The 57,671-nt window shown below is 58.1% G+C and carries 42 protein-coding genes (2 of these 42 only partly in view); 23 read left to right on the top strand and 19 right to left on the bottom strand.

Going from position 1 to position 57,671, the window contains the following annotated elements; translation table 11 throughout:
* The 3 genes from ACQY47_RS03540 to ACQY47_RS03530 all read left to right on the top strand — a co-directional run.
* Positions 1-279 carry the 3' portion of a DUF2938 domain-containing protein gene (locus tag ACQY47_RS03540; RefSeq protein WP_395600010.1) on the top strand. It extends 213 nt beyond the left edge of the window, so only the last 279 of its 492 coding nucleotides appear in the window; its start codon lies beyond the left edge, outside the window; it ends in the stop codon at positions 277-279.
* A 172-nt stretch (positions 280-451) separates the two neighbouring features.
* Positions 452-1,522, top strand: coding sequence for an NAD(P)/FAD-dependent oxidoreductase (locus ACQY47_RS03535; protein ID WP_428555678.1), 1,071 nt, complete (start codon positions 452-454; stop codon positions 1,520-1,522).
* 238 nt (positions 1,523-1,760) lie between these two features.
* Positions 1,761-2,060, top strand: a complete 300-nt coding sequence (locus ACQY47_RS03530) for a putative quinol monooxygenase (RefSeq protein WP_428555675.1) — start codon at positions 1,761-1,763, stop codon at positions 2,058-2,060.
* Between the two features lie 105 nt (positions 2,061-2,165).
* Here the strand turns inward: ACQY47_RS03530 and ACQY47_RS03525 are convergent, their stop codons facing one another.
* Positions 2,166-3,062: a LysR family transcriptional regulator gene (locus ACQY47_RS03525; RefSeq protein ID WP_169987174.1), complete on the bottom strand. Its 897-nt coding sequence runs from the start codon at positions 3,060-3,062 to the stop codon at positions 2,166-2,168.
* A 320-nt stretch (positions 3,063-3,382) separates the two neighbouring features.
* Here ACQY47_RS03525 and ACQY47_RS03520 point away from each other — a divergent pair, with 320 nt between their 5' ends.
* Positions 3,383-4,237, top strand: a complete 855-nt coding sequence (locus ACQY47_RS03520) for a DNA/RNA non-specific endonuclease (protein ID WP_428555672.1) — start codon at positions 3,383-3,385, stop codon at positions 4,235-4,237.
* Between the two features lie 258 nt (positions 4,238-4,495).
* Here the strand turns inward: ACQY47_RS03520 and ACQY47_RS03515 are convergent, their stop codons facing one another.
* From ACQY47_RS03515 to ACQY47_RS03505, 3 genes are all read right to left on the bottom strand, one after another.
* Complete coding sequence (locus tag ACQY47_RS03515; RefSeq protein WP_177034133.1) at positions 4,496-4,801, bottom strand: hypothetical protein; 306 nt, start codon at positions 4,799-4,801, stop codon at positions 4,496-4,498.
* Positions 4,802-5,021: 220 nt separating this feature from the next.
* Entirely contained in the window at positions 5,022-6,083 is a 1,062-nt protein-coding gene (locus ACQY47_RS03510; RefSeq protein ID WP_017137699.1) for an ATP-binding protein, read from the bottom strand.
* Positions 6,080-6,829: a response regulator gene (locus ACQY47_RS03505; protein WP_428555667.1), complete on the bottom strand. Its 750-nt coding sequence runs from the start codon at positions 6,827-6,829 to the stop codon at positions 6,080-6,082. The genes ACQY47_RS03510 and ACQY47_RS03505 overlap by 4 nt, the downstream gene beginning before the upstream one ends.
* 388 nt (positions 6,830-7,217) lie before the next feature.
* Here ACQY47_RS03505 and ACQY47_RS03500 point away from each other — a divergent pair, with 388 nt between their 5' ends.
* Positions 7,218-7,994 carry an ABC transporter substrate-binding protein gene (locus tag ACQY47_RS03500; RefSeq protein WP_428555664.1) on the top strand — a complete coding sequence of 259 codons (777 nt, stop codon included), beginning with the start codon at positions 7,218-7,220 and terminating at the stop codon, positions 7,992-7,994.
* A gap of 140 nt (positions 7,995-8,134) precedes the next feature.
* On the opposite strand, the gene ACQY47_RS03495 is transcribed toward ACQY47_RS03500, so the two are convergent.
* Genes ACQY47_RS03495 through ACQY47_RS03485 form a run of 3 tightly spaced genes read right to left on the bottom strand, consistent with a single transcriptional unit; the run spans position 8,135 to position 10,863 of the window.
* Entirely contained in the window at positions 8,135-8,761 is a 627-nt protein-coding gene (locus ACQY47_RS03495) for a helix-turn-helix transcriptional regulator (RefSeq protein ID WP_017137702.1), read from the bottom strand.
* A complete protein-coding gene (locus tag ACQY47_RS03490; RefSeq protein WP_017137703.1) occupies positions 8,761-9,894 on the bottom strand; it encodes an NAD(P)/FAD-dependent oxidoreductase in 1,134 nt (377 codons plus the stop codon). Before ACQY47_RS03490 ends, ACQY47_RS03495 begins: the two co-directional genes overlap by 1 nt.
* Positions 9,895-9,915: 21 nt before the next feature.
* On the bottom strand, positions 9,916-10,863 hold the full coding sequence (locus ACQY47_RS03485; protein WP_170038621.1) for an ornithine cyclodeaminase family protein: 948 nt from the start codon (positions 10,861-10,863) through the stop codon (positions 9,916-9,918).
* Between the two features lie 195 nt (positions 10,864-11,058).
* On the opposite strand from ACQY47_RS03485, the gene ACQY47_RS03480 reads away from it, so the two are divergent.
* Genes ACQY47_RS03480 through ACQY47_RS03470 form a run of 3 tightly spaced genes read left to right on the top strand, consistent with a single transcriptional unit; the run spans position 11,059 to position 30,529 of the window.
* A complete protein-coding gene (locus ACQY47_RS03480; protein ID WP_428555659.1) occupies positions 11,059-12,780 on the top strand; it encodes a ShlB/FhaC/HecB family hemolysin secretion/activation protein in 1,722 nt (573 codons plus the stop codon).
* A 33-nt stretch (positions 12,781-12,813) separates the two neighbouring features.
* Positions 12,814-29,982: a filamentous hemagglutinin N-terminal domain-containing protein gene (locus ACQY47_RS03475; RefSeq protein WP_428555656.1), complete on the top strand. Its 17,169-nt coding sequence runs from the start codon at positions 12,814-12,816 to the stop codon at positions 29,980-29,982.
* Between the two features lie 4 nt (positions 29,983-29,986).
* A complete protein-coding gene (locus tag ACQY47_RS03470) occupies positions 29,987-30,529 on the top strand; it encodes an immunity 42 family protein (protein ID WP_428555653.1) in 543 nt (180 codons plus the stop codon).
* A 218-nt stretch (positions 30,530-30,747) separates the two neighbouring features.
* On the opposite strand, the gene ACQY47_RS03465 is transcribed toward ACQY47_RS03470, so the two are convergent.
* A complete protein-coding gene (locus ACQY47_RS03465; RefSeq protein ID WP_171045855.1) occupies positions 30,748-31,017 on the bottom strand; it encodes a hypothetical protein in 270 nt (89 codons plus the stop codon).
* A gap of 427 nt (positions 31,018-31,444) precedes the next feature.
* Between ACQY47_RS03465 and ACQY47_RS03460 the strand changes: the two genes are divergently transcribed.
* From ACQY47_RS03460 to ACQY47_RS03400, 13 genes are all read left to right on the top strand, one after another.
* Positions 31,445-34,963 carry a DUF637 domain-containing protein gene (locus ACQY47_RS03460; RefSeq protein ID WP_428557337.1) on the top strand — a complete coding sequence of 1,173 codons (3,519 nt, stop codon included), beginning with the start codon at positions 31,445-31,447 and terminating at the stop codon, positions 34,961-34,963.
* A gap of 781 nt (positions 34,964-35,744) precedes the next feature.
* A complete protein-coding gene (locus tag ACQY47_RS03455) occupies positions 35,745-36,050 on the top strand; it encodes a hypothetical protein (protein ID WP_428555650.1) in 306 nt (101 codons plus the stop codon).
* 340 nt (positions 36,051-36,390) lie between these two features.
* Entirely contained in the window at positions 36,391-36,522 is a 132-nt protein-coding gene (locus tag ACQY47_RS03450; protein WP_428555647.1) for a hypothetical protein, read from the top strand.
* Between the two features lie 307 nt (positions 36,523-36,829).
* Complete coding sequence (locus ACQY47_RS03445; RefSeq protein WP_322204335.1) at positions 36,830-37,237, top strand: hypothetical protein; 408 nt, start codon at positions 36,830-36,832, stop codon at positions 37,235-37,237.
* A 170-nt stretch (positions 37,238-37,407) separates the two neighbouring features.
* Positions 37,408-37,704, top strand: coding sequence for a toxin C-terminal domain-containing protein (locus ACQY47_RS03440; protein WP_428555644.1), 297 nt, complete (start codon positions 37,408-37,410; stop codon positions 37,702-37,704).
* Position 37,705: 1 nt separating this feature from the next.
* Entirely contained in the window at positions 37,706-37,903 is a 198-nt protein-coding gene (locus ACQY47_RS03435) for a hypothetical protein (protein WP_428555641.1), read from the top strand.
* 506 nt (positions 37,904-38,409) lie between these two features.
* On the top strand, positions 38,410-39,042 hold the full coding sequence (locus ACQY47_RS03430) for a hypothetical protein (protein ID WP_428555638.1): 633 nt from the start codon (positions 38,410-38,412) through the stop codon (positions 39,040-39,042).
* Positions 39,043-39,367: 325 nt separating this feature from the next.
* Positions 39,368-39,676: a DUF3630 family protein gene (locus tag ACQY47_RS03425; protein ID WP_428555635.1), complete on the top strand. Its 309-nt coding sequence runs from the start codon at positions 39,368-39,370 to the stop codon at positions 39,674-39,676.
* Between the two features lie 374 nt (positions 39,677-40,050).
* Positions 40,051-40,686 carry an SMI1/KNR4 family protein gene (locus tag ACQY47_RS03420; RefSeq protein ID WP_428555632.1) on the top strand — a complete coding sequence of 212 codons (636 nt, stop codon included), beginning with the start codon at positions 40,051-40,053 and terminating at the stop codon, positions 40,684-40,686.
* Between the two features lie 222 nt (positions 40,687-40,908).
* The gene (locus ACQY47_RS03415; protein WP_428555629.1) at positions 40,909-41,109 is read left to right on the top strand and encodes a hypothetical protein; all 201 of its coding nucleotides are present in this window, start codon (positions 40,909-40,911) and stop codon (positions 41,107-41,109) included.
* A 108-nt stretch (positions 41,110-41,217) separates the two neighbouring features.
* Positions 41,218-41,445, top strand: a complete 228-nt coding sequence (locus tag ACQY47_RS03410; protein WP_428555626.1) for a hypothetical protein — start codon at positions 41,218-41,220, stop codon at positions 41,443-41,445.
* 495 nt (positions 41,446-41,940) lie between these two features.
* Complete coding sequence (locus ACQY47_RS03405) at positions 41,941-42,324, top strand: hypothetical protein (RefSeq protein ID WP_428555623.1); 384 nt, start codon at positions 41,941-41,943, stop codon at positions 42,322-42,324.
* Between the two features lie 167 nt (positions 42,325-42,491).
* Positions 42,492-43,013, top strand: coding sequence for a hypothetical protein (locus ACQY47_RS03400; protein WP_428555620.1), 522 nt, complete (start codon positions 42,492-42,494; stop codon positions 43,011-43,013).
* Between the two features lie 284 nt (positions 43,014-43,297).
* On the opposite strand, the gene ACQY47_RS03395 is transcribed toward ACQY47_RS03400, so the two are convergent.
* The 9 genes from ACQY47_RS03395 to ACQY47_RS03355 form a co-directional block, all read right to left on the bottom strand.
* Complete coding sequence (locus ACQY47_RS03395) at positions 43,298-44,653, bottom strand: ATP-binding protein (RefSeq protein WP_138450643.1); 1,356 nt, start codon at positions 44,651-44,653, stop codon at positions 43,298-43,300.
* Positions 44,629-45,294: a response regulator gene (locus ACQY47_RS03390; RefSeq protein ID WP_017137706.1), complete on the bottom strand. Its 666-nt coding sequence runs from the start codon at positions 45,292-45,294 to the stop codon at positions 44,629-44,631. The genes ACQY47_RS03395 and ACQY47_RS03390 overlap by 25 nt, the downstream gene beginning before the upstream one ends.
* 82 nt (positions 45,295-45,376) lie before the next feature.
* Entirely contained in the window at positions 45,377-45,799 is a 423-nt protein-coding gene (locus tag ACQY47_RS03385; protein WP_017137707.1) for a hypothetical protein, read from the bottom strand.
* A 23-nt stretch (positions 45,800-45,822) separates the two neighbouring features.
* Complete coding sequence (locus ACQY47_RS03380; protein WP_017137708.1) at positions 45,823-46,587, bottom strand: COG4705 family protein; 765 nt, start codon at positions 46,585-46,587, stop codon at positions 45,823-45,825.
* Positions 46,588-46,648: 61 nt separating this feature from the next.
* The gene (locus ACQY47_RS03375; RefSeq protein WP_428555614.1) at positions 46,649-47,716 is read right to left on the bottom strand and encodes an ABC transporter ATP-binding protein; all 1,068 of its coding nucleotides are present in this window, start codon (positions 47,714-47,716) and stop codon (positions 46,649-46,651) included.
* A complete protein-coding gene (locus ACQY47_RS03370) occupies positions 47,713-49,302 on the bottom strand; it encodes an ABC transporter permease (protein ID WP_428557336.1) in 1,590 nt (529 codons plus the stop codon). The genes ACQY47_RS03375 and ACQY47_RS03370 overlap by 4 nt, the downstream gene beginning before the upstream one ends.
* A gap of 3 nt (positions 49,303-49,305) precedes the next feature.
* Positions 49,306-50,319, bottom strand: a complete 1,014-nt coding sequence (locus ACQY47_RS03365) for an iron ABC transporter substrate-binding protein (RefSeq protein WP_395600006.1) — start codon at positions 50,317-50,319, stop codon at positions 49,306-49,308.
* Positions 50,320-50,615: 296 nt separating this feature from the next.
* Positions 50,616-50,918 (bottom strand): DUF6124 family protein, encoded by a 303-nt coding sequence (locus ACQY47_RS03360; protein ID WP_428555611.1) that lies wholly within the window; start codon positions 50,916-50,918, stop codon positions 50,616-50,618.
* A gap of 448 nt (positions 50,919-51,366) precedes the next feature.
* Positions 51,367-51,669 carry a DUF6124 family protein gene (locus ACQY47_RS03355; RefSeq protein ID WP_428555608.1) on the bottom strand — a complete coding sequence of 101 codons (303 nt, stop codon included), beginning with the start codon at positions 51,667-51,669 and terminating at the stop codon, positions 51,367-51,369.
* 621 nt (positions 51,670-52,290) lie between these two features.
* On the opposite strand from ACQY47_RS03355, the gene ACQY47_RS03350 reads away from it, so the two are divergent.
* Together ACQY47_RS03350 and ACQY47_RS03345 are read left to right on the top strand one after the other, a co-directional pair.
* Positions 52,291-53,280 carry a hypothetical protein gene (locus ACQY47_RS03350; protein WP_428555605.1) on the top strand — a complete coding sequence of 330 codons (990 nt, stop codon included), beginning with the start codon at positions 52,291-52,293 and terminating at the stop codon, positions 53,278-53,280.
* A 451-nt stretch (positions 53,281-53,731) separates the two neighbouring features.
* Positions 53,732-54,094, top strand: a complete 363-nt coding sequence (locus tag ACQY47_RS03345; protein ID WP_017137713.1) for a hypothetical protein — start codon at positions 53,732-53,734, stop codon at positions 54,092-54,094.
* A 146-nt stretch (positions 54,095-54,240) separates the two neighbouring features.
* Here ACQY47_RS03345 and ACQY47_RS03340 read toward each other — a convergent pair whose 3' ends face one another.
* Both ACQY47_RS03340 and ACQY47_RS03335 read right to left on the bottom strand, forming a co-directional pair.
* Positions 54,241-55,578, bottom strand: a complete 1,338-nt coding sequence (locus ACQY47_RS03340) for a c-type cytochrome (RefSeq protein WP_428555602.1) — start codon at positions 55,576-55,578, stop codon at positions 54,241-54,243.
* 16 nt (positions 55,579-55,594) lie between these two features.
* Positions 55,595-57,671, bottom strand: the 3' portion of a protein-coding gene (locus ACQY47_RS03335; RefSeq protein WP_017137715.1) for a xanthine dehydrogenase family protein molybdopterin-binding subunit. The gene runs 161 nt beyond the window's last position; 2,077 of the gene's 2,238 nt are visible here — the last part of the coding sequence; the start codon falls outside the window, past its right edge; the stop codon is at positions 55,595-55,597.

The following is a 57,671-nucleotide window of genomic DNA, read 5'->3' as shown; positions in this document are numbered from 1 at the left end:
TGGATCGCGCACTACGTCACGGGGGTTGTGTTTGCGCTGTTGCTGGTGGGGATAGAAGGAATCGCCTGGTTGCAGGCGCCCACATTCATGCCGGCATTGGTGCTGGGTATCGCCACCGTGGCTGTCCCGCTGTGTGTGATACAGCCTGCCATGGGCGCGGGGTTTGCCTCCTCCAGGACACCCACGCCGGGCAAGAACTGCCTGCGCAGTCTGATCAGTCATGCGGTGTTCGGCGTGGGGCTTTATCTGGCTGGAGTATGTTCCAGCCACTGCTGGTAAGTGACGCGGCTGATGTGCGCGACATCGCCGATACTTCATACTTGTGCCGCTACTCAAAGCGTCAAACCGGGGTTTCACTTTCCGGCTATCGCAGGCATCAGCATGCGGCAAGCGGGCAGGGTTGATCTGCGGCCCAGGGAAGAAGCAAGTGCCAGGCAAGGGAGTTGTTTTAATGAACCAATACGATCTGATTATTGTGGGGGCCGGCATTCATGGTGCGGCTTTGGCCTATTACAGCGCCAAGGCCGGGCAGCGCGTGATGCTTATTGAAGAAGCCCGGCCTGCCAGCGGTGCCAGCGGCCATGCCTTTGGGTGGATCAATGCCAGTGCATTGATTGAACCCGTGCAGCATCTGGCGCATAGCGTGATGGATGATTACCACCACCTTCAGGCTGCGTTGCCATCGTTCCCGTTGCGTTGGTGTGCAGAATTGACCTATGGCGTCTGCCCGGAAAATCCCCAAGCATCAGCAGCGGGCCTGAACCTTTCTTCCCTTCAACCGCGTACGGTTTCGCAGGCTGAAATCCGAGCACTGGAGCCCAATCTTGCTCACCCGCCTCTTCACGCCCGTTATACGCAGGCGGCAGGGATCATCTCGCCGGTCGAAGCCATTGAGTGCCTGGTTCTGGCCGCTGAAGGCTTTGGCGCACGGGTAGTCTGCGATTGTGCAGTCAGCCAGTTGCTCGTTGAAAATGGCCAGGTTGTGGGCGTCAGTACGCAGGCAGGCAATTGGTATGGCAAAAAAACGGTACTGGCTGCGGGCTTGGGAGTGCTTGATCTTTTAGTTGGCCAAAGCCTGCATCTGCCCATTCGACCGTCTCCGGCGATTCTGTTGAAGTTTGAAGTGGCGCAGGCGCTGCTCAATGGCATTGTTTCGAACGCCGATATGGAGGCTCGTCAAGGCGACACCTGTACGCTGATTGCGGCTGAAGACTACATCGACGATACGCCCGAAAATGGCCCCGCTGCCATTGGGCTCAGAGCCCTTGAGGCCATTCGTGGGCAGTTGAACGGTGCACAATCCATCGCGCTGAAGTCCGTAGCGGTGGGGTGGCGACCGCTGTCTGACGACCACCTGCCTATTGTGGGGCCAGCGGGCGACGACGGCGGGCTTTATATCTTGAGCGCCCATCCAGGCTTGACCCTGGCGCCCACCCTGGCGCGGCTCTTGAGCGAAGAGCTGATCACCGGCGTCGCGTCGCCATTGCTGAGCAACTTTCGGCCGATGCGTTTTCGGGTGTGAGCGTCAGACCTTGTACCGTCAGCTGCCGTTTCAATCACTTTCAACATTCCATTGAAAGTCTATGCGCCCCGAGCGGATGGCTAACGCAGCCGGGGTTTCATTACGCTGGGTTTCTCCTTAACCACCTGCGGCGTATATCAACATGGTATTTAAAAACCTCATCACTTCTACGGGTGTGACGCTGCTTGCGCTGTTGATTGCAGGTTGTGCGAGCCATTCCCCTGACGGAGCGACCCCTGTGTCAAAACCCTTGGTTTCCATCGCCGTACTCAAAGCCAAACCTGGCAAACAGCAGGCACTCAAACACGGCTTGCTGGCCCTGGTTGCGCCAACGCGCACCGAGCCCGGTAACCTCGACTATGTGCTGTTTGAGCTGCGCGACGCCCCCGGCACCTTCTACATGCGTGAGTCGTTCAAGGACCAGGCGGCCCTCGATGCGCATTTTGCCACGCCGTACTTCAAGCAATTTGCAGCCACGGCCGACGACGTGCTTAGCGAGCCGCTGCAGCTGATTTTCCTTGAGCAAGTGTCGAACTGAGCCATTCGTCATCTTGCACCGTTATCGACCTAACGGTGGTGCGACGCTGAACCTGTGGCAAGCAGGCTTGCCACAGTCAGAGTGTTCGTCCTTTCGCGCTGCAGATCAGTGCGTGCCGTTGCCGGCAAACATCTGTTTGGCGTGTGTAAAACACTTCTCGGCGATGGCCGAGCGCGGTTCGGTCTTGCGCATCACCAACCCCAGTGGTGCGAGCACGCTGGCGTCCGGCAAGTTGATAAAGGCGAGGTTCTCGATCGGGTTTTCCATGCCACTGTCCAGCGGCATGATCGCGCAGCAAAAACCTTCGTGGATCGCCTGGAACAACTGATAGGTCGAGTCGCTTTCGAGAATGGGCTGCGGGTCGAGGCCACGGCTGCGGAAACTCAGGTCAATGGATTTTCGATAATGCATGCCGTTGCTGATCATCCCCAGGGGTAACTGCGCGGCATCTTCCCAACTCATTTCGGTGCCTTCGAACTGGAAGTGGCGCGTGTCGTACAGCAGGCCGACGCGGGTTTCGCCCAGTTCAAAAACCTCCAGGTAATTGGGGTTTACGTGGTCCAGGTAGCACACGCCCAAATCCAGTTGATTGGTGCCCAGGGCTTCGATGATCTTGTCCGAACTCATGGACGACAGGCTGAATTTGAGCTCTGGAAACGTCTGGGACAGACCTTGGATGTAGCTGATCGAGTTGAACCCGCTGAGCGGTACCAGCCCCAGGCGCAGGCTACCCACTAACTGCCCGCGACACGCCGCCGCTTCGGCAAACAAACCGTCATGGGCGGCGAGCAGGGTTCTGGCCCAGGCCAACACGCGTTCGCCGGCCTGGGTGAAGCCTTCGAAGCGTTGGCCACGGGTGACCAGCTCCAGGCCCAGCTCATCCTCCAGATTGCGCAGGCGCATCGACAGGGTCGGCTGGGTGATATGGCAGCGCGCAGCCGCCTGGCCGAAGTGCCGGGTCTGCTCCAGCGCGATCAGGAATTTGAGTTGCTTGATGTCCATTTAAAGCCCCAGCCTGGGAATAAGTGAGCGGTCAGGATAAGTGCCCGTGCCTGCACCCGCAGCAGACCCTCTCATTGTAAGGCCTGCGTGTCCAATCACCTGCATTGAAGTGATCCTCACCAACGGATAAAAAACAGAGCAGCCACCTGATGTAACGCGATCTGAATGTGGGCTTGCGCGGGGTGATCGGTTTTTTTAGCGCCCACTGAAACCTGTACGCAATTTGAAACGTTTAAGTGGTTTAATGTTTATGTCGGCTTGCGATGGATCGCAGCCGCCGACAGACCTTCTGTCATTGAATCATCCCAAGGAGCTACACCATGCATGGAAGTATGAAGTCCAAACACCTCGCGTTTCTGTTGATCCCGCTGGTTGCCGCTTGTACCACACCGGATAGAACCCGTGAGTTGGCCGTCACACCGCAAGCCCAGCCCCAACAGGCCTGGCAGTTCGACAACTGCTCGGTCGGCTGCCCCAGCGGTGGCAGCCCGCTGACGCTGAACCGCCAGGCGTACACCCTGAACAATAATGGCTCGACCAAGTTTGCCAACTGGGTGTCGTACAAAATCACCAAGACCACCCCCGCCAGCGGCCGCTCGCGCGACTGGCAGACCGACCCGGACATTCCGGCCGGCGAAACCCTCGACCCGGTGGATTACAACGGCGCCAATGTCGCGCTCAAAGTCGACCGTGGCCATCAGGCCAACCTCGCCTCGATGGCGGGGGTAGCCGATTGGCAAAGCCTCAATTACCTGTCGAACATCACCCCGCAGAAATCCGACCTCAACCAGGGGCCGTGGGCGCACCTGGAAGACCAGGAGCGCAACCTGAGCAAGCAGGCGGGGATCGACGCTGTGTATGTCGCCACCGGGCCGCTGTATGAGCATTTTGTCGGCACGCTGCCGGGTACGAACAAGGTGCACACCATTCCCAGTGGCTACTGGAAAATCATCTTCGTCGGCAGCTCGCCTGAAGGCGGAATGTACGCCTCGTTCGTCATGAACCAGGAAACGCCCAAAGGCGCGAACTTCTGCGATTACCAGGTGCCCGTGAGTCAAATCGAAGAGCGCTCCGGGCTGACGTTCTGGAGTGATCTGCCGCAGGCGGTGCAGGCCGCGTTGAAGGCCAGGCAAGGGCAGTTGCCGGGGCGCATTGGGTGCAAGCAAGCGTTGTAATAGTTAAGGATCCGTATCACTTCTGTGGCGAGGGAGCTTGCTCCCGCTGGGCTGCGAAGCGGCCCTGAAAAAAGGGACTGCTGCACAGTCCACCGGGAGCAAGCTCCCTCGCCACAGGTTACCGGTGCAGATACTGGCCTTTACTGTCAGCTTCGCTCGGCCTTCACATAGTCCAGGCGTAGTTCACGGACCTGAAGAATCTGCTGATCAAAATTGACTACGATGATTGCGCAAGGGCTCGCCAGCAACCTGCGCTTATCAACACAGATAGCGGTTGCGTGCTTCTCTGAGCAGGTCACGCATCTGGTCGACGCGCAATAACAGCGTCATTTGCCGCTCATCGACGATAATCTCCGCCACGATCAATGCGCAGATCATCGGTGCGGTCACCAGCCAGTGCTCGTAACACTGGGTGGCCAGCGATATGAAGATGCCTGCAATCCACAACCCCAGCACCCACTTCGGGGCACGCCGTTGCAGCGGCACCCAGAAACGCTGCAACCTTTTCAAACGGGCCGTGTGCAGCCTTAACGAGGCTTCGAGTCGGGACACGTCATTGCTCATTTATACACTCGCTCAACGGTACGGGCGCAGCCTGGGAGTGTGGCTCCCAGCCAAGACAGGTTGACCCGTTCGACTTCTATCCAATGCTCGCCGACAGGTTTTGTGCGGCAGCTTTTAAACGCAATACACACCTGCTTTGCGTCCAATAAAGCAAAGTGCCGATAACGGGGCGGGCGCTTAAACACCGAAAAAAACATACGCATCACCGTGCCTCGCCCAATCAAACGTGCCAACTGAGTTCAAACAGCGTGCCGCCGTTTTCCATGCGCCGGCAGGTCACGGCGCCGCCATGGGCGAGGGCGATGGCGCGCACCACGGCCAGGCCCAGGCCACTGCCGCCCTGGGCGCGTGAGCGGGAGTTTTCACCGCGTTGGAAGGCGTCAAACAGGCGTGCGGCAAAACCTTCGTCGATGCCGGGGCCGTCGTCGCGCACGCGCAGGTAGTTGAAGCCGTCGCGGGTGCTCAGGTGGACGATGACATTGCCCGGTGTCGCGTGCCGCCGAATGTTATCCAGCAGGGCCAGCAAGGCCTGGCGAATGCGCGCCGGGTCGCAGCGCATCGTGCGGCGTTGCAGGTCCAGTTGCAGCACAAAACCTGCGGCCACCAGGCTCGGTTCGAACAACCGTACATCGTCTTCGATGCCTGTCGCCAGGTCGGCTTCTTGCAGGTTGAGTTCCAGGTAGCCACTGTCGGCCAGGCCCACCACGCGCAAATCCTCGATCAAGCGCGTCAAGCCTTCGACCTGGCCCAGCAGGCTATAGAACTGCGCGGTGTCGGGTTCGAATACACCCTCGGCCAACCCTTGCAGGCGCCCGCGCAGAATAGTCAGTGGCGTGCGCAGTTCATGCGCAATGGCGGCATTCCAGAACGCTTGCTCCTGCGCCATGCGCTGCAAGCGTTTGGCCATGCTGTTGAAGTCATTGACCAGGATCGCCGCTTCGCCGATCGACTGGTCACCGGCAACGGCCTGTACGTCCAGGTCGCCGTCGGCCAGTTTGCGCAGGTTTTCGGCCACGGAGTTGAGCGGCATCAGGATTCGCCGCGACAGTTTCAGCGCCACAATCGAGCCCACCGCCAGGCTCACACACGTGGTCAGGCCCATCCACACCCATTCAGCCTTGGCCGGCAGCCAGGCATCCACTTCGGCGTCGGTGAGCGGCCAGTAGGTCCACAGCAATGCATAAAAAATATATGAGCCGATCACCGCCAGGGCGATCACGCACAGCACCACGGCGCACATGGACAGGATGATCTGGCGGCTCAGGCCATTGAGCCCTTTCACACCATGCTCCCGAACCGGTAGCCGACGCCACGGATACTGGTGGGCACACCCTGCACGCCGAGGTCTTCGAGCTTGCGCCGCAGTTTGCTGATATGGCTGTCGACCGTGCGCTCCAGGCTGTCGCTTTCCGGTGAACACTGGGCCAACAGCTCGGCGCGGGTGAACACCCGTTTCGGTGCCTTGGCCAGTTGCGCCAGCAGCCTGAATTCGGTGACGGTCAAGGCCAGCGGCACTCGGCGGCCGACCAGCGTCACCGTGGCTTCGTAGCTTTCCAGGTCAATTTCAAACGCGTCCACCCGCAGCACCGTGGGGCAGGCGCGGTCGCGATAAGCGATGGAGCGGCGCAGTACCGCCTGGGTGCGCGCCACCACTTCGGCGGGGTTGAACGGCTTGACGATATAGTCGTCGGCGCCGATGCGCAGGCCCATGAGCTTGTCCATGTCCTGGTCCTGCGCGGTCAGCATGATCACCGGCGTATGGCCGCGCTGGCGCACTTGCGCGAGCACTTGCCAGCCGTCCACGTGGGGCATCAGCACGTCCAGCAACATCAGCTCCGGCTTGAGCGCCAGGTGCATGTCCAGCGCCTGTTGGCCGTCACGCGCGTGGGCGGTGCGAAAACCGCTGCGTTTGAGGTAAGCCACCAGAATGTCGGCGATTTGCGGCTCATCTTCGGCAATCAGCACGAGAGCCTGGGGTTCTCTGACGCAGTCCGGGCGGGGCATCGATGCAACGGGGAAATCAGTCATGGTCTGCTCGGTGAATACGCGGCGAGCCTGTGCATCCCTGCGCTCGTGCTTATCTGCCTTATCGTGGCTGCCGGTCCATGGCCACGTTTGCCAGTAGTGATCATAGCTTCTGGGTGAGGGTGCTGACCTCCAGAGCAGGAATCATCGTGTTCTCCTGGTAAATCTACGCAACGGTGAACGCAAGTGTGCGTAACCAACGTGCGCATTCATGGGAGGTTTTGTGGAGAAACGATGGAGGCGGGCAATAATTTGTGCCCGAGCGCTTAGGAAGGTGGCATGGATTGACGATCAATACCTAAAAGTCCAATATGGAAATATAAGTACAAAAAGCCTATACCTCTCTTTCTTCACGCTTGCCAAACCAACAACAACTTGCGAGATAACGACCATGAAGAAACCCGCGCTGATCGCAACACTTGCCCTGGGCCTGTTTGCTTCAAGCCATGTGCTGGCCGCTGAGAAAACCTTGCGTATCGGCATTGAGGCGGCCTACCCACCGTTCGCCTCCAAGACCCAGGAAGGCAAGATCGTCGGCTTCGACTACGACATCGGTAATGCCTTGTGCGCGCAGATGAAGGTCAAGTGCGTGTGGGTGGAAGGTGAATTCGACGGCCTGATCCCTTCGCTTAAAGTGAAGAAAATCGACATGGCCCTGTCATCCATGACCATCAACGAAGACCGCAAGAAGTCGGTGGATTTCACCCACAAGTATTACTTCACTTCCTCGCGCCTGGTGATGAAGGACGGCGCGGTGGTGGATGACCAGTACGCCAGCCTCAAGGGCAAGACCATTGGCGTGCAGCGCGCCACCACCACCGACCGTTATGCCACCGAGGTGTTCGAGCCCAAGGGCATCAACGTCAAGCGCTACAGCAATAACGAAGAAATCTACATGGATTTGGCGGCGGGGCGCCTGGATGCGATTTTTGCCGACACCATCCCGTTGAGTGACTTTTTGTCGATGCCACGCGGCAAGGGCTACGCCTTCGTCGGGCCGGAACTCAAGGACCCCAAATACGTGGGCGAGGGCGCCGGGATCGCGGTGCGCAAGGGCAATACCGAACTGGTCAGTGAGCTGAATACGGCCATCGACGGCATCCGTGCGAATGGCGAGTATCAGAAGATTTCACAGCAGTATTTCAAGTCCGATATCTACGGCGACTGAGCTTGAAACAGCAACAGTAGAGCCATACTCGGTCACATGTGGGAGCTGGCTTGCCTGCGATGCAGGCACCTCGGTACATCAGGAATACCGAGTTGATGCCATCGCAGGCAAGCCAGCTCCCACAGTTGATGAACGATCGCTCAGCCCTTCAATTCCTTAAGGTGCTTGTACACCGTCGCCCGGCCCATCCCCAGCACATTCGCCACGTAGTTCGATGCGCTCTTGCCCTTGAACGCGCCCTCGGCATGCAATGCCAGCACCAGCTCACGCTTATGGTCGCGGGTCAGCAGGTTCAGGCTCAACTGACGTTCACGCATCCAGGCATGCAAGAAGGTGTTGATGCGCTCCTGCCAGTCATCACGAAACAGTGAATCCGGCTGTGGGATCAGCTTGCTCGGTGACAGGAACAGGTCCAGCGCCGCCTTGGCGTTTTCGAACAACGAGATATTCAGGTTGATGCACAGCACCGCCAGCCGACGACCTTTGTGGTCATGCAGCACCGTGCTCAGGCTGCGGATTTTCTGACCGTCCCAGTTGAGCTTTTCGTACGGGCCGATATTCACTTCGCGGATGTCATCGCTGAGCATGTCCTCCAGGGAGGAGTCGTCACCAATGGCCCGTTTCGACAGGTTGTTGGCGATGTAATCGACCTTTTGCGTGCGTAAGTCATGCAGCACCACTTCGGCGTGGGGAAAGAACAGCGTGGCGATCGCATCGGCGATCGCCCGAAAGTTCTGCACAACGTTTTCTTGTTCAGCAATGCTCATCAATGCGGCTCCAGGCGGACGGGCGAGAGCATACCAGCGTCCAGGCCAAACCGCGTCAGCGGCTCCGGCAACGGTGCGCCGCGTACCAGCGCCGCGCTGGCCTGGCCCATGGCCGGTGAGGTCTGGATGCCATAACCGCCCTGCGCCGCGACCCAGAACAGCCCCGGCACCTGCGGGTCGAAGCCCGCGAGCAAATCACCATCAGGCACAAAACTGCGCAGCCCGGCCCAGGTGCGGGTCGGGCGGCGGATGGTCAAGGTGGTGGCTTCTTCGATCTGGTAGATGCCCATGGCAATGTCCAGCTCTTCGGGTTGTACATCCTGGGGTTCGACCGGGTCGGCGTTGGCCGGTGAGCCGAGGAACATGCCCGCGTCAGGCTTCATGTAAAAGGCTTCGTCGAGGGCCACCAGCATCGGCCACCCATGCGTGTCGACACCCTCTGGCCCGGCGAAGATAAACGCCGAGCGTCGTTTGGGCTGCAGGCCGATGGACGCCGCGCCAGCGAGGCCGCCGATCTGATCGGCCCAGGCACCGGCAGCGTTGATGATGATCGGCGCGGTGTAGGTCGCGTCCTGGGTGCGCACCTGCCACAGGCCGTCGGCGTCACGGCTCAGGCCCAGTACAGGGCTGTCGGTACGCACTTCGCCGTGATGGCGACGGATACCGCGCAAATAACCCTGGTGCAGGGCATCGGTGTCGATGTCACTGGCGGTCGGGTCGAAGATGGCGCCGTGGACTTTTTCACGACGCAAAATCGGCAGCCGTGCGCACGCCTCATCGACACTCAGCCGTTCCACCTGCGCCACCGTGGCCTTGGCGCTCTGGTATTGACGCTCCAATTCCGCCGGGTCGCCGCTGAAATCCACGGTGATCTCCCCGCGTGGCGTCAGCAACGGGTGCTCACAGAAGCCTGCCGGCGGGTTATCAAAAAATGCACGGCTGGCCAGGGTCAACGCGCGCACTTGCGGTGTGCCATAAGCCGCGGTGTAGAGCGCCGCCGAGCGCCCGGTGGAGTGATAGGCCGGGTGGCTTTCGCGCTCCAGCACCAATACTTTGCCATGCTGCGACAACCAGAACCCGGTGGATGCACCGGCAATGCCGCCGCCGATGATGATGAAGTCTGCATGGCTCATAAACATCTCCTTAAACAATGGTTAGCGCTGGGTTTGGTACAGGGCATTGGCCAGTGCGACGTCTTCCAGGCCCAAGCCGATCGAGCGGAAAAACACGTGGCGGTCATAGTCCGGGCGCTGCGCCATATCACTGAGCAACTCCGGCAGGTCGCCGATCACGGCGCGCTTGTCCCAAGCGTGTTGCTCGGCGGCGATCAGCATCTCACCGGCCGCGCCCGGCGTGGTCTGGCGATAGTCGCAGAACACATGCATGGCGTGCAGGCTGGCGGGTGGCACTTCATGGGCGCGTGGCGCATTGGTGCTGATGGAGGTGATCAGCGCTGGCTTACGCAAACGCGCCGGGTCGAGCACCGGGCCGGCCGATGAGGTACACAGCAGGATCACATCGGCGTCTTCCACGGCGCTGTCACAGCTGTCGGCCAGGGTCAGGCGCGGGTCCAGGCCTTTGAGGTGGGCGAGGGTGTCGACGCTGGCGTGGCCCAGGCTCGGTGAATACAGGCGAATCTGCTGCCAGTCGCGCAGGTTGCGCACGTAGTGCAGGTGCGCCTGGGCCACCTTGCCACTGCCGATAATCGCCAGGCGCCGCGCGGCAGCAGGCGCCAGCACGTCCACCGCCAATGCAGTGGTGGCAGCGGTGCGCGCGGTGGTCAGCTCGGCCGCATCACACAGCATCAGCGGCTGGCCGCTGTGCATCGACATCAACAACGTCCAGGCCGTCACCAGTGGGCCTTGCTCGCGCACGATGTAGGGCGACGTCTTGACGCCATAAACGCCCTCATCGGCCAGCACGCCCAGGTAGTTGATAAAGTCGCCGGCCCCGTGCGGGAACTCCACTAGCTGCTGCGCCGGCTGCACCGCCAGCCCGGCTGCCAGGTCGCGGAACAGCTTGTGCAGAATGTGGGGCACATCGACCTGGGTGAGCAATTCACGGGCCTGGGCCTGATTCATGACAAGGGGCGTGCTGGACATGGCAATCTCCGCAGATAAACTAATTTGTCCATTATGGACTTTTTGTTATTGCGGGCAATATCAGAATGAAAAAAGTCGGGGTGCCGGTTGTTTTATCGCTATTGAATAAACTCACACATTTAATTGACGCCACTATATTGCCACCCTATGATCCATGCCCATTGATGGCACAACGCCACACAGAGGGATCTATACATGTGGCGTTTGGAACGCCGGACCAGGTTTTGCCTGCTGTCCGTTTTTTTCTGCCTGGGTACCGCCGGATTAGCGCACGCCGCGCCCCCGCAGAACACCCCCGGCATCACCGACCTGATCCGCGACCGTCAGGACCGCCTGCTCGAAGAGCAGCAGCGGCGCCTCGAAGAACTCAAGGATCTGCCCGGTAAATCCGCCGCCCCTGCAGCTCCGGCGACGCCTGCCGACACCCGTTGCTTCCCGATCAAAACCATCGAGCTCGCAGGCGCCGACGCCCTGTCCGTAGACGAGCGCAGCGCGCTGATCAAACCTTACATCGGCCAATGCCTCGGCGTGCCGCAGCTCAACGAAGTGCTCAAGGTCATCACCGACCGCTACCTGGCCAAGGGCCTGGTCACCAGTCGCGCTTATCTGCCACAGCAAGACCTTTCCAGCGGCAACCTCAAAATCCAGGTAGTCGAGGGCAAACTCGAAAGCCTCAAAGGTGCCCAAAGCAGCGGCATCACCGACCGTCAACTGGCGATGAGCTTTCCCGGCAAACAAGGCGAGTTGCTCAACCTGCGCGAAATCGAGCAGATGGTCGATCAGCTAAACCGTTTGCCCTCGAACCAGGCGCAGATGGAACTGGCGCCGGGCAAGGCCGTGGGCGGCAGTGATGTACTGGTCAAAAACACCCCGCAAAAGCCCTGGCGTGTCGGCCTGTCGCGGCACAACGGCGGCCAGCGCAGCACCGGCGAACAACAGTGGGGCGCCAGCCTCGACTGGGACAACCCGCTGGGCCTGGCCGACCAACTTTCGTTGCGTGGCGGCCACGATGCGGTTAGCGATCACCAGAAAACCTCGCGCAATTCGATGCTCAACTACAGCTTGCCCTTCGGCTGGTGGAACCTCACCTACAGCTACACCGAAAGCGAATACCGCTCTCGGGCCGAGGCCAACAACTTCAAGTTCAAGCAGACCGGCGACAGCCAGAGCCACCAGTTGCGCCTGGAGCGTGTCGTTCACCGCGACGCCTTGAGCAAAACCTCCCTGAGCACCGGCGTGGCGTACCTGCGCACCAATAACTTCATTGAAGACAGCAAGCTGGCGCTGAGCAGCAACCGCCTCAGCGAAGCCCAGTTCGGCATCAACCACGGCCGACGTATCGGCAGTTCATTTCTCAACATCGACCTCGGCATGCAAGACGGCATCGGTGCCTTTGACGCCCAGGCCAATCACAACCCGCGCCACGGCCAGGCCGATGCGCGCTACCGCAAATACACGGCCACCGTCAGCTACCTGTACCCGTTCAAGCTGTGGGGCGAGTCCTTGAGCTTCAGCAGTTTGATGACCGGCCAGCACAGCGAAGATGTGCTGTTCAGCCCGCAGCGCATGAGCCTGGGTGGGCAGTCGTCGATCCGTGGCTACAAGGACCAGATGCTGTCCGGCGACAGTGGCGGCTACTGGCGCAACGACCTGCGCTGGAGCCGCCCGGTGACCTGGGCCTGGCTGCAACCGGTGCTCAGCGAATACGGCACCAGCCTCGGTTATGACCAGGGCGTGATCAGCCGCGACCGTTACAACGCCGAGCAGCATGGGCGCATGAGCAGCAACTCGGTGGAGCTGTTTGCCCGTGGCAAAAACGTCGCCGCCAGCGTGACCTTTGCCCACTCTTTGGAACGACCGGCCGCTATCACAGAGCGTGAAGCGCCGATCTATTTCCGTATGGATTTTTTCCTTTAATTTTTTTACCGCCTTCGGGTATCGAGACACAACATGGACGTTCGCCAGTTCGCCTTCCTCGTGCGCCAGCCTTCTGCTGCCGTAAAAAGCCGTTCCCACTTTTTGGGGCTGCCTAAACGCGGGTTGGCGTTGATCCTGGCCAACGCGATGTTCTGGCACCCGCTGCTGGCCCAGGCCGACGGCATTGTGGTCAGTGCGCCGGGCACAGGCCTCGCGCAGGCGGGCAATGGCGTGCCCATCGTCAATATCGCCGCACCGAATGCCAATGGCCTCTCGCACAACCAATTTCATGACTATAACGTCGGTGCCAACGGCGTCATCCTCAACAACGCCACCGACCGCACCCAGGCCACACAACTGGGTGGCATCATCGTCGGCAACCCGAACCTGCGCGGCACCGCTGCCAATATCATCCTCAACGAAGTCAACGGCGGCAGCCCCAGCCAACTGCGCGGCTACACCGAAGTGGCGGGGCAGTCGGCCCATGTGATTGTCGCCAACCCGTATGGCATCAGCTGTAACGGTTGCGGCTTTATCAACACGCCGCAAGTCACGCTGACCACCGGTAAAGCGGTGATCGAAAACGGCCAGATCAGCCGCTATCAAGTCGATCAAGGCAACGTCGCCATCGAAGGCGCGGGCCTCAACGCGACCAATGTCGACCAGTTCGAAATCATCACCCGCGCTACCACCATCAATGCGCAGATCCAGGCGAAAAAACTCACCATCGTCGCCGGGCGCAATGATGTCGACGCACGCACCTTGAATGCCACCGCACGGGCGGCAGATGGCAGCCAGGCGCCAGACCTGGCGATTGACTCGTCGGCGCTGGGCGGCATGTATGTGGGCGCGGTCAAGCTGATCGGCACCGAGGCCGGTGTGGGCGTGAAGCTGTCGGGTGATATGGTCGCCGGCGGTGATATCCAGATTGATGCTGCGGGCAATGTGGTCATGGGCACAACCACGGCAGGCACCTCTGTCGCCGTCAAAGCGGCCAGCTTGCAAGCCAAGGCGGCGGTCTACGCCGGTACTGATCTGTCGGTAAACACCCAAGGTGCGCTCACCACGCAACAAACCCTGGCCGCCAAGGACAGCATCGCGCTGGACGCCGGTGGCCGCTTGACCAACAACGGGATCATCGAAGCTGGCGTCAACGCCGATAACAGCCGCAATGCCCAGGGCGATGTGCGCTTGACCGCGCAGGCCATCGACAACACCGGCAAAACCGTGATCGCCAGCCGCGACCTCAGCGTCAACACCGGAGAGCTGGCCAACCAGGGCGGTACCTTGAGCGCCCGGCGCGACGCACAGTTGACGGCCACGCAGATCGACAACCAGAACCAGGGCCGCCTCCTCAGCGCAGGCAGCCTTGGGATCACCGCCGGGCAACTGCTCAACAGCCAAGGTGGTTTGGTCACCAGCACCGGCAACCTCACGGCGGGCATCGGGCAACTGATCAACCGCAACGGCGAGCTGTCGAGCCAGGCACAGGTCACGCTGCAACTGAATGAACTGGATAACGTCGCCGGCCTGGTCTCGGCCGGCCAATCGCTGAGCCTGAATGCGACGGGGCTGATCAATAACCAGGGCGGGCGAATTGCTGCACGCCAAGCCGCGCAATTGCGGGCCGCTTCACTGGACAACAGCCAAAAGGGCGTGCTCACCAGCCAAGGCACGCTGGGTATTGAACTGAGTGGCACCCTGGCCAACCAGCAGCAGGGACGGATCGAGTCCACCGGTGGTGCGCAGGTCAAGGTCGGTGCGTTGGATAACCAGCAGGGCGGTGTGCTCAACAGCAGCCAGACCCTGAACCTGACGGCGGGTGCGGTGAATAACAGTGGCGCAGGCCAGATCGCCAGTGCCCAGGGCCTGAACGCGAATCTCGGCAGCCTCAATCAACAGGACGGCGGCCGCTTTTACAGCAACACCGACCTGAACCTCAACCTCAACCAGGGCCATCTGGATAACCGCAGCGGGCTGATCAATGCCACCGGGCAATTGACCCTCGACAACCTCAACAGCGTGGACAACCGCCAGGGCGAAATCTCCAGCGCGCGGGCCTTTACCGTTGCGGCACGTACCGTCGATAACGCTGCCGGCAAGTTGCTCAGCGACCAGGGGCTGACCCTGCAGATTGCGCAGACCTTGAATAACAGTGCGGGATTGATTGCAGCCACCGGCTTGCAGATCGATGTCGCCAGCCTGGTCAATGACCAGAACGGCAGCGTGAGCAGTCGCGGTACGCTGAACGCCCGTGTGGCGGGCATGCTGGATAACCGTGGCGGTAGCCTCAGCGGCGCCGGTGCAAGCCAGCTCAGTGTGGGCAGCCTCAACAACGGCAGTGGGCGTCTGTCCAGCCAGGCCAGTTTGACCCTGGACCTCAATCGCGGTCATCTGGACAACCAGGGCGGCGTGATCAGCGCGCCCGGCCAGTTGCTGCTGAATCACTTCAACAGTGTCGACAACCGCAACGGGGAAATTTCCAGCACCACCGGCTTCACGCTGCAAGCTGACACTCTGGATAACCGCAGTGGCAAGGTGTTGAGCGAGCAGTCGCTGACCCTGGCCATCGCCCAGGCCTTGAGCAATGCGGCAGGTCGGGTGAGTGCGGCGTCGTTGCAGGTACAGGTTGGCAGTCTCGACAACAGCAGCGGCCAATTAGTGGCACGCGACAGTTTGAACCTGGGCGTTGGTGCCGCACTGCTCAACCACAGCGGGGAGATCCTGAGCCAGGACGTACGGCTCACGGCAGGTACGCTGGATAACGCCCAAGGTCGGGTGCAGGGCGACAATCTACTGAAGATCGACAGCGGCGCACTGAGCAATCGTAATGGCACGCTTGCCAGCGGCCAGGCCCTGCAACTGAGCAGCGCCGACCTCAATAATCAGGGCGGCCAGCTAAGCGCCGGCGGCACCCTGCAACTGCGTGCCGGGCGGGTGGACAATAGCGCGGGCGGGCGCATCAATGGCAAGGCCCTCAGCGCCAGCGTGACCGGCCTGGACCAGCACAACGATGGCCGTCTCTACAGCCAGGGCGATGTGAGCCTGGACCTTAACCGTGGCCATTTGAATAACCAGGGTGGCGTGATCAACGCGCCGGGCTCACTGCTGTTGAGCAACCTCAGCAGCGTCGACAACCAAGCTGGGGAAATCTCCAGCGCCACAGGTTTCAGCCTGCAAGCGGACAGCCTGGATAACACCCGCGGCAAGGTCTTGAGCGAGCAGGCGCTGACCCTGCGTATCGCCCGTGCACTGGAGAACGCCAAAGGCCTGGTCTCGGCCGCAAGCCTGGACGCCCGCACCGCAAGCCTGGGCAACCAGGACGGCACACTGCGTGCCCGTGATGGCTTTAACCTGAGCGTCGACGGCCTGCTGGACAACCGCAGCGGCAAGTTGCTGGCCAGTGATCTTTCGTTGGCGGCAGGCGGTCTGGACAACAGCAACGGTCAGGCTCAAGGCGACCACACCCTGGCGATCAACAGCGGGGCACTGACCAATCAGCACGGCACCCTGGCCGCGGGCAGCCACTTCACGCTCACTGCAGCGAGCCTGGACAACACCGACGGTAAGCTCACCAGCGACGGCGCCTTGGCCGCCGCCATTTCCGGGCACTTGCTTAACCAGGTCGGCCTGTTGGCGGCCACTGGCAACCTCAGCCTGAACCTGGGCAGCCTCGATAACCAACGCCAGGGACGCATCAGCAGCAAAGCCGACCTGACCCTGGCCGGCAACACCCTCGATAACCGCGCCGGCAACCTCGGGGCGGTCGGTGTGTTGAAACTCAACGCAACCACCCTGGATAACCGCCAGGGCAGCGTGTACGCGAACAATCAGCTCCATCTGTTGCTGGGCGATGCCCTGAACAACCAGCAAGGGACCTTGCGCGGTGACGCCAAGCTGGACCTGAAAGCCGGCCAGGTGGACAACAGCGATGGCGGGCGCATCAGCAGTGGCCAGTCGCTGAGCGCCAGCGTGACCGGGCTGGATCAGCACAATGACGGCCGGCTGTTCGGCCAGGGCGATGTGAGCCTGGACCTCAATCGCGGCCACCTGAACAATCAGGGCGGTGCCATCACCGCACCGGGTCAGTTGCTGCTGAGCAACCTCAACAGCGTCGCCAACCAAGGGGGTGAAATCTCCAGCAGTCGTGCGTTTACCCTGGTTGCCGAGACACTGGACAACAGCAACGCCAAGGTCCTCAGTGAACAGGCGCTGACCCTGCGCATCGCCCGCGCGCTGGACAACACCAAGGGCCTGGTGTCGGCCAAGACGCTGGAATTGCATGCCGACAGCCTGAGTAACCTGGGTGGCACGGTCAGTGCCACCGAAGGCGCAGCGTTGCAGGTCGACGGTGCGCTGGATAACCGCAACGGCAAGCTGCTCGCGCGCACTGCCTCGGTCAATGCAGGCTCCCTGGACAATCGCCAAGGCTTGCTCCAGGGCGATGCCACGCTGAACCTCAACAGCCTGGGCGCCTTGGATAACCGTCAGGGCACGCTGTTTGGTGCGCAAGCGTTCGATATCGCCGCCGCGAGCCTGGATAACAGCGGCGGCAAGTTGACCAGTGATGCTCGGTTGACGGCGCGCATTGTCGGGCAGTTGCTCAACCAGACCGGTCAGTTAACAGCGGGTGCCAACCTGCAACTGGCTGCCGCCAGCCTCGACAACAGCGCCAAGGGCAGCCTCTACGCCAAGGACCATCTGCAGCTCTCGGTCAGCGGCGGGTTGAACAATGCCCAGGGCACGCTCAACAGCGACGGCACGCTCGCTCTCACCGCAGGGCAGGTAGACAACAGCGACGGCGGGCGCATCACCAGCCAGCAGCAACTCACCGCATCCGTTACCGGCCTTGACCAACACGGCGACGGACGCCTCTACAGCCAGGCGGGCGTAAGCCTGGACCTGAACCACGGCTACCTGAACAACCAAGGCGGCTTGATCCATGCTCCGGGCGCGTTACTGCTGAGTAACCTTGCCAGCGTGGATAACCAGGGCGGGGAAATATCCAGCACCCAGGCGCTGACGTTCACCGCCGATAACCTGGATAACCGTCGCGGCAAGTTGCTCAGTGAACAAGGGCTGGTGGTGCGTATCAGCAAGGCTCTGGACAATACCAAGGGCCTGGTTTCCGCCACCGGGCTGGATCTGCGGGCGAACAGCCTGGTGAATGCCGAAGGCGCCCTCAAGGTTCGCGACGGCCTGGCCGCGTACGTTGAATCGGCACTGGACAACCAGCAAGGCGAAATCCTCGGCGCCACCACCACCCTGGCTGGCGCGTCACTGGATAACAGCCATGGCCTGATCCAGGGAGACAAGCTGCTCACCCTTGATCACTCGGGCGCTGTATCTAACCGCAATGGCCGCCTTGTCACGGGCCAGGCGTTGAACCTGACGGCTGCGAGCCTGGACAACACCCAGGGCACACTCACCAGCGACGGCACCCTGAACGCCTTGATCAGCGGGCAGTTGCTCAACCAGGCCGGGTTATTTGCCGCCAGCAGCCAATTGCAACTGACCGCCGCCAGCCTGGATAACCAGGCCAAAGGCCGTCTCACCGGCAAGAGCGACCTGAGCCTGACCGTCGGCCAATTCGACAACCGCGGCGGCAGCGTTGTGGCGACGCAGCAGCTGCAGCTTAATGGTACGACGCTGGATAACCGCGACGGCGGCCTGGTCAATTCGGGCAAGGCCATGACCCTGGTGATAGACACCCTGGACAACCGCGCCGGGGAAGTCTCCAGCGTCACCGACCTGACACTCACCGGCAGCCGGCTCGACAACAGCATAGGTGGACGCCTGTTGGCCAACGGCGAGATGCAGCTGACCTTGCAGCGCCTGGACAACCAACTCAAGGGCATCATTTCCGGGCAGCGATCGATCAGCCTGAACGCCGCGCAACTGGATAACAGCGGCGAGGGCAGCCTGTACGCCAAGCGCAACCTGTCCATGGCATTGAGCGGTGACCTGAGCAACCAGCAAGGCGCTCTGCGCAGCGACGGCGGCTTGAGCGTGCACGCGGCCAGCCTCAACAATGACCGCGGGCACATCAGCAGTGCCGCGCCTTTGGTACTGGCAACCACAGATGCCATCAGCAACCAAAAGGGCGAGTTGCTCAGTGCTGTCGCCTTGACCTTGACCAGTGCCAGCCTCGACAACCAGGGTGGCAAGATCATCGGTGACGGTGCCGTGCAGGTCACCACCGGCGCCTTCAACAACCAGCAAGGCGGACGCCTCACCAGCGCCGACCGCCTCGACCTGGCAGCCGGGCAGGTGGACAACCGCGGAAAGGGCCGCATCGCCAGCGCCAAGGCCCTCACCGCCAGCCTCACCGGCCTCGACCAACGGGACGGCGGCGAGCTTTACAGCCTCAGCGCCTTGACCTTGGACATGAACAAGGGCCATCTGAACAACGCCGGTGGCTTGATCAATGCGCCTGGCCCGCTGGTGCTCAAGAACCTGTCGAGTGTCGCCAACCAGGGCGGCGAGATCTCCAGCAAACAAGCCTTCAGCCTGGCGGCACAAAGCCTGGATAACACCGGGGGCAAACTGCTGAGTGACCAGGCCCTGAGCCTCAAGATCGAGCAGGCGCTGATCAACCTCAAAGGCCAGATTTCAGCGGCCGGGCTCACGGCGCAAGCGGCGAGCCTGGACAACAGCGAAGGGGAGTTCAGCAGTACCAGGGACCTGACCCTGACGTTGGCCGGTGCCTTGCTGAACGTCGACGGCGAAGTTTCCAGCGCTGGTGCCAGCGTGGTCAACGCCATGACCTTGAACAACCGCAACGGTCAGGTCATGGGCGATGTGAGCCTCGACCTCACGACCCTGGGCGCGTTGACCAACCAGGGCGGCACCGTGGGCGCCGGCCAGCGCTTGCAGGTCGCTTCGGCGAGCCTGGACAACAGCCAGGCCGGTAGCCTGGTCAGCGACGGCAGCCTGGCGGTGAACGTCGCCGGCTTGCTGGACAACCAGGCCAAAGGCAGTGTGTTGGCCAAAGGGCTCGTGGATATTCAGGCGACAAGCCTGGATAACCGTGGCGGGCGTGTTTCCGGGCAAAACCTGCTGACCGTGCGCGGCAACAGCCTGGATAACCGCACTGGCGTGATCCGCGCCAATCAGGACTTGAACCTGCACCTCGGCCAGTTGGACAACCGTGAGGGAGTGCTCAACAGCAAGCAGGCCCTGGGCGTTACCGGCCAGTCGCTGAGCAACCAGGGCGGCTTGATCAGCGCCGTGGGGCCGGTGCATTTGAGCCTGGATAACGTCAATAACAGCAAAGGCCGTATCGCCAGCCAGAGCGACCTGGACGCCACCCTCAGCGTGTTGAACCAGCAAGGTGGCGAGCTGGTTGCCCAAGGCAATCTGACCCTTCGCGGCACCACCCTCGATAACCGCGACGGCGGTTTGGTAGGGGCCACAAAAGCGCTGAAACTCAAGGTCGACAGCGTGGATAACCGCGCCGGTGAAATCTCCAGCCAGATAGACGCCGAACTCAGCGGCCAGTCCTTGGACAACAGCGGCGGCAAGCTACTGGCCGGGACCACCCTGCAATTGACCGTGGCCCAGGTGATCAACCAGGCCAAGGGGCTGGTGTTCGCCCAGGAGGCGCGGTTTACCGGTACGCGCCTGGACAACGCCCAAGGCACCTTTGCCGGCCAGCGTGCGCTGGCCATTCAGCTGGCAGCGGGGTTGGACAACACCCAGGGCAAGCTCAGCAGCGAAGGCACCCTGACGCTGGGCAGCCAACGTATCGACAACACCGGCGGCAGTATTTCCAGCGCCGGCACACTGGGCATCACCAGCGCCAGTGATTTGCTCAACCAGGGCGGTATCGTTGAAACCGCCCAAGGCCTCACGCTGACTAGCACCCGTCTTGACAACAGTCAGCAGGGCCTGCTCAAAAGCCAGGGCGCCGCGACCCTCAACACCGGGTTGTTCGACAACACGCTGGGCGGCCGCCTGATCAGTGCCGACCGCCTTGACCTCACGGCCACCCAGCTCAGCAACGGTGGCCGCATCGCCAGCGCCGGCACCCTGAACGCCAACTTTACCGGCCTTAACCAACAGGGCGGTGAGCTGTTCAGCAACACGCAACTGAACCTGGACATGAACCACGGCGAGGTGAACAACGCCGGCTTGATCAACGCGCCGATCCTGGTGCTGAAAAACCTCGGCAACCTCAACAACCAGAACGGCGAGATCTCCAGCCAGAACGCCTTCACCCTGGCCGCCCGCAACCTCGACAACAGCAACGGCAAGCTGATCAGCAACCAGGCACTGACCCTGCGCGTCGAGCAGGCCCTGGCCAACGTCAAAGGCCTTGTCAGCAGCGCCAGCCTCATCAGCCGCAGTGCAAGCCTGGACAACACCGACGGTCTGCTCAGCAGCCGTGGCGGCCTGGATATCAGCGCCAGCGACCTGATCGATAACCAGCGCGGCACATTGATTGGCGACGGCGCCTTGCTGCTGACCGCCGCGAACCTGGACAACCGTGGCGGCGAGATCGCCGGCAAGGCCGAACTGGCCGTCAACGTCAACCGCCTCGACAACCGCAAAGGCCAATTGATCGGCACCCAGACCCTGCACGTCAGCGGCGCCAGCCTTGATAACCGGGGCGGTCTGGTAGGCGCCACAAAAGCGCTGAAACTCGACGTAGGCAGCCTCGACAACCGCGCCGGCGAACTGACCAGCAACGCGGACCTCAGCATCACCGGCCAGCGCCTGGACAACAGCGACAGCGGCCAGGTGTTCGCGGCCAGCGGCCTGAACCTGGCGGTTGAGCAACTGCTCAACCGCCAGGGCGGCAAACTCAGTGGCCAGCGCCTGTTGCTGACGGGCACCGGCCTGGACAACACCGGTGGCAAAATCCTCAGCCAGCAACCGTTGCAGCTGACGCTGGACGGTGACCTGGACAACAGCCAGGGCCTGCTGAGCAGTGAAGGCACCCTCGACATCAAGGCACGCAGCCTTAATAACACCCGAGGCAGTCTTTCCAGCGCTCTGGGTTTGAACGTCGGCATCACAGGCCAGTTGAACAACCAGAACGGTGAACTGGTCACCGACGGCGCCTTGGTACTGAGCAGCGCCAGTTTGGGCAACCAGCAAGGCAGTATCAGCGGCAAGGGCGCGGTGGCGGTCAGCACTGGCGTGCTGAATAATCAGAGCGGGCGCCTCAACAGCGGCGACACCCTGAACCTGACAGCCAGCCAAGTGAACAACGGCGGCAGCATCGGCAGCGCCAAGGCCCTGACCGCCAGCGTCACCGGCCTTGACCAGCAGGGCGGCAAGCTCTTCAGTAACAGCAGCCTGAGCCTCGACCTGAACAACGGTCAGTTGAACAATCAGGGCGGGCTGATCAACACGGTCGGTCCATTGCTGCTCAATAACCTCACGACCGTCAGCAACCAGAACGGTGAAATCTCCAGCGCCCAAGCCTTCACCCTGGCCGCGCAAAGCCTGGACAACAGCAACGGCAAACTCTTGAGCAACCAAGGCCTGACCCTGCGCCTCAACCAGGCCCTGGCCAACGTCAAAGGCCTGATCGGCGCCGCCAGCCTCAACGCACACGCAGGCGCCGTGGACAACCGGGGCGGCACCTTGACCAGTCGCAGCGACCTGCAACTGACCAGCGACGGCCTGCTCAACAACCAGGACCAAGGCCTGATCAGCGCCACTCAAATGCTGACCCTGCACAGCGCCAACCTGAACAACCAGAACGGCAGCCTGCTCGGTGCAGCGGGCGTCACCCTCAGTGCCATGGCCCTGGACAACAGCGCTGCCGGCCTGATCAACAGCCAGGGCAGCCTCAACCTGAGCGCCGCCAGCCTTGACACCGGCAGCGGCGGTGAAGTGTCCGCCAAAGGTGCGATGGACCTGAACCTCCGCGCACTGGCGCTGGCCGGCGGCCGCGTGGTGGGCGAACAGCGCGTGACCCTGGACCTGAACAACAGCGACCTGGACAACCGCAACGGCCTGATCCTCGCCAAAGGCCCGCTGACCCTCAACCGTCTGCGCGCCTTCAACAACCAGAACGGCGAGCTTTCCAGTCAGCAAGACCTGGCCCTGAACACCGGCACCCTGGACAACAGCGGCGGCAAGTTGATCAGCAGCCAGGTGCTGACGGTCAACGCGGCCAACCTGATCAACCAGAACGGCCTGATCTCAGGTTGGCAGGGCCTGAACGTCGGCGGTGGCAGCCTCGACAACCGCAACAACGGCACCTTGTCCAGCCGCAACGGCGCGGTGGATGTGCGCCTTTCCGGCGAGATGCTCAATGGGGGTGCCGGTGCACTGGTCAGCCAAGGTGCATTGAGCGTCAGTGCCGCCAGCCTCGACAACAGCGGCGGTATTCTCTCCAGCGGCGCGGGGCAAAGCCTCGTCGTCAGCGGTTTGCTGAACAACGCCAACGGTGGCCTGATCGACAGCGGCACCGACCTTGACGTGCAAGCCGCCACCTTGGGCAACCAGGCCGGCACCGTCAATGCACAGCAAACGCTGGCCGTCACCGCCACAGATCTGCACAACCAGGGCGGCACATTGGCCAGCAATGGCAGCCTGACCCTGAGCCTGCTGGGCACCCTCGACAACACCAACGGCAAGCTGGCCAGCGCTGGCGCATTGCTGTTGCAACGCGCGGTTCAGGTCAACAACCAGGGCGGCCAGATCGCCAGCCAAGGCCTGCTGACCTTGCTCGCCGGCGGTATCGATAACCGCCAGCGCGGCACCATCGCCGGCAAGGACCGCCTGGCAATCACCAGCACCGGCCTGCTGCAAAACGACGCCGACGGCTTGATCTACAGCCAGGGTGCCGACCTGCAGGTGAAGGCCGTTGGCCTGAGCAACCGTGCGGGTGTGGTGCAGGGCCAGAGCGGTTTGAGCCTGGACGTCAGCGGCGACCTTGATAACGAAGGCGGCAAGCTGCTGGCGCAGACCGGTGACGTGAGCGTCAGGGCCAACACCCTGAATAACCAGGCGGGCACACTGGCCAGCCTCAAGGGCCTGCTGGATGCCAACGTCGGCGACACGCTGCTCAACGGCTATAGCCTGGGCAACAAGGCTGGCGTGATTCAAGGCCAGCGTTTGCACCTGGTGGCCGGCAGTGTCGACAACCAGCACGGCCGCATCGCAGCGCAAAATGGCGACGCAGTGGTCAACGCCAATTATTTCGCCAACGCCTATGGCGGCTTGTACGCCAAGGACCTGCTACGCGTCGGTGGGGTAGGGCTGGATAACAGCTCAGGCCAAGTGGCGGCGAACCTAATTGAGCTGGGACTCAGCGGCCAACTCAGCAACCATGCGGGGATTATCGAAAGCGACACCCTGCTCAACGTGCGCGCCAACAGCGTTGATAATCAGGGCGGCCAATTGCGCGCCATGGGCGGCAGCGGCAAGACCGATTTCCAGATCGCAGGCCTGTTCGACAATCGCAATGGCCGCGTCGAGAGCCGTACCAGCGACCTGACCCTGAATGCCGCAGGCTTCCAGAACCAGGGCGGCAGTTTGCTGCACAGCGGCACCGGGACCTTTGATATTGCCACCGCCAACCTTATCGATGCCGGTGGCAACGTGGTGACGCGAGGTGGCCTGACCCTGGCCGCAGACCACTGGACCAACAGCAGTGTTATCCAGGCCGGGCGTTTGACGGTGAACGTCAATACTTTGAATCAGACCGCCAGCGGGCAGTTGCTGGCGTCTGACAGTCTTGTCGGCAGTGGCGGTAACTGGAACAACGATGGCTTGATCGCCAGCGATGGCACGGCGCAATTAACGCTGGCCGGCAGCTATGGCGGCAATGGGCGTTACAGCAGCGTGGGTAACCTGGGCCTGACTGCCGGCTCAGTGAACCTGAGTACGGCGGCGAGTGTTGCCGGCGGACAAGACAGTACGATCAACGTCGGCGGGCAGCTCACTAACGCCGGGCGCCTGACTTCCGCTAACACTATGGCCCTCACAGCCGCAGAGGTCAGCAATACGGGCACGCTGGCCACGGGTGCCAACCTGACCCTCAGCACCAACACCCTGGTTAACAGCAAGGGTTTGATCACCAGCGGCGGCGACATGCAGTTGCTGGCCAACAGCTTCACCAACGCCTATGCCGATGTCTATGGACTGGGTGACGTACTGATTGGCAAAGACCCGAACCAGACCAAAGCCGATCTGCTGGATAACCGTTCAGGCACTATCGAGAGCGCTAAGAACCTGACGATCAATGCCATGACCGTCAATAACGTCAGGGACGTGCTGGAGTATTCGGCACATGAAAAAAGCTCGGTGAAGATCACCGAACTTGATTGCAACCTGATCCCGGGCGCCGGTTGTGACTTCCGTAGCAAAGGCCGTCGAAACGGCCTGTGGCAGATCGATGAAATCGATAGTTTGAACGTTACCCGCAGCAGCGTGGCTTCGGGGCTTAGCAGTGGCGCTGACATGCAGATCAACGCCCAGACCCTCAACAACCTGAGCAGCACCATTGCCGCGACGGGCAACCTCAACGCCAACGCGACCACCATCAATAACCAGGGCGTGCAAGCCCAGGCGATCAAGACCACTCGGACCTACTGGAACTTTGTCTCGCAGATTTTCCAAGCCTTGCCGGCGGCCGCCAACTTCAACGCTAAAAATAGCCCCACGCCATCGGCGACCGTCGAGGCAGACCTCAGCTATTTCCTGAGCCTCATGGGCGGCGGCAAGCTCTCGCAAACCATCACCACCCTTAAAAGCGATGGCCAGTCCTACGATGCAATCATCCAGGCCGGTGGCAACGTTGCGCTTAATGCCGCCCAGAACATCAACAACAGTGTGGTTCGTCCTTACTATGCCTATGTAGCGGCGGGCCGCACCAAGACTGACACAGGCGCGGGTAGCGGCTACTCGACAGCGATCGCCATCAACTCGCAGTTGCCACCTGATTTGGCTCAACAGCAAGTCAATCCCATCGCGCTTCCGGGCTTCAGCCTGCCTACCGGCCAGAACGGTTTGTTCCGACTGAGCGGGCAGGGCGCCAGCAGCGGGCAGGCCGCTCAAGCCAATGCAGGGCCGCAAAGCTGGACTCTTGGCGCTGCGAGCGTCGGTTTGGCGCAACGCCAGCAGAACCTTCCCGAAACTCAAGGTCGGACGATCCAGTTGGAGGAGGTCACCCAACTCGCCGCCAACAACCGCCAGGTCTCGGTGACGGCCCGCGAGGCCAGTGGAATCAATGCCAGTGCCAGCGCCATTAACGTTGCCGGCGTGGGCAGCGCCGACGTAGGAACGCTGCAACCTGGCCGCACCAGCGGTGGCACGATCAGCCATGTCGATGGCATCGATGCCCAGAACGCCGTTGACGGCTCCCGGCCAGCGGTCGATGTGTCGCGTCCGAACGTCGACCTTTCTGGCCTGACACCCGCCGAGCGCGATGCCCGAATTGTGCTGACCACACCCGATGGCGCACCGTCTGGCAGCGCTCGCCCCAACCTGAACGTACCGGGCCTGTCGACCGTGGATCGCGATACCCGCGTTGTGGCCATTACGCCGGGGAGCTCACGCCCCGACCTCAGCCTGCCAGGCCTGACACCGCTGGCCCACGATGCACAGGTTGCCGTCGGCACACCACCGCCGTCCGTGGTGGTTCCGGTAGCGCCGGTGCCGCATGAGACCCAACCGGTCATCAGCCCGGTTGAACAACCCGCTGCCGCGAGCACCGGCAGCCGACCTGCCGTGGTCGTCGTCCAGCCCGCCGAAGCACAACCGACCCCGGTGGCCAGCCAGACCGTCAACCGGGTGCAGGGCCTGCCAGACAAGAGTGCGGTTTCACAGCCGCATAAATACTTGATCGAAACCAACCCGGCACTCACCGACATGAAGCAATTCATGAGCTCGGACTACCTGCTGTCCGGCCTGGGCTACAACCCGGACGAGAGCGCCAAGCGCCTGGGCGACGGTTTCTACGAACAACGCCTGATCCAGCAAGCCGTGGTCGCGCGCACCGGCCAACGCTTTCTCGACGGGCAAACCACCGACGAAAAACTGTTCAAACACCTGATGGACAACGCCATCGCCAGCAAGCAAACGCTGAACCTGGCCGTGGGGGTAAACCTGACTTCCGAGCAAGTGGCAGCGTTGACCCACGACATCGTCTGGCTGGAAAAGAGCGTGGTCAACGGCGAAGAAGTGCTGGTGCCGGTGCTGTACCTGGCCAACGCCAACAACCGCCTGGCACCCACCGGCGCGCTGATTGCGGGCAACGATGTCAGCTTGATCGCCGGGCAAGACCTGAACAACGTCGGCACCCTGCGCGCCAGCAACAACCTGTCGGCCAAGGCCGGCAATGACCTGATCAACAGCGGCCTGATCGAAGCGGGTAACCGCCTGGACCTGCTGGCGGGCAACAACATCGTCAACAAGGCCGGCGGCATCATTGCCGGCCGCGACGTGACCATGACCGCCGTGAATGGCGACGTGATCAACGAACGCACCGTCACCGGCCACGACAGCAGCGACGGCCTGATCAGTGAACACAGCGACTTCCTCAACAGCGCGGCGCGTATCGAAGCGGCCAACGACCTGAGCATCAGGGCCGGACGCGACTTCTTAACCCAAGGCAGCGTGCTGCAAAGCGGACGCGACACTACGATCCAGGCCGGGCGTGACCTCAGTTTTGGGTCGGTGGAGCAGGTGAACAGCAATGCCAACACCAGCGCGCGCAACAACAGCAGCTCCGTGATGCAGAACGGTTCTTCGGTGACGGCGGGGCGCGACCTGAGCGCCGTTGCGGGCCGGGATTTGACTGCGATTGCCAGCCGGATTGATGCCAAGCGGGATGTGGCGATGTCGGCGACGGAGAATCTGAGCCTGATCTCTGCGGCGGATGAGCAGCATTCGGCGTTGAATCTGAAGAAGGTTAAGGCGCAGGAAGATCATGTGAGTCAGGTCTCGACCACGCTGAGTGCGGGTGGGGATGTTTCGCTGAGTGCTGGTAAGGATCTGGCGATGATTGCCAGTCGTGTCACTGCGGGGGATGAAGCGTATTTGGTTGCGGGTGGAAAGCTGGGGTTGCTGGCTGCGGAAGACAGTGATTATTCGCTGTATGACATGAAGAAAAAGGGAAGTTTCGGGAGCAAGAAAACCCAGCGCGATGAAGTCACCCAGGTGACGAATGTGGGGAGTGAGATCAAGACCGGTGGCGACCTGACGTTGCAGAGCGGCGGGGACCAGAAGTATCAAGCGGCGAAGCTCGACAGTGGCGGGGATATTGCGATTGTCAGTGGTGGGGCGGTGACGTTTGAGGCGGTGAAGGATTTGCACGACGAGAGCCACACCAAGAGCAAGGGTGACCTGGCCTGGACTAGCTCCAAGGGCAAGGGCAACACCGACGAGACTCTACGCCAGACGCAGATGGTTGCAGAAGGCAACGTAGTGATCAAAGCCGTCGATGGCTTGAAGATTGATATCAAGCAGATCGATCAGAATACGGTTAGCCAGACGATTGATGCGATGGTTAAAGCCGACCCGCAGTTGGCTTGGCTGAAAGAGGCCGAGAAGCGCGGAGATGTGGATTGGCGCCAGGTTAAAGAGCTGCATGAAAGTTTCAAATATAGCAATTCAGGCTTAGGCGCCGGCGCGCAAATCATCATTGCAATCATCGTGACGTACTTCACGATGGGTGCCGCCAGCGGTGCAATTGCTGCTGCAGGGACGGGGACGTCGATGGCAGGGGCGACTGCTGCAGCCACCGCTACCTCTGCTGCGGGCTGGGCCAATGCTGCGGGCAGCGTCGTTCTCGGCGGCATGGCGAGTAACGCCGCAATCAGCACCATCAATAACCGTGGCAACCTGGGCGCTGTCTTGAAGGATGTGACTTCGAGCGATGCGATGAGAGGCTATGTGGTGTCCGGTGTCACTGCTGGCTTGACCGCTGGTGTTTATGACAAGTGGACCAGCACTCAGACCAGTACTTCCACCGCACTACCCAACACTGGCGCGGTAGCTACCACAAGTCCACTGAGTACCTGGCAAGGTGTGGGGCAGTTCACGGCCAACCAAGCACTGCAAAACGGAACATCAGTCTTGGTGGATCGCGCGCTCGGAGGGGAAGCCCGTCTTGGGGAGGCGTTGCAAAATAGCTTGGCCAATGCATTTGCGGCTTATGGATTTAACCTGGTCGGGGATATTTCCAAGAACCGCTTTGCAGAGGGTGGTATTACCAAGATTGGGTTGCATGCCTTGATGGGCGGGTTGGCAGCAGAGGCTTCTGGAGGCGACTTCCGCACAGGCGCGCTGGCAGCTGGCGTAACTGAAGCATTGGTAGATAGCCTCGCCAAGAACTACGCCGCCATACCCGATGACCAGAAGAAAGGTTTGCTGGTCATGAATTCGCAGTTGATTGGTGTGCTTGCGGCTTCGGTACTAGATGGTGCTGATGCGAAAAGCCTGCAGACTGGAGCGTGGGTGGCGGGTACTGCGACCCAGTACAACTATCTGTTTCACCACGAAGTTGAGGAGATGCTTGAGGAGGTTGCTAGCAAGAAAACAGAAGAAGAAAAAAGGGAGGTTCGAAACCGATATCTTCAACGCGATCAGCAGCGGAATGAGCAACTGGGTGAAATTTGCATTAGTACGCCTGATGTTTGCAAGTCTATTTCAACATCGATTGTTAGAGATGACCAAAAATTAATTGAATTAGTCAGTCAGTTAAGATCGCAGGGGAAAGGGGGGGCGGCTCTTGCGGTTGGCAGTTTTATTGAAAGTAATTTGTCTGCTACTAATATAATTGCGGCAGAAATAAAGTCCGCAGATGGCGGGGCTTTGGATGCGCTGACCGCTGAAGGTGTTAAAGCCGGTATTGGTGTGGTGGCTGGTAAGCCGGGAGCGGGGAAAGGTAAAGGAAGTGCTTTGCCGGTACCGAGTTCAACGGTTGCATCCAACGGATTGAACTATAAGTCAAACCCTAAGCATACTCTAGGTGGGGAGGGGAATAGAGGGAATGCGGGTATTGAGCCAAAGAATTCAATTAATATTTTCGAAAATTCTATCCCGAGCTCAAAAGTTTACAATAATAAAGAAGTTAGATATGGTATAGATGATATAGGGGGCGTCCATCGGTTTGAAGGAACGAACGGAGAATTTCATTGGAATGGGAGCACAAATGATTCAAGAAACCCGCTCAATAAAAGTGATATCCCTAATGACATTAAAAAACTTCTAGGTGTAGGCGGCAAAGGGAGGTAAAGGTATGATATTTGGTGATCCGCATAATTTTGCGATTCTAATACAGTGTTTTCCAGAGTGGGGGGATAGCACTTCAAAGAATGGAATGTTTCATTTTTGTATTGATGGTTTTTTTTTGCCGGAGGAAATAAAAACGTCTACGCTCTGGGTGGATGTTTACTCTCTCCTCGATAATTCGAATCCGTTGTACGTGTTTCAGGATGATAAAAATATTTTTGAAAAGGATGCTAAGTCTGCTTTCATTCATTTGCTTGGAATGATTTCTCCCGAGCTAATAGGTGAGGATGAGTCGGAAGAGTTTGAGCAAAGTTACAGATTTCAAGCATCAACGGAGAATATCAATGATTCTGGATATGCTGTTTTTGCCGTTTCGGATAATGATTTGGTTAGGGTTCTTGGTGCGAGGCATAGTGAGTTGCAACAAGATGGAGTAGGTGGCTGTCATTGGGAGCGAGTAGGGAACTTTGATGTGAAGGAAGCGTATATTGAGAAGGATAAAATTATAGATATGCTTGCTGGTGTGAGAAATTATTACTCGTCTATATAGGGTAAAGATAGTGCGCAAAGTTGGGCGGATTTATTTGATTTTCATAGGTTGTTAGGGTGAAAAGGACGAGCTTATTTAAGCTTGAGTGTGTTTTTAGGTTAGTGCGTATTTTTTAGTATCAGCTTTAAGCGCGGGCTCTTTAACAAAATGGCTTTTATTTTTATATCTTAGGCTCTGAGCTCAGCCAGATCGGGCGGCTCTACGCCGCCCGAATTTATTTATAAGTCTTGCGAAATCAATCTTCTCCCAATCACATCCATGAGATCGCAACCATCCCGCAATGGAATGGCCAGTAACAGCGCAAAGTCGTGAAGGACAATCGCATCACTGCTGATTTCCTCGCGAAATGCCAGGTTTTCCAGAAACTGAGTCACTGCACGAATGCGGTAAGCAGCGGCGTCATAGAGAACATCTAGAGGGGCGTGTGTGTCGATCACCAGCGCGGGGATGGTTGAATCGTGGCCTGTCAGTGGCATGTATCGGGTCATTTTATAGCTCTCTACTTAAGTGATGGATGCCATCACTCAAACGTCGCCAAACGTATGGGTGACAGCTGTACGCAGGTTGGCGAACCGGCAGTAGAGAAAACCGGCAGACCCTAAGGTCTCCCGCGCACAGCCGTCATAAACGACTTTGCGGGCGCACAAGTGTCTGCAAAAAAGCCGCCAGCTTGCGCATTCTCTACCGTCAGGTCGCCAAACCTGAATCGCCATATGGGCGACCGGCGGACTATAAGCCTTCAGCGCAAAGACGCGCAAGGCATCAAAAAGCCAATGTTTTCGTGCCGCTGACTTACTCAGTGAAACCGATCAATTGCGCTACGAACAACGCCTGATCCAGCAAGCCGTCGTCGCGCGCACCGGCCAACGCTTTCTCGACGGGCAAACCACCGACGAAAAACTGTTCAAACACCTGATGGACAACGCCATCGCCAGCAAGCAAACGCTGAACCTTTCCGTAGGGGTAAACCTGACTTCCGAACAAGTCGCGGCCCTGACCCACGACATCGTCTGGCTGGAAAAGAGCGTGGTCAACGGCGAAGAAGTGCTGGTGCCGGTGCTGTACCTGGCCAACGCCAACAACCGCCTGGCACCCACCGGCGCGCTGATTGCGGGTAACGATGTCAGCCTGATCGCCGGGCAAGACCTGAACAACGTCGGCACCCTGCGCGCCAGCAACAACCTGTCGGCCAAGGCCGGCAATGACCTGATCAACAGCGGCCTGATCGAAGCAGGCAACCGCCTGGACCTGCTGGCGGGCAACAACATCGTCAACAAGGCGGGCGGCATCATCGCCGGCCGCGACGTGACCATGACCGCCGTGAATGGCGACGTGATCAACGAACGCACCGTCACCGGCCACGACAGCAGCGACGGCCTGATCAGTGAACACAGCGACTTCCTCAACAGCGCGGCGCGTATCGAAGCGGCCAACGACCTGAGCATCAGGGCCGGACGCGACTTCTTAACCCAAGGCAGCGTGCTGCAAAGCGGGCGCGACACCACGATCCAGGCCGGGCGCGACCTGAGTTTCGGGTCGGTGGAGCAGGTGAACAGCAACGCCAACACCAGCGCGCGCAACAACAGCAGCTCAGTGACGCAGAATGGTTCTTCGGTGACGGCGGGGCGCGATCTAAGCGCGGTGGCGGGCCGGGATTTGACTGCGATTGCCAGCCGGATTGATGCCAAGCGGGATGTGGCGATGTCGGCAACGGAGAATCTGAGCCTGATCTCTGCGGCGGATGAGCAGCATTCGGCGTTGAACCTGAAGAAGGTGAAGGCGCAGGAAGATCATGTGAGTCAGGTCTCGACCACGCTGAGTGCGGGTGGGGATGTTTCGCTGAGTGCTGGTAAGGATCTGGCGATGATTGCCAGTCGTGTCACTGCGGGTGACGAAGCGTACTTGGTGGCGGGTGGAAAACTGGGGTTGCTGGCCGCGGAAGACAGTGATTACTCGCTGTATGACATGAAGAAAAAGGGAAGTTTCGGGAGCAAACAAACCCAGCGAGATGAAGTGACCAAGGTCGTCAATGTCGGTAGCGAAATCAAAACCGGTGGTGACCTCACGATTCAGAGTCAGGGCGACCAAACATACCAGGCTGCCAAACTGGACAGTGGCAACGACCTGATCGTCGCCAGCGGTGGTGGCGTGACCTTTGAGGGCGTCAAGGATCTCGATCAGGAGAGCCACGCCAAGAGCAAAAGCAGCCTTGCCTGGAACAGCATGAGTGGCAAGGGCAATACTGATGAAACCCTTAGGCAGACCCAAATGGTTGCCAAGGGTGAAATCGCGATCAAGGCTGTTGATGGTCTGCATATTGATGTCAAACAAGTCAATCAACAGACGGTTAGCCAGGCAATTGATGCGATGGTCAAGGCCGATCCACAGATGGCTTGGCTGAAGGACGCGGAGAAACGTGGAGATGTTGATTGGAAACTGATCAAGGAAACGCACGACTCGTATAAGTACAGCAACTCCAGCCTCGGACAAGGGGCGATGCTGGCGATCATTATTATCGTTACTGTTCTGACGGCGGGTGGTGCCAGTGCGCTGGCAGCATCAGCAGGCAGCGCCGCAGGCGCAGGCGCAGGCTCGACCATGGCCGCTGCCACAGCAGCGACCGCAGCAACGTCAACGAGCGCAGCAGTAGCCGCCACATCAGCAGGGCTGGGGAACATTATCGCGACGGGGGCCTTGACGTCGTTAGCCAGCACGGGAGCTGTCAGCGTAATCAACAACAAAGGCAATCTCGGGGCGGCTTTCAAAGATACGTTCAGTAGTGACAGCTTAAAGAACGCGCTGATTTCCGGATTGGCCGCAGGTTTCACCACGGGCGTCATCGATCCTAATCTGGGGGGAACTACCAAGCCTTTCAATAACCTGACCAAAGGCTTTGATCTCAATACCTTGGAGGGGATTGGAGGGTTTGCGGTTCACGCGGGAGCTCAGGGTGTGGCTACCGGCACCATCCAAACCGCGATTGGTGGCGGAAGCCTGGGCAAGAACGTTACGGGTGGTCTGGTTTCCCAGGCCGGGAACGTGGCGGCCGCGACAGCGTTTAACTTTGTGGGAAGCTATGCCCAAGAGCATTGGCAGGCCGCAAAGAATGCGGGGGACACCACAGGCATGGCGATGTGGGCTGAGGGAGGTGCGGCCCGTGTATCCATGCATGCGTTGTTTGGTGGTGCGGTATCGAGTGCCACGGGCGGGGACTTCAAAACGGGGGCCATTGCTGCTGGTGCAAGTCAGGCAATGGCACAGGTTCTGAACGACACATTCGACAAGCAACCGGAGTTGAGGCAAGGGGTCGCGCAGATTGTTGGTTTGACTGCGGCAGGCTTGTCAGGAGGTGATGTCAATAAGGCGTCTTGGGTGTCGCAAATGGCGGATCAATACAACCGCCAACTGCATCAAAAAGAGACGATCGCCCTTGAGGCGTTGCAGAAAGACGATCCGAACAACGCCTATAAATTGAAAGCTGCCGCCTGTGCCTTGGTGCATTGCAGTGCCTCCGTTCCGGTTGAGGACCCTAACTACAAAGCGATCCGCGAACTCGAATTGGATGGCGGAAACTTTAAAGATGCTCAGAAGCAACTGATGGCAACGGGCGCTTTTGATGAATACGGGCGCTGGGATAAAGCTAACGACAATTTGCTAAAGAATGACGAGGCGCTGAAGCGTTCTGGAAACGCGGGGCGTGCTGTGCTGGGGGCGATTGGAGCTGCTGGAGGATTCGGAGGTGCAATACTGTCTGCACCAGCCTGCGTGACAATTGTGGGCTGTGCGGCACCAGCGCTTTCTGGTTTGGGCGGTGCGCTTTCCTTTCACGATGGGATGCAGGCGACAGGGGAGCTGCTAACGCCTTATCAACACACTCAGGGGCAAAAGGTACTTGATTCGTTCAGTTCTGATACCTACCCGGGTGATGTTAACCCGATGCGTGACTATGGGACCGCGGCTGCGCGTTCAGCGATGGAAATTGCGCTGTTCAAGGGGACAGGGAAGCTGATTGAGGGCAAATCTCTCCTGTTGACGGGTGAGAAGGCTGGTCCAAAAGCGATAGACGACTCTGTGTCCTATGCTAAATGGTGGGATGATTTAGCACAGCCAAAAAGCTTAACTGATAGAGAGGCTAGAGCTTGGTATTTATCTAAAGAAGCAGAAATTCCAACGCGTATTAACAGTAGCGCCTCCTTGGAGGAGCAGGCGAAGCAGGCTTTTGATATGAGAAATGATTTGAGGTCAACGGCAAGAGAGTTAATGTCTAATAGGACATTGTCTGAATCCTTGAGTAAGACTGACCCAAATAGAACTTGGAGCGAGATTGTGAATAAATATTCGGGTCAAGGTCTGTCAGGAGATGAGCTATGGTCGAAGATCATAGAAAAGTCCCAGTCTTCTCGAACATCTGTTAATAATGGGCTGGGGATGTAATATTATGTTTCGATTTTCCGAGTCAAATTCTGAAACTAATCATTTCATATTTTTCGATGATTACGAGGAGGAAAAGTTTGAAGAGTTTGTGAGTATCGTATTGAAAACTCTGAGCATCGAAGAAGAAGCACGTGATTTTGGCCCGTATTCAGTATTGGTTTCAGCTTGTTATGAAGGCAATAACTTGATTTTGACTAGTGGATCCTTTGAAGGGTGTTTTATTTCCTTGGGGAGGGATGCAAGTGCTTTATCTAAAAAGATAATCGAGAGATTTAATCTCGTATATTGAGTTGGGGCGAAAGAAATTGGAGGAGCGCCAAAAAAAATCCGAACTGATCGGCGTGCTCATAAGTCTCTACTCACAGGCACTCGCCTGTCAGTGCCGATAATAGTGAGCGACTTGGAACCGCGAGTCATCGCGACATACAGATGCATGGCATCGAGAGAGTCCGCATCCAAGATCACCGCATGATCGAATTAGCCGCAAAAAGGGAACAGATTTATTTTGAGCGGCTCTTAGCCGGGAGCGCGGAATCAGATCACATCACTTCTGGGTTGGGCTTTGGGGGGATTTGAGGTTCGCGTAATTTCGCTCTTTAATAATCTGGTTTTATTTTTTGTGCCTTAGGACTCTAAAGTCAGTAGAAAAGATTTTAGGAGTTCGTATCGAACGTCGAGGGCAGGGTAGACCGAGGTCGGATATGGAAAAATAAATCTGTCCCCTTTTTGCTTATCCGATCAAACTGACTATTCTCTTTTGAGTATTGGAGAAAGTTACTTGGTGTATGCGCTGTTGTTTATTTTTGATCGGGTGGATTTTTTAGTGCGGGTTCCTGAACAACCTCCTTTTTGGGCTCCGAGCAGTCTATTTCGATTGGTTGACGCTAGGATTCCAGCAGGCTGGGAGTTTTGTATCACTCAGTTGCGCCCTGGCTACAAGTCTCTTTTTGATGCGTTCAAAATTAGCTATGTTATGGGCTACCCGCTGCTAGTGAATGAGTATGAGCATTATGTGGGGATTGTTGAGCGAGACCCAGTAGAGGTTCTACGATTTATGGAGGAAGAGCTAAAGCACATGTCAGACTGATTTAACGGTTTGATGGTGCAAAAGGGGCAGCATCGGAAGGCTTAGAAGCCACGAACAATAGCTTGCCTACCAACTCATCTCAGCTGTCTCATATCTTCCGTGACGATGTGGGCCATCTGGTGGATACTCCAGAGAATCAGCAAGCGCTTGTTAATTTGACTAACAATCCCGCGAATAGGTTGGGCACTGACCGATTTGGTAACCAGAGGTTTGCCCAAATACAGTCAGACGGATCCCAGCTTTGGGGAAGTGTCCGAAATGGGGTTGTTCAAAATGGCGGATTGAATACAACGCCGCGAAATTTCAATCCGTCTACTGGACTTTCGAAAGGAAAATAGCAATGAGCACCGAAAATTTGACACCGGAACTGGAAAAGGGGACAGATTTATTTTCCACCCATCTGCTAGGCTGTGATTTTCTAAGGAAGGAGATTGCTTATGCCCAGAATGGGAAAGGGGACAGATTTATTTAAGTAACAAAGAGCACGGAAAATTAAATAAATCTGTCCCATTTTTCGCAGCTATTGAAGCCAAATTTGTCGATGACTGGGCTAGTTCTATTCGGAACCCAGAAAGCCCGGCTGGCTCGAAGCCATGGTCAGTAGCTGAACAGACGAAAATGGTAGATCAGGCGAAGAAATACTCCTCTGGTTTCGATGGCGGTGCTATTTATCATACAAACAGCCCAGAACTAGCTAGTTACTATTCGAAGGTGTTTACCGATGCGGGCGTCACAAACTTTAAGTTTGTAATTACCCCGGAAACAAAGTGAGGTGTGAAATGAGTAGTGATCGGGAGACGTTAGAAAAAATTCTGGGTGGAAAAATCGAGCAGTCGAACTCTCGAAATGTACCTGGTGTTACGGTTGTGGATGGGCAGCAAGTTGTTTATTTTTCGGACGATGGGAAAAACAAATTCCGAAAACAATTTAATAACATTACGTGCTTTTCTGAGCCTCCGAATGCTGTTCGTGGAGGGGTAAATGATCGCGGGTGCAAAGTCACCCCGCCCTCGGGGCCTCTTTTTTACGCGATTTCCTATCATGGTGATCTTGACGGTTGGAGAAAAGATATTGAGGCAGGGGCAATTGGCCTTGGTCTGTTACTCGCCCAAATCAAAGGTGATCAATTGGTTATTTCCGATGGCCGCTCGATCCCTCTGTCAGATTGCAAAATAGAGTTTTCTTGATCATTACTAATCCTCAACACCGGCCTTGAAAAAGGCAAAAAGGGGACAGATTTATTTTCAGCGGCTCTTAGCCGGGAGCGCGGAATCAGATCACATCACTTCTGGGCTGGGCTTTTGGGGGATTTGAGGTTTTCGTAATTTCGCTCTTTAATAATCTGGTTTTATTTTTTGTGCCTGAGGATTCTAAAGTCAGTAGGAAAGATTTTAGGAGTTCGTATCGAGCGTCGAGGGCAGGGCAGACCGAGGTCGGGCATGGAAAAATAAATTTGTCCCCTTTTTGCAAAAAAATTAATGAAACAGTGCACGGTGGGCAGGCTGTTTTTAAGCGAGGTAATCTATATATTACTAGAGATTTAGACGGCCATAACGGCGGTGCTTGGAAAGCAGCTAAGTCGGTTAAGGATCTTGGCTCTAGAGAAACAAGATCCGGAACGTTTGATGTGAATATGGAGCGCATAGGTGATTGATATGAATGAATCTAAAGTCCCAGATTGGATTGCGCGCGGGAAAACTATCTCTCAACTAATTAAGGAGTTGAAGACCTTTGAAAATCAAAATCTCATGGTTGAAATTTCCGTTGATGGGGGAGCGACTAAGAAACCAATAAGTCTCGTCGGAAAAGAGGGTGGTGTGTGTGTCTTATTAAATTGCGAGTCTGAGGAATAGCCAAAGTTTAATGTTGTGGGGCGGCCAGTAATAAAATGAAGCTGGAGAAAAGGGGACAGATTTATTTGTTTTTTTATTATGTTCGAATAAATAAATCTGTCCCCTTTTTTTGTGAGGAACATAGTTTGCAACAAAATCTAGAAAGGCTTTTTTGTAATTGGCATGACTTTCTTGAGAAGACTGACAGTCTTTTAAAAGTTAACGCGTGACGGTGCAAAAGAGGCAGTAATTCCTAATGGTTTTTCAAGCGCAGATGACTTTGCACGTTTTGGTACGGATATGCGGGATGGCTTATGGAGATGTAGAGCCCATTCTTCAAGGAAGCGCCGTAACAGGGCAAAGTTTTGGGAGAAGGGGAAAGATTTATTTAAGTAACAAAGAGCCCGGAGAATTAAATAAATCTGTCCCCTTTTTGCTTGGGGAACGCTAAGCGGGACGGTGAATGTTTGATTATGGGCTGCGTGCCGGCCGACTATATTAAAAGAGTGAAAAAATAGGTATTTTTTATGGAGCCGAAAACATACGAACTGTTGAATTGCATTCCAGAACATGCAGATTACGCTGTGACAGCAGGAGATTTGGATCCAGAGAATATCCCTAGGGAAAGAATCAACGCTGTGCTGGATTTGCTCCGTCATGCGAGTAACAGTGAAGAGCAATTCTTGGCTGCGAAACTGCTGACCAGTTGGGGCGTCTATGAAGGTTTAATCGTTTTGGAAGGGTGTATGGAAAAACCCGAAAGCATCGAAGGAATCTATTCCCATCGACTATATGGGTACGACGACACGTATCGTCAAATACTCTTGGCTGTTACTCGGTATTTTTCCAATGTGGCTGATCGTGGAGAAGTCGAGGCGGCTAGAGTCCAAATCTATTCTCCACTATCTAAGATTATCACCTTGGCGAGTAGTAAGCCGTTCGAAATAGGCAAGATTTTTGATTTCGTGAAGAGAAAAAAATACTCAGAGTATGTGCCTCTTGTTGAAGAGCATCTTTCTACCATAATTGATCATCCCGAGGTGCATCGCTGGAAAATTCATGATGCTATTGAATTTTTGATGAATTTCAATCCAGATTTCATTGCGTCTTTGTTGAAAGAGAAAAACAAGTCTATTGATGATTTCCGACCTGTGACATAAGGGGGAAGGAAGAAGTGTGGAAAAAGGAAGCAAAAAAAATCAAAAAGGGGACAGATTTATTTTCAGCGGCTCTTAGCCGGCAGAGCGGAATCAGATCACATCACTTCTGGGCTGTGCTTTGGGGGGATTTGAGGTTTGCGTAATTTCGCTCTTTAATAATCTGGTTTTATTTTTTGTGCCTGAGGACTCTAAAGTCAGTAGAAAAGATTTTAGGGGTTCGTATCGAACGTCGAGGGTAGGGTAGACCGAGGTCGGGTATGGAGAAATAAATCTGTCCCCTTTTTGCTTGAAAGTTCTACGCGGGCCGGTGGTGGGACCTTTTCCAATGAAGAGTTTTATTGATAATAAAGTTTTTGCTCTTGGTCGCATGAAGTCTGGAAGGTTGTATGTGGAGCTGCTTTCTGATGTGGGCTGGGAAGGCTTCCCCAATTATGCTGAAGAATTTGTTAAGTTGTTTTCTGGTAGTATTACTAGTAGAAATGATTCTGTTGATACTAGGGTTTGGGGCGTGATTATAAAGGGTCAGTCCCTACGATTGGTTTACGAAGATTTTCCCGTTATGATTAGTTTGGAGTCGCAAAGTGAAGGTGGTGATCGATTTATCGAGGGGCTAAGAGAGGTTTTGATAACTTAGATTAGTGCTTTGGTGCAAAAGCTACTGGGGCCGTTGGGAGTGACGCTGAAAAGATTGTAACCGTCAGCAAAAGCCGCTTTCCTGAGTCAGCGCAACACATCGAAGATGCTATTGACGCGGGTAAGCCTGGCACTCTGACCATCGATCGCGGGAATGCAGCATCACGTAGGCGTGACTCTTTGCGCGGTACTGAAACCAAGCCAGGCCTTGATCGTGATGAGTGTCCTCCTGCAATGTTCCAAGAGGGTGGTCAAGGTTCTTCTGTAAGACATATCAATCCTAGCGATAATCGCGGGGCCGGTGCTTGTATTGGTGCACAATGTAGAGAGTTGCCAAACGGAACGAAGATTCGAATAGACGTGGTGGATTAGAGTATGTCCAGTTTGGATAAATTATTATGGAACGCAGGTTCATCTTTGAGTGAGCGTAAGCCGGAAATTTCAGGGCAGTCACATAGATTGGCAGGTGCTTTAGCTGATCAACTCTTGGGGATGCTGTGTCAGCGCAATGGTTTTTATGCTCTAGAAAGTGCTTTGCATGTATTTCCAACGCACTCTAGTCGGCAAGAAATTGGTCTTTGTGATTGGAATGAGAATGTGCTGTGGCGCAGCGCTTATAAAGGTCTGGCCGATGGTTGCTTATTTTTTGCTGAAGATGTTTTTGGTGGGCAGTTCTGTATTAAAGATAACAAGGTTTGTATTTTTGAACCGGAAACCGGAGCATTAGAGTACTTGGCTGATGATATTGAAAGCTGGGTAAAAATGATTCTTAGTGATTATGAAGCGCTTACGGGCTACCCGTTAGCGCATCAATGGCAAAAGAAGAACGGCCAGCTTCCTACAGGAAAGCGTTTGTTGCCGAAGGTACCATTCGTGCTGGGTGGTGAGTTTGTGCTGGACAATTTGTATCTGGCTGATGCTGTGGAGGGGATGAGATTTAGGGCTGATATTGCCAGTCAAATTAAAGACCTGCCACACGGTGCTCAGATTAAACTCAATATTGAAAATTGAATATTTATAACGCACCGTTGTTGTTTTGCCGGCGGTCAACTGTCTGTTGCTTTTCGGTTGTCAGGTGTTCTCTTTCTGTTGCCTCAACGAAAAGGGGGCAGATTTATTTAAGTAACAAAGATCTCGAAGAATTAAATAAATCCGTTCCCTTTTTCTACTTGAAGGCTTGAAAAAACTTTATCTGATGAAAAACAACGAATTCAGATTAATAGAGGTATCAAAATGACCATTACCATGAGTCTAGAGATCGAGGAGGGCATTTCATTTGATGCGATTTCTTCGGTTTTATCCAATGTGGGGGCCGGGTATACAGTTGAACAAGAATATTTGACTGGGAATTTTGATTGTTCAAATTGCTATTTTGTGTTTCGTCATGTTTTTCCTGATGATGTTGTTGCCGAGGGCGTTGTGGCTATCTTGTAGAAAAGGGGACAGATTTATTTAAGTGATAAAGAGCTTGGAGAATTAAATAAATCTGTCCCCTTTTTTCCGTGAATAAGGTGATAGATATAAATACCGGGAAGGTGCTTTATGATCGTGGAAAATAGACATGATTGGGAGGTGGCATTCAGAGGGCTAGAGCGATTCTTTGATGAAGGAATGACTGTATGGCCGAAAGACAAATTTTTCTTGTTATTTCCAAGCAAAGAGATCGCAGGTGGTAGTTATGTATTGCAGCGGTTGATTGATCTAGAAAAGCAAGGCGCTATCTGTTTTGTAGGTACTGATGAGCTGTATGTTAGGGTTCTGAAAGTTTAGATGGTGCAAAAGCGACAGGCCAGATTGTACCTGACGTAATTAGTCCTACTTATCGAGAGCTTCAGGGATTAAACAAAGGATTTCAGGCGCATCACACCTTGCCTCAATATTTGGGGAGGATGCTGGGGTATACGAAAAATGACATGCTGGATCACCCAGCGACTCTACCCAGTACTCTCATACGGGAAAGGTGAATCCTGATGCAATGCATAAAGCTATCAGTAAGTATTTGCCTCCTATGGCAGGTGGTAAGCCGGCTACATATACTTCTGGGCAAATAAGCTCGGGGTTGCAGTGGAGGAAAAGGGGACAGATTTATTTAGGTAACAAAGAGTTCGGAGAATTAAATAAATCTGTCCCCTTTTTTGTTCACGTGACCGATCATGGGCAACCTGACGTGCGTCCTAATCCCCACCATCATGTGCGAGATGTGGAGCGAAATCAAAATGTCAAAGGTGCCAAGCCTGACGTGCATCCAGATTACTAGGAGGGAATATGCGGCCACTTGAAATCAGATTTGAGGGCATTGAGAAGCTTTCCATTATTCCAGATTTTGATTTCTATAATCTAAATCTTGTGCTGGGGCTCAGCTTACAGCGAGAAAATATGGGGCACGCAGTTGATACTTACAGGGTTACCCTAGAGATGCTTTATGAGTCTGAGCAGTCGGCGTTTGAAGTTGTTTTAGGGTTTACAGGGGTTCGTCGTTTAGCAGTTCCTGATGTGTGTGGGAGTTTTTACTTGAGCGAAGTTAAAGTGGATGACGTCTCAGTTGATCAGCTTGAAGGAGTTAAATATAGGCTGAAAGACTATGGGGGCACAGGGTTTGAAGTGCTTTCTCGGGAGTTTTCAGTTGTCAGTTGCAAGCGACACTTGTGAAGCGAGAGTTAAACGGGGAAAGGGGACAGATTTATTTAAGTAACAAAAAGCTCGGAGAATTAAATAAATTCGTCTACTTGTTGCTTGTCCCCTTTTTTCTACTGATTTTCAACAATTTGCGGCCCCTGGTTTTTACCGGATGGGCCCGATGGTATTAGGAAGAAATTATGTACGGAAATAAAATATTTGTCTGCTGTACTCTGTTGGCAGGAACCGTGGCGCTCAGCGGTTGTAATTCGATATTACAGGGCAAGCAATACGACTTCCCACCTTCGGGTGCGCCCTCGGCAACGATTCGCCTTGAAAATGAACATGGAACCACCCTGGATGCCATAACCTTCAATGAAAAAGGTTGCTACGCGGGGTTCACACCGCTGCCCTATTCCGGTGACTTTATCGAATCGCGGATTGCCGTGGGTAAAAAACTGGTATTGACCTACGAAAGAGTAATCGGAGGCAAACAGTGTCTAGTGCACTTTTCGTTCACACCGCAGGACGGTGCTACATACACCTTGAAGACAGGTTCTTGGAGTGAGCCTAAGACAGGCTTCCTTCCCATTTTTAACTACGATCAGAGTTACTGCGGGATTGGTGTAATAAAAAAAGTCGGAGATATTGAGGGTGTGGAACCCATTCAACAGCTGCGGATCAAGCCCGCAGGTCTTGCCTGCCTAATGTTCGTCAAATAGACGGTATAAGCGGCGTTTATTCTAATAATTAGCTGATCCTTCTTGGATCTTTATCCTATCGATTTTTGCGTTCTCGGTTTCGGCATTGCGACTGCCAGCTTATAAGAAAAAGGGGACAACGATGAGTAATAACGCGTCACCGTCCTGGCGCTGGATAGGGCGTCCGGAGCGTCTTGGATCCCTCAGGGTCAGACCCTGACGGCAGGCCGCTACCGGCCCGCATACAAAAATCTGTCACTCCCGCGGCCACTCGCAGCTCAATTTCACACCCCGACCGGGCGTGCTCAAATCCGATCAACGTGCAACCACACCGTCACACATAACCCCTTTTGCTCCCCCACATCCGTAAACCCCAACTGCACCCGCGCTCCTGTGCGATCGGCGATCGCCTTGACGATCGACAACCCCAACCCGGAGCCGGCCTCGTCGGTGCCCAGGCTGCGGTAAAACGGATCAAACACTCGTGCCCGTTCTTCTATAGGAATACCAGGGCCCGAATCCTTGATTTGCAGTTTCACGGCGTCAGCCTCCAGCGCAACCGACAGGTCGATACGCCCACCCGGCGTGGTATAGCGAATGGCGTTATCCACCAGGTTTTTCACCAGCGTAAACAGGTCCAATTCGTTGAACGTCACCTGCACATCCTGGGTGCTTTCAACGCCGATATCGATCTGTTTGCTCTCGGCCAACGGCAGCAAATCTTCCAGTATCTGGCGGTACACGGTATGCACCGACAGTGTGGTTTGCGCCCGCTCAGACGCCGACTGCGCCGCCGCCAGGCTCAGCAATTGATCAATCAGTTTGCGCCCGCGTTGAATGCCGCGTGACAGCGGCTCAAACCGCTCGCGGCTGACGGGCGATAGCTCGGTGGCGGCCAGCCGGTCGGCTTGCAGCGCCAGGGCGGTCATCGGTGAACGCAGTTCATGGGCGGCATCGGCGACAAAGCGCCGTTGGCTGTCCATGGACTGCCCGACGCGTGCCAGCAGGCGATTGATCGCGACCACAAACGGGCGTACTTCGCTGGGCAGGTGCTGCTCTTCAATCGGGTGCAGTTCCTGCTCGGCCCGTTGGTCGATCTCTGCGGCAAGCACGCCAATGGGGCGAAACAACTTGCGCACCAAGTCGCCGACCACCAGTAACAACACCGGAAACAGAATCAGGAACGGCAACAAACTGCGCCAGGCGCTTTCGCGGGCGTCCTTGTCGCGGGCATCGGATTCCTGGGCCACGGCGATGCGTTCACCACGGGCGGTGGTGTGCACCAGCACGCGAAAATTTTCGCCGACCATGGCGACGGTGGACAGGCCATCGGCGAGGCTGGCCGGAAACGGCAAAGGCAAGGCTTCATCCGTGGTGCCCGTGGCCCTTGGGCTGTCACTCAGGTGCTGGATGATCACCCGGGTTTCTTCGTCATCGCCTTTAAGCGCCGGGCCTTGTGGGTATTGCAGGGTCATGTGCTGGCGGTCATACAGCATCGCCACCTGGCGCAAGGTGGCGTCCTGCTGTTCGTGGGTTTCTTCAAACGCCGAGACAAAGGCGAACACGCTGGCCACCAAGGCCACCAGCAAAATAGCGAGGGATAACGCCACCGACAGGCGCAGTTGCACTGACTCGCTCAGACGTTTTTTGAAACCATCCATCCCATGCCCCTGACGTTCTTGATCACGTGAGTGCCCAATTTGCGCCGCAAGGCGTGAATCAGGAATTCGATGGCGTTGCTTTCCACCTCATTGCCCCAGCCATACAAGCGGTCTTCCAACTCGCTGCGCGAAAGGATGGCGCCGGGACGAATCAACAGCGCTTGCAGCAGCGCAAATTCGCGACTGGAAAGGGCGACCTCATGCTGTTCTTGCGTACTGGCTTGCTTGGTGAGCAGGTTCAGCGTCACCACGCCATTGCCCAGCAACGATTGAGCGCTGCCGCCTTTGCGGCGTAATACCGCACGCATGCGTGCGAGCAGTTCCGGGATATCGAAGGGCTTGAGCAAGTAATCATCGGCGCCGCCGTCAAGGCCCCGCAGGCGGTCGTCGAGGCTGTCGCGGGCGGTGATGATCAGCAAGGGCACGGGGTTGTTGCGTGCGCGAATCGTGTCCAGCACGTCGAGGCCATCCTTGCCGGGCAGGCCAAGGTCGAGCAGCACAAGGTCGTAGGGATGGGTGTCGAGGGCGGCGAGGGCGGTGAGGCCATTCTTGACCCAGTCAGCGGCATAGCTCGCGTCGCTGAGCGCACGCTGGATCGCATCGCCAATCATCGGGTCGTCCTCGACCAGCAGTATTCGCATAAGTCTCTCCGCACAAAAAGCACGCGCGGCGGGGTGATCGCCGCGTGTGTATTGAAGCACCTGGGCAGGCATTTGTCCGATATCAGCCTTTCATCAGGTCGAAGGTCTTGAGCAGGTCGTCCATCGAGGCTTTGCACTCTGCCTGGTTCGGGTTGCCGTCACGCAGGGCCGAGAGGGCGCGGTCGATGGCTTTGTCGAGCACGTGCCAGTCGTTGGCGGCACGTGGCTTGATCCCGGCTTCAGCGCTGTCCCAGCTGGTTTCCAGGTCTTTGATGCGGGCTTTGGCACCTGCCAGGTCGTTCTTGGCAACAAGACCGGAAACGTCTACCGCGATGTTACGAAACGCCGACAGATCACCCAGTTGCGACATATGGCGCTGACTGCTGGTGGGGTTGGCCGCGCTGGCAGGTTTGTCAGCCGGCTTGGAACAACCGGTGGCGATGCCCAGCATGAAAATCGCTGAAACAATGGCGGCGTGGCGGATCACATTGCGAACTTTGCTCATGGCAGTTTCCTTGGAGTGAGAATTTATTGAATGAGGGTTTTACGGCTGCCGATGCTGATTTGCGCCACGGCCACCAGCAACACGATCACGCACAAGAACAACGCGCTGGTCCAACTGGCGCCCATGCCCAGGCCGCCGTACGTCTTGGCTTGGGTGAGCAGGTCGCCGAGGGAGGCGCCGAACGGGCGGGTGAGGATGTAGGCGATCCAGAAGGTCAGCACGCTGTTGACGCCCAGGCGCCAGGCCAGCAGTGTCACGCCGATTAAACCGGCGAAAATCACCGCGCCGAGGGTAAAGCCCAGGCCCAGGGCTTCGGTGGCCAGGTCACCGGCGGCGGTGCCTAAAGCGAAGGTGCACAGCACGGTGGTCCAGTAGAACCACTCGCGCCGTGGGGTCACGATGTCGCGGATCGACAGGCTGCGCTCGGTGCGATACCAGACGATGAAGTTAAGCGCGAGCAGCACCGAAAAAATCGCCGTACTGGTGTACAGGCTGACGTCGAGCTTATCGGTGAGGATATCGGTGATCTGCGTGCCGACGATGCTCACCAGCACCACCGTCAGCCAGTAGATCCACGGCGTGTAGGCCTTGGTGCGCAGTTGGCAGAACAACGCGAGCCCCAGCAAAGCGGCCATGCCGAAGCTGGTCCAGCCGGCGCCGAAGCCTGCATCCACGGCGAGGTAATCCGCGCCGGTTTCGCCCACGGTGGTGGACAGTATCTTGATCACCCAGAATGACAGCGTCACCTCGGGTACTTTGTTCAGCCAACGGGCTGCTGTGGCATTCATCGGGGTTACCTCTCCTTGACTGCGCAGTGGTTGGCGCAGGGGAGAAGGTAAGCCCCGACACTTAGCTGAGACTGAGGGCCTGGGTTTTTTTCAATACATGCGCCGTGCCGAGTGTCGTGAGGTGCACCACACTGCCGGTGGGCGGGGCTTGCAGGCCGGAACTGCGCACCAGAATCGCCTGGCCCGGTTCATCCTCGGCAGGCTGCAACACCACGGTCAACGTGCAGGTATTGCCGCCGAATTCGCGCTCGGTCACGACACCACGACAGCCCGACAGGTCGGTGGTACTCAGCTGCAATTGCTCCGGGCGCAGCATGATCCGCGTTGCTGCGTGGTCCGCCGTACTGTCCACCGGCACACGGCCCAGCCCGCAATGCGCCCAGCCAGCTTCAATACGGGCGGGCATCACCACCGCTTCGCCGAGGAACAACGCGGTTTGCTCATCGACCGGGTATTGGTACAGGTCCATCGGGTGGCCCGCCTGCACCAGGCGCCCCTGGCGCATCACTGCCAATTGGTCGGCAAACGACAGCGCTTCACTTTGATCATGGGTGACCAGGATCGTGGTGATGCCCGCGTCGCTCAGCAGGCGCGCGACCATTTTGCGCATGGCCGAGCGCAGGCCGGTGTCCAGCGCGGAAAACGGTTCATCCAGCAACATCAACCGGGGTTGCTGGGCCAAGGCCCGGGCGAGTGCCACGCGTTGCTGCTGGCCGCCAGACAGTTCATGGGGCCAGCGCCGGGCCATGTTGGCGTCGAGGGCCACGCTGTCCATCAGTTCGGCGATGCGTGTGTGCCGGGCTTCACCTTGGGTGGCAAGGCCAAAGCCGATATTGTCGGCCACCGTCATGTGCGGGAACAGCGCGCCATCCTGCGGCACATAGCCGATCTGGCGCTGGTGGGCCGGCACCGCGTGGGTGGCGTCGACCAATACCTGACCGTTGAGCGTGAGGCTGCCGGTGTCGGGGAATTCAAAGCCGGCGATCATGCGCAGCAGGGTGGTCTTGCCCGAGCCCGAAGGCCCGACGATCACCGTGCGGCTGCCCTTGGGCACCGCCAGGGAGACGTCCGCCAGGGCACGCTGGGTGCCGAAGGTCTTGCAGAGGGCGTGGAGTTCGAGGGCGTTCATCGGCCTGCCGTGCGTTTGGATTGATGGTAGAGAAGGCCGGTTAACGGCAGTGACAACAGGATCATGATCAGCGCGTAAGGCGCGGCAGCGGCGTAGTCGATTTCGCTGGTCAGTGCCCAGAAACCGGTGGCCAGGGTGCGCGTGCCGTTTGGCGCCAGCAGCAAGGTGGCGGTCAACTCGTTGGTGATCGCCAGGAACACCAGCGCCGCACCCGCAGCCGCAGCAGGCGCGGCCAGCCGCAACGTAATCAGCCACAGGGCGCGGCCCGGCGAACGGCCGAGGCTGCGCGCCATGTTTTCCAGTTCTACCGGCGCCTGGGCGATACCCGCGCGCAGGCTCACCAGCGCCCGTGGCAGGAACATCAGCAAATAGGCGAGCAGCACGGTGATGGTGGTCTGGTAGATCGGCCGGGCGAAATGAATGGTCACTGTGACCAAGGCCAGCGCCACCACAATGCCGGGCAACGAACTGGTGATGTAGTTGCAGCTTTCCAGGATGCGCTGTAAACGCCCTGGCGCCCGAATCGACAGCCACGCAATCGGCACCGCCGCACAGGTGGTCAGCACGGCACCGGCCACGCCCAGTAGCACGGTCTGCTCCAGCGCGGGCAGCAGTTCGTTGAACTGCCAGACCTCACGGCCACCGGCGATCAGCCACTTGCCCAGGGTGATCAGCGGCACACCCAGGGCCAGCGCACAGGTCAGCCCTTGCAAGCCAAGGGCAAGCAGCGTGGTGCGCGTGCGCAGGCTCACAATACGTTGCTCGCGGGCGCTGCCGGAGCCGACCCGCGCATAACGCGCATGCCCGCGTGCGGCGGATTCCGCCGTGAGCATCGCCAAACAACACAGCGCCAGCACCGCCGCAAGCATATTGGCGGCAGGGCCGTTAAAGGTGGATTTGAACTGATCGAAAATCGCGGTGGTGAACGTATCGAAACGAATCATCGCGTACAAGCCGTATTCGGCGAGTAAATGCAGGCCTACCAGCAGTGCGCCGCCGCAGATCGTCAGGCGCAACTGCGGCAGCACCACGCGAAAAAAAACCGCCCAGGGCTTGAGGCCCAGGGACTCGGCCACGTCTTCAATGGCAGGGTCGAGCCGGCGCAAGGTCGCCGCCACCGGCAAGTACAAAAACGGGAAATAGGCAATCACCGAGACCAGCACGCCGGCCGGCAAACCATGCATCGACGGCACCAGGCTGACCCAGGCGTAACTGTGCACAAACGCCGGCACCGCCAGCGGCGCAACCGCCAGCAGCGACCACACACGGCGCCCTGGCAGGTTGGTGCGCTCGGTCAGCCACGCCAGCGCAATGCCCAGCACCACGCACAAGGGCAGGGTGAACACCACCAGCAACACGGTGTTGACCAGCAGTTCACCCACACGCGGACGCCACACCAACGCTTCAATCTGCGCCCAGCCGATTTGCCAGGACACGCCGATCACAAACGCAATGGGCAGCAGCGCCAGCAGCGACACCACTACTGACAAACTGGTGACCCACGTGCCCCCACGGCTTTTAAACAAACCGTGGGCGCGTTTACGCGGTTGCGCCTGCGTTAAGGCGGGAGCTAAAGGTTCAGGCAGCAATCAGAGCAGTCCGGCTTGGGTCATCAGTTCGACGGCCTTTTTGCTGTTGAGCTTGGAGGCGTCCACTTTCGGCGCGTCCAGCTGGGCCAGCGGTGTCAGCTTGGGGTTGGACTGTGCGCCCTGGCCCACGGCATATTCGAACGAGTTGCCGTCCTTGAGGATCGCCTGTCCGTCTTTGCCGGTGATCCACTTCAAGAAGGCCTGGGCTTCTTCTTTATGCTTGCTGGAGGCCAATACACCGGCGCCGGAGATGCTCACAAAGGCGCCTGGATCCTGGTGTTTGAAGTAGTGCAATTGGGTGTTTTTGCTGTTTTCGCCGGTCTTGGATTGGTCGACAAAGCTGTAGTAGTGATAAATCACGCCGCTGTCGACCTGGCCGGCGTTGACGGCTTTAAGCACCGCGCTGTTGCCACGGTAGATGCTCGCGTTGGCCTTCATCGCCTTGAGCCAGTCGAGGGTGGCGGCTTCGCCTTTGAGTTCCAGCACGGCGGCGACGATGGCCTGGAAGTCGGCACCGGCCGGTGAGGCAGCCCAGCGGCCTTTCCAGCTTGGCGAGGCCAGGTCCAGCAGGGACTTTGGCAGCTCGGCTTCTTTGAGTTTGCTCGGGTTGTACACGAACACCGTCGAACGTGCGGCGATGCCCAGCCACTTGCCGTGGGCGGGGCGGTAGGCGGTGTCCACTTGTTCCAACGTGCTCGGCGCTACTGGCGCGAACAGCCCGGCGTTGTCCACCAGCACCATGGCCGGGGAGTTTTCGGTGAGGAACACGTCGGCCGGTGAGGCCGCACCTTCCTGCACAAGCTGGTTGCCCATCTCGGTGTCGTCGCCATTGCGGATGGTTACCGGAATCCCGGTTTCCTCGGTGAAGCCCTCAACCCAGGCCTTGGTCAGGCTTTCGTGCTGAGCGTTGTACACCACGATGCCGGCGGTTTCGGCGGCATACACTTGCCCGGCGCCAACCAATGCAGTGGCGAGCAGGGCTTTAGTGAGGAAAGACGGTAGACGGGAAGCCATACGTTGAATGCTCCGGTTTTTATGTAGGCACGGGAAGCCCGTGAGGGGTCGATTGAGACTAGACCAATAGGAATCATTTGCATATTGAGGCGCGGCGAATGTAGAGGCGCAGATGAGAAAAAAACGTCAAATAAACGGTTAACAAATGTGATGAGGCCTATTAAATGACGTAGGTCAAATGTGGGAGCTGGCTTGCTCGCGGATGCAGTGGTTCAGTCAGCATCTCTGGGTCTGACCCACCGCATTCGCGAGCAAGTCGAATCGTCGCACCGCCGCTCCCACAGTTTTTATTGTGTTCAGGCAGGCGGGGCTGTGGGTTTAAGGCACTCGATGGATCGGTCCACGGTGGTCTTGGCCATCTCCAGCAAATGCCACACCGCCAGAATCTTCGCGCGCTGTGGGCTGGCCAGCAGATCACCGCAATTGAGTGCGGTAGCTGAAGCACTGTCGAGCAAGCTGGCGGTGTAGAGCAGGGCGTCTTCGAAGCTCAAATCTTCGATTTGAACACCGTTGGAGGGTAGGTAATGGTCGATGGCGCGGTTGAAGGCGGCGCGGTCTTTGGCGGCGTTGCGGGGTGGGTCGGGGACGACTTTTTTCATTGTTTAGCTACCTTTTGGATTCAGGGAGCCGAACCGTTCGCGACTAAACGTAGGGTGGCGGCTGTACGCAGGTTAGTCGACCGGACCAAAAGGTAAAAACCGGCGCACCCGAGGGCGCCCTGCGCACAGCCACCATAAAACCTCATGGAGGGCCATGCACCTTTTGGAATACCGAGCGACTAAACCCGATCACTGATAAGCAGTGACGGATCGCAGACTAGCCATCGATTCCAACAGGCACAAGGCGGCAAGGATTGTCTAGGAAACGTCCTGCAATTTAAAGAGACGCGCCCTGCTGGCCCTTTAAAAACCATGACCAAATGCCACTCATGTGGGAGCTGGCTTGCCTGCGATGGCATCACCCCGGTATGCCTGATGCTTCGAGGTGTCTGCATCGCAGCGGTGCGACGATTCGACAAGCCAGCTCCCACAGTTTGACCGTGTTGATTCAGGCTGGAGCTTTTGTGGGTTTCAGGCACTCGATGGAGCGGTCCACCGTGGTCTTGGCCATCTCCAGCAAATGCCACACCGCCAGAATCTTCGCCCGCTGGGGGCTGGCCAGCAATTCACCGCAATTGAGCGCGGTAGCGGAAGCACTGTCGAGCAAGCTGGCGGTGTAGAGCAGGGCGTCTTCGAAGCTCAAATCTTCGATTTGAACACCGTTGGGGGGCAGGTAATGGTCGATGGCGCGGTTGAAGGCCGCGCGGTCTTTGGCGGCGTAGCGGGGTGGGTCGGGGACGACTTTTTTCATGGTGTTGCTCCTGGATGATCAAGGAGCCGACACACTTCGCGACTAAACGTAGGGTGGCAGCTGTACGCAGGTTAGTCGACCGGTCAGGAGCATCCGGCGCGCCCGAAGGCGCCCTGCGCACAGCCACCATAAAGCTTTGATGGGACGATGCGCCTACTCCTAAATCCGGGCGACTAAACCCGATCACTGATAAGCAGTGACGGGCCGCAGACTAGCCATCGATTCGAGCAGGCACAAGGCGGCAAGGATTGTCTAGGAAACGTCCTGCAATTTAAAGGGACGCGCCCTGCTGGCCCTTTAAAAACCATGACCAAATGCCACTAACCCCCGCCACAGATCGTTCCCACGCTCTGCGTGGTAACGCAGCCTGGGACGCTCCGCGTCCCGCCTCCCCAGCACAACATTCAAGTTCTGCGCAGGTGCGACGCGGAGCGTCACGGCCTGCATTCCCACGCGGGAGCGTGGGAACGATCTATCAAGTCCGGCCATTTTTGTAGGCGTTAATTCCTAGTGATGTAGGCAACTTCCCAAATATCACTCAGCCTTCCCGACCTTGTGTCCGAGCCCTGTTCGCCTGCTTATATTCCAACGCCATCTTCATTGCATTCAGGGATACGAAGCATGGCGCAGGGCTATATCAACGACCGCCTCACGGACTACATCAGCTTGAAAAACCAGTTGATGGGTCATGCCCCGGGACGGCAGCGTGCCGATCATTATGATGTGCTGAACCGGCACCTGCGTCATGGGCTGGTGAGGCCAGGGCAGTTGGTGATTATTCCCGATCCCTGCAGCGTGACCTGCTCGCTGGAAGAGGCCTGGCTTGTGCGCCATGCCGAGGCAATCAGTCGGGAGCTGGACGCGCGCGCCGCCACCCAAGTGGTCAACAACTATGACCTGCTGCAAAGTCTTCTCGGGTACGGCTCGTTGGGAGTGGGCAGCTCAACATCGGCGTGGGCGCGGCATCTGGACGAAGTGGCGCAGACGCTGGAAGAGATTGAGCGGCTGCACCAGCGCCTGAAAACCGCAGGCTTGGAGCGTGAGGCTTTTTTGCGCCAGCGCCAGGCGCTGTTTGGGCTGCTGGATACCCAGTTGCAAGGCGCGGCGCGATTTGGCACGGGGTTGCGAGGTAATCAGGCGCTGAAAAAGATATTGGGGGTTTCAACCAAAAGCTATCTGCACAAGGGTGAGATTGCCGGGTATGCGCAGCGGATGCGGGGCATTGCTCAGGCCTCGAAGTGGTTGGGGAAGGGCACCTATGTGGGGTTGGCACTGGACGTGGGCGTGGCAGGGTTGGAGATCAAGGAGGCGTGTGTGGAGGGGCGCGAGGCGCAGTGTCGGCGGGCGAAGTATGTGGAGACGGGGAAGCTGGGGGGCGGCGTGGCGGGGGCTCATTGGGCAGGAAAGCTGGGTGCGCAACTAGCCCGTCGTGGTTGCGAGGTTTTTTTGGGCATCGCGGCTAAAGGAAACGGTGCGCTGGCCTGCGCAGTGATTGGCGGCGCTACGGGAGGGGCAGCGGGAGGCAAAGTATTCGGCGCTGGCGGTGCGATGCTGGGCGGGCATATCGAAGAGATCGACGGTGATTTGATCTTTCAACCGGAGGGCGCTTAAGCATGGATTTTCAGCTCATCCTGCAATCTTTTTATGTGCTGGGGCACTGGTTGGCTCGGGGCTCACTTTTTATGCTGAATGCACAAAGCTCGAAGCGCTGGAAAGCTACTTCAGCGAGAACAAGCTGGTCTGCGATAACAAACGGTTTTGGGGTAGAAATAAGCACATTGACAGGTTTCATCGCATGCTCCTGATTACTGAGCTCTTGGGGATGCCTAAAATGCACGTCAGAAGAGGAAATGTGACCGAGGTTGAACTGGCGTCTGTCCCCTTGTCCCTCAAGCGTTGGGCGCTGTGGCCGTTTAATTTTGGGATGGTCTGGATTGCTGGCGGTATCCTCTGGACCCTCTTGTATGGTTGGTAGTCTGGGACGCTTCGCATCTCGGGCTGCATTCCAGCGCGAGAGTCTGGGAACGATCTATTTGATCTTTCAACCAGAGGGCGCATAAGCATGGATTTTCAACTCATCCTTGCAATCATTCTATCCATAGCGACGTTCGTTTTTGGCGGACTCACTTTCTACGCCGAGTGCACAAAGCTCGAAGCCCTGGAAAGCTACTTCAGCGAAAACGAGGTGGTCTGCGCCAACAAACGGTTTTGGGGCAGAAACAAGCACATCGACAGGTTTCATCGCATGCTCGTGATCAGTGACCTGTTGGGCATGCCTAAATTTCACATCAAAAGAGGCGAGGTGACCGAGGCAGAGGTGGCGGCCGTCCCCCTGTCCCTCAAGCGTTGGGCGGTGTGGCCGTATCATTTTGGGATGGTATGGTTTGCTGGCTGTATCCTCTGGACCCTCTTGTATGGCTGGTAGCCTGCGGCCATCAGATCGTTCCCGCGCTCTGCGTGGGAATGCAGCCTGGGACGCTCTGCGTCCCGCTCACAACATTCAAGTTTTGCGCAGCTGTGACGCGGAGCGTCACGGCCTGCATTCCCACGCGGGAGCGTGGGAACGATCTGTTAGCGCATGTGCAGGATAATCGGGCTACTACTGGCCGGGTCCGTATGCCCGCGCAGCTTGTTCACCGCCGCAGCCTCCACCGCGCCGCCGTTGTTGCCCCATGTACCGCGCACATAGCTCAACACCTGGGCGATTTCCTGGTCGGACAATTGCTCGCGGAATGCCGGCATGCGGTACGCGTCCGGCATACCGGCGGTCACGATGCGTTGCGAGCCATTGAGGGTGATGTTGATCGCCGAGGCACTTTCCTTGGCCAAGGCTGAGGTAGCACCGGCCAACGGTGGCATCCACTCCGGCTGGCCTTTGCCGTCCAGGCCATGGCAGGAGGCGCAGCGGGTGGCATAGGTGTGGGCACCCGGAGCGCGCGTGTCGAGTGCTGCCGTTTGGTACTGCCACGGCGAACCGTCACGCTGCGGGTCGCCCGGCAGCGACTTGAGGTAACGCGCAATGGCGGCCAGGTCGTCGTCTTGCATGAACTGCGTGGAGTTGTTAAACGCCTCGGTCATCGAGCCATACACCACTGCGTGTTTGTTACGCCCGGTCTTGAGGAATTGCACAATCTCCGGCTCGCTCCAGCGGCCCAAACCGGTGTTGTGGTCCTGGCGCAGGCTGGGTGCGTACCAGCCGTCGAGCAAGGCACCGGCGAGGAACGGCGCGCCGGACTCGTCCAATGCCTTCTCGTTAAACGCCAGCCCACGCGGCGTGTGGCAACTGCCGCAGTGGCCGGGGCCTTGGACGATATAGGCGCCACGGTTCCACAACGCGTCCTGCTCGGGTTTGGCGGCATAGGTTTTAGTCGGCGCGAACACGCCGTTCCACAGTGCGATGGGCCAGCGCATGTTCAGTGGCCACGGGATGCTGCTGGGGATGTTCGGCTCGCTGGCCGGTTGCACGCCTTGCATAAAAAACGCATACAGCGCACGCATGTCGTCGTCGCTGAGTTTTACGTAGGACGGGTAGGGCATGGCCGGGTAGAGCCGTCGCCCACCCGGCGCCACGCCGTGGCGCACGGCGCGGTCGAAGTCAGCCAGGCTGTAGGTGCCGATGCCGACGTTTTTGTCGGGCGTGATGTTGGTGGCATGAATGGCGCCCAGCGGCGTGGCCATCTCCAGGCCGCCGGCAAACGGCGCTTTGCCCGGCAGGCTGTGGCAGGCCACGCAATCACTGACGCGGGCGACGTATTCACCACGGCTGACCAGTGTCGGGTCAGCCGTGGCGTTGGCCTGTTCAAACGGCGAAGCAGGTTGACGGGTGACGTACCAGGCCAGCAGGCCGGCGGCGACTGCGCCGGCCAGCACCAGCCAGCCAGCGGTTCTAGCCAATCGTTGGTTGTTCATAGGCGTTCCTTGTCGGTCAGGCGAAGGTGTATCGGCTCAGGGGCAGGCTGCGGATGCGCTGGCCGGTCAAGTGCGCCACCGCATTGGCCACGGCAGGCGCCACTGCGGGTAGCGGCGGCTCGCCGATACCGCCCATCTTTTCGCCGCTCTCGACGATCTTTACGTGCACCTTGGCCATCCGCGAGGGTGGCAGGATCGGGTAAAGGTCGTAGTTGCGCGCCCGTGGTTTACCGTCCACGTACACCGCTTCTTCCACCAACGTTTGTGACAAGCCCAACGCTACGGCGCCGTTGACCTGGGCCTCGATGATCGCCGGGTTGACGATGCTGCCAGGGTCGATGGCTTCCCAGATGTTATGCACCTTGACCTGGCCGTTTTCGATCGACACTTCGGCAACCACCGCCGCATGCGAGCCAAAGGGCGAGGCCATGGCCACCCCACGGGCGCGCCGGCTGCCGTCTTCTGCGGTATACGGGCCACGTTTCCAGCCACCGGACAACTCGCCCACCGCTTGCAGCAACGTGGTCAGGCGTTTGTTGTCGCGCAGCAGGTGCAGGCGCAACTCATACGGGTCATGGCCGCCTTTGTCAGCCAGTTCATCGAGGAAGGCCTCGTAGAAAAAGTCATTCAGCGAGTTGCCCACCGAGCGCCAGTAGCCGAGCATGGCCGGGCCTTTGACGTAGATCTGGGCGATGCGTTTGTTGGGAATCGCGTAGGATTTGCCTGACAACCCTTCAAGGGCCGTCGGGTCGATTTTGTCGCCCTGTTTGCCGGCGATGGCCTCGGATGGGCCTTCGGTGGCGCTCACGGCTTCGATGGCCACCGGCAAGCCTTTGTCATCCAGCGCCGCGCGGAACTTGACCACCGCGACCGGGCGCAGCACATCGCGCAGGAACTCTTCTTCACGGCTCCAGATCAGCTTGACCGGGCGGCCCACAGCCTTGGCCAATGCGACGGCCTGCGGGTACGGGTTGGCTGAGTCGTACAGGAAATGCCGGCCGAAAAAGCCGCCCAGCAACGGCGAATGCAAGGTGATCTTCGACACATCCAGCCCGGTGCGCTTGGCGATGTCGGCGCGGAACATGTCTGGCGCCTGGTTGGGCAGCCAGACTTCCAGCGTGCCGTCCGGGTTATAGCGCGCCAGGGCCGATGGCGGCTCCAGTTGGGCATGGTTGACGTACTGGTTGTGGTAGGTGGCTTCGACCTTGGTCTTGGCGTTTGCCAGCGTGGCGTTGACGTCGCCTTCGTTTTCTTCGTCGCGGGCCGGGCCTTGCTGGGCGGCGAGGAAGTCACGGTATTTGTCGCTGGAAAAGTCTGCCGGCATGGCGCGCACTGTAGAGTCAGCGGCGGCTTCCAGCCATTCGACCTGAATAGCTTCTACTGCACGCTTGGCGTGCCACCAGCGCTCGGCCACCACAGCCACGGCGCCAGGCAGTTGATGCACCGAGTGCACGCCTTTCATGGCCTCAACTTGCGCCTGATTGCGCAGGCTGCCCACGGTCATGCCCAGGCGCGGCGCATGCTGCACGGCGGCGTGGAGCATGCCGTCGACCTTGAGGTCGATGCTGTATTGCGCCTTGCCGGTGGATTTGTCGTAGGCATCCAGGCGTTTGACCGGCTTGCCGATCCAGCGGAACTGGCTCGGATCGCGCAGGGTGATGGTGGACGGGTCAGGCACCGGCATGTCGAGGGCGCGGCTGGCGAGTTCACCGTAGCCCAGCGAGCGGCCCGAGGCGGCGTGTACCACGCGGCCGGGTGTGGTGGTCAGTTGCGCGACCGGCACGCCCAGTTGCTCGGCGCCGGCCTGCAACAGCATGGCGCGGGCCAGGGCGCCCAGGCGGCGCATTACCGGGTAACTCATGCGCACCGACATGCTGCCGCCGGTGATGCGCATGCCGTTTTCCATCACCACATAGGCATCGCCCGGTGGCGCGGCTTCGACGACAAAGGTGGCAGGGTCGGCGTCCAGTTCTTCACCAACAATTTGCGCCATGGCGGTGTGGGTGCCTTGGCCGCCTTCCATAAAGGGGCTGAGCAGGCGCACCGTGCCGTCCGGGCGAATCTCGAGAAACGCCGGCACCTGCGTGCCGCGC

It is taken from the genome of Pseudomonas edaphica (assembly GCF_965277385.1).
Taxonomy (GTDB): domain Bacteria; phylum Pseudomonadota; class Gammaproteobacteria; order Pseudomonadales; family Pseudomonadaceae; genus Aquipseudomonas; species Aquipseudomonas edaphica.
This window is presented reverse-complemented; position numbering and strand designations above follow the sequence as displayed.

Excerpts from the sequence above, each read along its gene's own strand:
- ACQY47_RS03360 (WP_428555611.1), bottom strand. The coding sequence starts at position 50,918 with ATGAAAAAAGTCGTCCCCGACCCACCCCGCAACGCCGCCAAAGACCGC.
- ACQY47_RS03340 (WP_428555602.1), bottom strand. The coding sequence starts at position 55,578 with ATGAACAACCAACGATTGGCTAGAACCGCTGGCTGGCTGGTGCTGGCC.
- ACQY47_RS03425 (WP_428555635.1), top strand. The coding sequence starts at position 39,368 with ATGAAGAGTTTTATTGATAATAAAGTTTTTGCTCTTGGTCGCATGAAG.
- ACQY47_RS03500 (WP_428555664.1), top strand. The coding sequence starts at position 7,218 with ATGAAGAAACCCGCGCTGATCGCAACACTTGCCCTGGGCCTGTTTGCT.
- ACQY47_RS03470 (WP_428555653.1), top strand. The coding sequence starts at position 29,987 with ATGATATTTGGTGATCCGCATAATTTTGCGATTCTAATACAGTGTTTT.
- ACQY47_RS03535 (WP_428555678.1), top strand. The coding sequence starts at position 452 with ATGAACCAATACGATCTGATTATTGTGGGGGCCGGCATTCATGGTGCG.
- ACQY47_RS03420 (WP_428555632.1), top strand. The coding sequence starts at position 40,051 with ATGTCCAGTTTGGATAAATTATTATGGAACGCAGGTTCATCTTTGAGT.
- ACQY47_RS03395 (WP_138450643.1), bottom strand. The coding sequence starts at position 44,653 with ATGGATGGTTTCAAAAAACGTCTGAGCGAGTCAGTGCAACTGCGCCTG.
- ACQY47_RS03410 (WP_428555626.1), top strand. The coding sequence starts at position 41,218 with ATGATCGTGGAAAATAGACATGATTGGGAGGTGGCATTCAGAGGGCTA.
- ACQY47_RS03450 (WP_428555647.1), top strand. The coding sequence starts at position 36,391 with ATGAGCACCGAAAATTTGACACCGGAACTGGAAAAGGGGACAGATTTA.
- ACQY47_RS03355 (WP_428555608.1), bottom strand. The coding sequence starts at position 51,669 with ATGAAAAAAGTCGTCCCCGACCCACCCCGCTACGCCGCCAAAGACCGC.
- ACQY47_RS03435 (WP_428555641.1), top strand. The coding sequence starts at position 37,706 with ATGAATGAATCTAAAGTCCCAGATTGGATTGCGCGCGGGAAAACTATC.
- ACQY47_RS03525 (WP_169987174.1), bottom strand. The coding sequence starts at position 3,062 with ATGGACATCAAGCAACTCAAATTCCTGATCGCGCTGGAGCAGACCCGG.
- ACQY47_RS03415 (WP_428555629.1), top strand. The coding sequence starts at position 40,909 with ATGACCATTACCATGAGTCTAGAGATCGAGGAGGGCATTTCATTTGAT.
- ACQY47_RS03460 (WP_428557337.1), top strand. The coding sequence starts at position 31,445 with ATGGACAACGCCATCGCCAGCAAGCAAACGCTGAACCTTTCCGTAGGG.
- ACQY47_RS03475 (WP_428555656.1), top strand. The coding sequence starts at position 12,814 with ATGGACGTTCGCCAGTTCGCCTTCCTCGTGCGCCAGCCTTCTGCTGCC.
- ACQY47_RS03505 (WP_428555667.1), bottom strand. The coding sequence starts at position 6,829 with ATGACTGATTTCCCCGTTGCATCGATGCCCCGCCCGGACTGCGTCAGA.
- ACQY47_RS03385 (WP_017137707.1), bottom strand. The coding sequence starts at position 45,799 with ATGAGCAAAGTTCGCAATGTGATCCGCCACGCCGCCATTGTTTCAGCG.
- ACQY47_RS03350 (WP_428555605.1), top strand. The coding sequence starts at position 52,291 with ATGGCGCAGGGCTATATCAACGACCGCCTCACGGACTACATCAGCTTG.
- ACQY47_RS03375 (WP_428555614.1), bottom strand. The coding sequence starts at position 47,716 with ATGAACGCCCTCGAACTCCACGCCCTCTGCAAGACCTTCGGCACCCAG.
- ACQY47_RS03430 (WP_428555638.1), top strand. The coding sequence starts at position 38,410 with ATGGAGCCGAAAACATACGAACTGTTGAATTGCATTCCAGAACATGCA.
- ACQY47_RS03480 (WP_428555659.1), top strand. The coding sequence starts at position 11,059 with ATGTGGCGTTTGGAACGCCGGACCAGGTTTTGCCTGCTGTCCGTTTTT.
- ACQY47_RS03520 (WP_428555672.1), top strand. The coding sequence starts at position 3,383 with ATGCATGGAAGTATGAAGTCCAAACACCTCGCGTTTCTGTTGATCCCG.
- ACQY47_RS03515 (WP_177034133.1), bottom strand. The coding sequence starts at position 4,801 with ATGAGCAATGACGTGTCCCGACTCGAAGCCTCGTTAAGGCTGCACACG.
- ACQY47_RS03400 (WP_428555620.1), top strand. The coding sequence starts at position 42,492 with ATGTACGGAAATAAAATATTTGTCTGCTGTACTCTGTTGGCAGGAACC.
- ACQY47_RS03365 (WP_395600006.1), bottom strand. The coding sequence starts at position 50,319 with ATGGCTTCCCGTCTACCGTCTTTCCTCACTAAAGCCCTGCTCGCCACT.
- ACQY47_RS03345 (WP_017137713.1), top strand. The coding sequence starts at position 53,732 with ATGGATTTTCAACTCATCCTTGCAATCATTCTATCCATAGCGACGTTC.
- ACQY47_RS03465 (WP_171045855.1), bottom strand. The coding sequence starts at position 31,017 with ATGACCCGATACATGCCACTGACAGGCCACGATTCAACCATCCCCGCG.
- ACQY47_RS03485 (WP_170038621.1), bottom strand. The coding sequence starts at position 10,863 with ATGTCCAGCACGCCCCTTGTCATGAATCAGGCCCAGGCCCGTGAATTG.
- ACQY47_RS03490 (WP_017137703.1), bottom strand. The coding sequence starts at position 9,894 with ATGAGCCATGCAGACTTCATCATCATCGGCGGCGGCATTGCCGGTGCA.
- ACQY47_RS03405 (WP_428555623.1), top strand. The coding sequence starts at position 41,941 with ATGCGGCCACTTGAAATCAGATTTGAGGGCATTGAGAAGCTTTCCATT.
- ACQY47_RS03380 (WP_017137708.1), bottom strand. The coding sequence starts at position 46,587 with ATGAATGCCACAGCAGCCCGTTGGCTGAACAAAGTACCCGAGGTGACG.
- ACQY47_RS03495 (WP_017137702.1), bottom strand. The coding sequence starts at position 8,761 with ATGAGCATTGCTGAACAAGAAAACGTTGTGCAGAACTTTCGGGCGATC.
- ACQY47_RS03445 (WP_322204335.1), top strand. The coding sequence starts at position 36,830 with ATGAGTAGTGATCGGGAGACGTTAGAAAAAATTCTGGGTGGAAAAATC.
- ACQY47_RS03390 (WP_017137706.1), bottom strand. The coding sequence starts at position 45,294 with ATGCGAATACTGCTGGTCGAGGACGACCCGATGATTGGCGATGCGATC.